Source organism: Bradyrhizobium lablabi, from assembly GCF_001440475.1.
Classification (GTDB): domain Bacteria; phylum Pseudomonadota; class Alphaproteobacteria; order Rhizobiales; family Xanthobacteraceae; genus Bradyrhizobium; species Bradyrhizobium lablabi.
On sequence record NZ_LLYB01000134.1, the window covers coordinates 1 to 57,671 of the forward strand.

50 protein-coding genes and 1 pseudogene (1 of these 51 running past the window's edge) are annotated in these 57,671 nt (G+C 62.9%); 19 read left to right on the top strand and 32 right to left on the bottom strand.

Annotated features, from left to right (window positions below):
• Positions 1-175 precede the first annotated feature (175 nt).
• Positions 176-766 carry a hypothetical protein gene (locus tag CQ14_RS39695; protein ID WP_057863185.1) on the top strand — a complete coding sequence of 197 codons (591 nt, stop codon included), beginning with the start codon at positions 176-178 and terminating at the stop codon, positions 764-766.
• A gap of 262 nt (positions 767-1,028) precedes the next feature.
• Here CQ14_RS39695 and CQ14_RS39700 read toward each other — a convergent pair whose 3' ends face one another.
• Entirely contained in the window at positions 1,029-1,805 is a 777-nt protein-coding gene (locus CQ14_RS39700) for a DUF4394 domain-containing protein (protein ID WP_057863186.1), read from the bottom strand.
• A 153-nt stretch (positions 1,806-1,958) separates the two neighbouring features.
• On the opposite strand from CQ14_RS39700, the gene CQ14_RS39705 reads away from it, so the two are divergent.
• A complete protein-coding gene (locus CQ14_RS39705) occupies positions 1,959-2,537 on the top strand; it encodes a sigma-70 family RNA polymerase sigma factor (RefSeq protein ID WP_082650250.1) in 579 nt (192 codons plus the stop codon).
• Positions 2,534-3,286 carry an anti-sigma factor gene (locus CQ14_RS39710; RefSeq protein WP_057863187.1) on the top strand — a complete coding sequence of 251 codons (753 nt, stop codon included), beginning with the start codon at positions 2,534-2,536 and terminating at the stop codon, positions 3,284-3,286. Before CQ14_RS39705 ends, CQ14_RS39710 begins: the two co-directional genes overlap by 4 nt.
• A 30-nt stretch (positions 3,287-3,316) precedes the next feature.
• Here the strand turns inward: CQ14_RS39710 and CQ14_RS39715 are convergent, their stop codons facing one another.
• Positions 3,317-3,577, bottom strand: coding sequence for a hypothetical protein (locus tag CQ14_RS39715; RefSeq protein WP_057863188.1), 261 nt, complete (start codon positions 3,575-3,577; stop codon positions 3,317-3,319).
• Between the two features lie 295 nt (positions 3,578-3,872).
• Between CQ14_RS39715 and CQ14_RS39720 the strand changes: the two genes are divergently transcribed.
• The gene (locus CQ14_RS39720; protein ID WP_057863430.1) at positions 3,873-4,094 is read left to right on the top strand and encodes a hypothetical protein; all 222 of its coding nucleotides are present in this window, start codon (positions 3,873-3,875) and stop codon (positions 4,092-4,094) included.
• A gap of 73 nt (positions 4,095-4,167) precedes the next feature.
• Here CQ14_RS39720 and CQ14_RS39725 read toward each other — a convergent pair whose 3' ends face one another.
• The 10 genes and pseudogenes from CQ14_RS39725 to CQ14_RS39765 form a co-directional block, all read right to left on the bottom strand.
• Complete coding sequence (locus CQ14_RS39725) at positions 4,168-4,365, bottom strand: hypothetical protein (protein ID WP_057863189.1); 198 nt, start codon at positions 4,363-4,365, stop codon at positions 4,168-4,170.
• 157 nt (positions 4,366-4,522) lie between these two features.
• Positions 4,523-4,875, bottom strand: a 353-nt coding sequence (locus tag CQ14_RS47405; RefSeq protein ID WP_488230452.1) for an HAD family hydrolase, incomplete at its 5' end; no start/stop codon positions are given.
• A 54-nt stretch (positions 4,876-4,929) separates the two neighbouring features.
• Positions 4,930-5,562, bottom strand: a pseudogene (locus CQ14_RS47410) (HAD family hydrolase); the annotation flags it as partial.
• A 77-nt stretch (positions 5,563-5,639) separates the two neighbouring features.
• Complete coding sequence (locus tag CQ14_RS39735; RefSeq protein WP_057863431.1) at positions 5,640-7,289, bottom strand: arylsulfatase; 1,650 nt, start codon at positions 7,287-7,289, stop codon at positions 5,640-5,642.
• Positions 7,290-7,523: 234 nt separating this feature from the next.
• Positions 7,524-9,200 (bottom strand): arylsulfatase, encoded by a 1,677-nt coding sequence (locus CQ14_RS39740; protein WP_430650259.1) that lies wholly within the window; start codon positions 9,198-9,200, stop codon positions 7,524-7,526.
• Between the two features lie 100 nt (positions 9,201-9,300).
• On the bottom strand, positions 9,301-10,227 hold the full coding sequence (locus CQ14_RS39745) for a formylglycine-generating enzyme family protein (RefSeq protein WP_057863190.1): 927 nt from the start codon (positions 10,225-10,227) through the stop codon (positions 9,301-9,303).
• A gap of 383 nt (positions 10,228-10,610) precedes the next feature.
• Positions 10,611-13,547, bottom strand: coding sequence for a bifunctional [glutamine synthetase] adenylyltransferase/[glutamine synthetase]-adenylyl-L-tyrosine phosphorylase (locus tag CQ14_RS39750; protein WP_057863191.1), 2,937 nt, complete (start codon positions 13,545-13,547; stop codon positions 10,611-10,613).
• Positions 13,544-15,010 (bottom strand): sensor histidine kinase, encoded by a 1,467-nt coding sequence (locus CQ14_RS39755; RefSeq protein WP_057863192.1) that lies wholly within the window; start codon positions 15,008-15,010, stop codon positions 13,544-13,546. Before CQ14_RS39755 ends, CQ14_RS39750 begins: the two co-directional genes overlap by 4 nt.
• A complete protein-coding gene (locus tag CQ14_RS39760) occupies positions 14,994-15,674 on the bottom strand; it encodes a response regulator transcription factor (protein WP_057840551.1) in 681 nt (226 codons plus the stop codon). The genes CQ14_RS39755 and CQ14_RS39760 overlap by 17 nt, the downstream gene beginning before the upstream one ends.
• Positions 15,675-15,947: 273 nt before the next feature.
• Complete coding sequence (locus tag CQ14_RS39765; protein WP_057863193.1) at positions 15,948-17,546, bottom strand: Do family serine endopeptidase; 1,599 nt, start codon at positions 17,544-17,546, stop codon at positions 15,948-15,950.
• Between the two features lie 382 nt (positions 17,547-17,928).
• On the opposite strand from CQ14_RS39765, the gene CQ14_RS39770 reads away from it, so the two are divergent.
• A complete protein-coding gene (locus CQ14_RS39770) occupies positions 17,929-18,651 on the top strand; it encodes a hypothetical protein (protein ID WP_057863194.1) in 723 nt (240 codons plus the stop codon).
• Positions 18,652-18,717: 66 nt separating this feature from the next.
• On the opposite strand, the gene CQ14_RS39775 is transcribed toward CQ14_RS39770, so the two are convergent.
• From CQ14_RS39775 to CQ14_RS39800, 5 genes are all read right to left on the bottom strand, one after another.
• The gene (locus CQ14_RS39775) at positions 18,718-20,274 is read right to left on the bottom strand and encodes a calcium-binding protein (RefSeq protein WP_057863195.1); all 1,557 of its coding nucleotides are present in this window, start codon (positions 20,272-20,274) and stop codon (positions 18,718-18,720) included.
• A 214-nt stretch (positions 20,275-20,488) separates the two neighbouring features.
• A complete protein-coding gene (locus CQ14_RS39780) occupies positions 20,489-21,796 on the bottom strand; it encodes an HlyD family type I secretion periplasmic adaptor subunit (protein WP_057863196.1) in 1,308 nt (435 codons plus the stop codon).
• On the bottom strand, positions 21,783-23,522 hold the full coding sequence (locus CQ14_RS39785) for a type I secretion system permease/ATPase (RefSeq protein ID WP_057863197.1): 1,740 nt from the start codon (positions 23,520-23,522) through the stop codon (positions 21,783-21,785). The genes CQ14_RS39780 and CQ14_RS39785 overlap by 14 nt, the downstream gene beginning before the upstream one ends.
• A gap of 240 nt (positions 23,523-23,762) precedes the next feature.
• Positions 23,763-24,281, bottom strand: coding sequence for a helix-turn-helix transcriptional regulator (locus tag CQ14_RS48530; RefSeq protein WP_430650260.1), 519 nt, complete (start codon positions 24,279-24,281; stop codon positions 23,763-23,765).
• Positions 24,282-24,964: 683 nt separating this feature from the next.
• The gene (locus CQ14_RS39800; protein ID WP_057863433.1) at positions 24,965-25,489 is read right to left on the bottom strand and encodes a DUF1993 domain-containing protein; all 525 of its coding nucleotides are present in this window, start codon (positions 25,487-25,489) and stop codon (positions 24,965-24,967) included.
• Positions 25,490-25,624: 135 nt separating this feature from the next.
• Here CQ14_RS39800 and CQ14_RS45090 point away from each other — a divergent pair, with 135 nt between their 5' ends.
• From CQ14_RS45090 to CQ14_RS39810, 3 genes are read left to right on the top strand one after another with little or no spacing between them, the layout of a single operon-like run.
• A complete protein-coding gene (locus CQ14_RS45090; protein WP_199805737.1) occupies positions 25,625-25,828 on the top strand; it encodes a hypothetical protein in 204 nt (67 codons plus the stop codon).
• Between the two features lie 48 nt (positions 25,829-25,876).
• Positions 25,877-26,044, top strand: a complete 168-nt coding sequence (locus CQ14_RS45095) for a hypothetical protein (protein WP_199805738.1) — start codon at positions 25,877-25,879, stop codon at positions 26,042-26,044.
• Between the two features lie 23 nt (positions 26,045-26,067).
• Positions 26,068-26,583, top strand: coding sequence for an MAPEG family protein (locus CQ14_RS39810; protein WP_057863200.1), 516 nt, complete (start codon positions 26,068-26,070; stop codon positions 26,581-26,583).
• A 3-nt stretch (positions 26,584-26,586) separates the two neighbouring features.
• On the opposite strand, the gene CQ14_RS39815 is transcribed toward CQ14_RS39810, so the two are convergent.
• The 8 genes from CQ14_RS39815 to CQ14_RS45100 all read right to left on the bottom strand — a co-directional run bounded on the left by CQ14_RS39815 (position 26,587) and on the right by CQ14_RS45100 (position 34,967).
• A complete protein-coding gene (locus CQ14_RS39815) occupies positions 26,587-27,087 on the bottom strand; it encodes a cytochrome c-type biogenesis protein (RefSeq protein WP_057863201.1) in 501 nt (166 codons plus the stop codon).
• Positions 27,088-27,091: 4 nt separating this feature from the next.
• On the bottom strand, positions 27,092-29,074 hold the full coding sequence (locus CQ14_RS39820; protein ID WP_057863202.1) for a heme lyase CcmF/NrfE family subunit: 1,983 nt from the start codon (positions 29,072-29,074) through the stop codon (positions 27,092-27,094).
• A complete protein-coding gene (gene ccmE, locus CQ14_RS39825) occupies positions 29,071-29,562 on the bottom strand; it encodes a cytochrome c maturation protein CcmE (RefSeq protein ID WP_057863203.1) in 492 nt (163 codons plus the stop codon). The genes CQ14_RS39820 and ccmE overlap by 4 nt, the downstream gene beginning before the upstream one ends.
• 40 nt (positions 29,563-29,602) lie before the next feature.
• Entirely contained in the window at positions 29,603-30,706 is a 1,104-nt protein-coding gene (gene ccmI / locus CQ14_RS39830; RefSeq protein ID WP_057863204.1) for a c-type cytochrome biogenesis protein CcmI, read from the bottom strand.
• Between the two features lie 148 nt (positions 30,707-30,854).
• Complete coding sequence (locus CQ14_RS39835; protein WP_057863205.1) at positions 30,855-32,264, bottom strand: hypothetical protein; 1,410 nt, start codon at positions 32,262-32,264, stop codon at positions 30,855-30,857.
• A gap of 160 nt (positions 32,265-32,424) precedes the next feature.
• Positions 32,425-33,798: a sensor histidine kinase gene (locus CQ14_RS39840; protein WP_057863434.1), complete on the bottom strand. Its 1,374-nt coding sequence runs from the start codon at positions 33,796-33,798 to the stop codon at positions 32,425-32,427.
• Between the two features lie 98 nt (positions 33,799-33,896).
• Positions 33,897-34,568, bottom strand: coding sequence for a response regulator transcription factor (locus CQ14_RS39845; RefSeq protein WP_057863435.1), 672 nt, complete (start codon positions 34,566-34,568; stop codon positions 33,897-33,899).
• Positions 34,569-34,814: 246 nt separating this feature from the next.
• Positions 34,815-34,967: a hypothetical protein gene (locus CQ14_RS45100; protein WP_187399341.1), complete on the bottom strand. Its 153-nt coding sequence runs from the start codon at positions 34,965-34,967 to the stop codon at positions 34,815-34,817.
• A gap of 254 nt (positions 34,968-35,221) precedes the next feature.
• Here CQ14_RS45100 and ku point away from each other — a divergent pair, with 254 nt between their 5' ends.
• The gene (gene ku, locus CQ14_RS39855) at positions 35,222-36,187 is read left to right on the top strand and encodes a non-homologous end joining protein Ku (protein WP_057863207.1); all 966 of its coding nucleotides are present in this window, start codon (positions 35,222-35,224) and stop codon (positions 36,185-36,187) included.
• A gap of 35 nt (positions 36,188-36,222) precedes the next feature.
• Positions 36,223-36,459 (top strand): hypothetical protein, encoded by a 237-nt coding sequence (locus tag CQ14_RS39860; protein ID WP_057863208.1) that lies wholly within the window; start codon positions 36,223-36,225, stop codon positions 36,457-36,459.
• A gap of 37 nt (positions 36,460-36,496) precedes the next feature.
• On the opposite strand, the gene CQ14_RS41650 is transcribed toward CQ14_RS39860, so the two are convergent.
• The gene (locus CQ14_RS41650; RefSeq protein ID WP_063800490.1) at positions 36,497-36,661 is read right to left on the bottom strand and encodes a Flp family type IVb pilin; all 165 of its coding nucleotides are present in this window, start codon (positions 36,659-36,661) and stop codon (positions 36,497-36,499) included.
• A gap of 219 nt (positions 36,662-36,880) precedes the next feature.
• On the opposite strand from CQ14_RS41650, the gene CQ14_RS44315 reads away from it, so the two are divergent.
• Positions 36,881-37,048 carry a hypothetical protein gene (locus tag CQ14_RS44315; RefSeq protein ID WP_156435861.1) on the top strand — a complete coding sequence of 56 codons (168 nt, stop codon included), beginning with the start codon at positions 36,881-36,883 and terminating at the stop codon, positions 37,046-37,048.
• 82 nt (positions 37,049-37,130) lie between these two features.
• Here CQ14_RS44315 and CQ14_RS39865 read toward each other — a convergent pair whose 3' ends face one another.
• Positions 37,131-38,726, bottom strand: coding sequence for a porin (locus tag CQ14_RS39865; protein WP_057863209.1), 1,596 nt, complete (start codon positions 38,724-38,726; stop codon positions 37,131-37,133).
• Between the two features lie 354 nt (positions 38,727-39,080).
• On the opposite strand from CQ14_RS39865, the gene CQ14_RS39870 reads away from it, so the two are divergent.
• From CQ14_RS39870 to CQ14_RS39890, 5 genes are all read left to right on the top strand, one after another.
• Positions 39,081-40,715 (top strand): thiamine pyrophosphate-requiring protein, encoded by a 1,635-nt coding sequence (locus CQ14_RS39870; protein WP_057863210.1) that lies wholly within the window; start codon positions 39,081-39,083, stop codon positions 40,713-40,715.
• A 21-nt stretch (positions 40,716-40,736) separates the two neighbouring features.
• Positions 40,737-41,450 (top strand): type 1 glutamine amidotransferase, encoded by a 714-nt coding sequence (locus tag CQ14_RS39875; protein WP_057863211.1) that lies wholly within the window; start codon positions 40,737-40,739, stop codon positions 41,448-41,450.
• Positions 41,451-41,600: 150 nt separating this feature from the next.
• A complete protein-coding gene (locus tag CQ14_RS39880) occupies positions 41,601-46,310 on the top strand; it encodes a GAF domain-containing protein (protein WP_156435862.1) in 4,710 nt (1,569 codons plus the stop codon).
• A gap of 2 nt (positions 46,311-46,312) precedes the next feature.
• The gene (locus tag CQ14_RS39885) at positions 46,313-46,702 is read left to right on the top strand and encodes a response regulator (protein ID WP_057863212.1); all 390 of its coding nucleotides are present in this window, start codon (positions 46,313-46,315) and stop codon (positions 46,700-46,702) included.
• Positions 46,699-47,946: an adenylate/guanylate cyclase domain-containing protein gene (locus CQ14_RS39890; protein ID WP_057863213.1), complete on the top strand. Its 1,248-nt coding sequence runs from the start codon at positions 46,699-46,701 to the stop codon at positions 47,944-47,946. Before CQ14_RS39885 ends, CQ14_RS39890 begins: the two co-directional genes overlap by 4 nt.
• Before the next feature lie 10 nt (positions 47,947-47,956).
• Here CQ14_RS39890 and CQ14_RS39895 read toward each other — a convergent pair whose 3' ends face one another.
• Both CQ14_RS39895 and CQ14_RS39900 read right to left on the bottom strand, forming a co-directional pair.
• The gene (locus CQ14_RS39895; protein WP_057863214.1) at positions 47,957-49,531 is read right to left on the bottom strand and encodes an MDR family MFS transporter; all 1,575 of its coding nucleotides are present in this window, start codon (positions 49,529-49,531) and stop codon (positions 47,957-47,959) included.
• Positions 49,532-49,693: 162 nt separating this feature from the next.
• Positions 49,694-50,209, bottom strand: a complete 516-nt coding sequence (locus CQ14_RS39900; RefSeq protein WP_057863215.1) for a YcgN family cysteine cluster protein — start codon at positions 50,207-50,209, stop codon at positions 49,694-49,696.
• 296 nt (positions 50,210-50,505) lie between these two features.
• On the opposite strand from CQ14_RS39900, the gene CQ14_RS39905 reads away from it, so the two are divergent.
• From CQ14_RS39905 to CQ14_RS39915, 3 genes are all read left to right on the top strand, one after another.
• Complete coding sequence (locus CQ14_RS39905) at positions 50,506-52,791, top strand: transglycosylase domain-containing protein (RefSeq protein ID WP_057863216.1); 2,286 nt, start codon at positions 50,506-50,508, stop codon at positions 52,789-52,791.
• 152 nt (positions 52,792-52,943) lie between these two features.
• Positions 52,944-53,522 (top strand): DUF1214 domain-containing protein, encoded by a 579-nt coding sequence (locus CQ14_RS39910; protein ID WP_057863217.1) that lies wholly within the window; start codon positions 52,944-52,946, stop codon positions 53,520-53,522.
• Positions 53,519-54,136: a DUF1254 domain-containing protein gene (locus CQ14_RS39915; protein WP_057863218.1), complete on the top strand. Its 618-nt coding sequence runs from the start codon at positions 53,519-53,521 to the stop codon at positions 54,134-54,136. Before CQ14_RS39910 ends, CQ14_RS39915 begins: the two co-directional genes overlap by 4 nt.
• Positions 54,137-54,202: 66 nt before the next feature.
• On the opposite strand, the gene thrS is transcribed toward CQ14_RS39915, so the two are convergent.
• The 3 genes from thrS to CQ14_RS39930 form a co-directional block, all read right to left on the bottom strand.
• On the bottom strand, positions 54,203-55,414 hold the full coding sequence (gene thrS / locus CQ14_RS39920) for a threonine--tRNA ligase (protein WP_057863219.1): 1,212 nt from the start codon (positions 55,412-55,414) through the stop codon (positions 54,203-54,205).
• A gap of 641 nt (positions 55,415-56,055) precedes the next feature.
• Positions 56,056-56,391 carry a c-type cytochrome gene (locus CQ14_RS39925; protein ID WP_199805739.1) on the bottom strand — a complete coding sequence of 112 codons (336 nt, stop codon included), beginning with the start codon at positions 56,389-56,391 and terminating at the stop codon, positions 56,056-56,058.
• Between the two features lie 44 nt (positions 56,392-56,435).
• Positions 56,436-57,671: the 3' portion of a GMC family oxidoreductase gene (locus CQ14_RS39930; RefSeq protein WP_057863221.1), read on the bottom strand. Its footprint extends 522 nt past the window's final position; the window shows 1,236 of its 1,758 coding nt (coding positions 523-1,758); its start codon lies off the right edge, out of view; it ends in the stop codon at positions 56,436-56,438.

Consider the following 57,671-nt stretch of genomic DNA (forward strand, 5'->3'; position numbering starts at 1 on the left):
CTCCTGCGCCGCAACAGCCGCCTTTTTCAACGGAATCAGGGCAAAGCGGACACTTCCCAGTTGCGCATTCAGACTTCTGAATTTGACCCATTTGCGCCATACGCCTGACGGTTGTTATGGGTATGGTTGCTGCTGCTGATCCTTGCCGCGATGACCTGCCTCCTCCGGTTGCACCATGTTCGATGCTGACCCTAAAGCCAGAGCCGATCTAAGGGCGGGAACCCTTTATGCGATAGCGGGCGAATCCGCCTGGATTTACTACGGCCAAGTGACGCTGGACAAAGCCATTGGCTTCTTCCGGCTGCGCGAGCACAATTTGGCGGGGCCAGAAGGCGTCTTATCGTCGAACTTGATGACGACAGTCGTCGTTGCCTATCCATCCATAGGTCGAGCATTGAGGTCCGGTCGATGGAAGAATCTGGGCTGTTTCCCGCTGCACAAAGAGCTGCAAAAGATACGCTATTCAGTTCAATGGCCGGTAGGAACTTTGAACGTAACGGTATGGGCAGGCGGCAAGCCGAGTCATGACACGCGTGTCGAAGATCCCGCGATCCAGAACATGGAGATTATGGCTGTCTGGGACGCGGAGCATCACATTCCACCGCGCCTCACTGCCGACTTCGGAGAAGAAGAAGCTGATTGGCACATCGGCGGACCAATCTGGCGCGAGCGGAAGGTTAAGGAGGAAACAGCGAGACGTTTTCCTGATCAGCCATGGCACAGGCTCCCCCAGGATTGGGTGCCGACTGGTGGCGAACAAGGCTAGAAAGCGCCGATCCGCTTAGTTTCGATACCGAATGGCTGAACCTGGCACATCGCGTCATTTCGCTGCGTTGCGGAATTTGGTCGCTGTTAGGGCATAGCGGACATCGACCAAGCCGCACCGATCAATCTCGAATTTTGAATACGCGTCCCGGCACCGGCTTCGCGGAAGCGCCCTTCACCCCAACCCTCTCCCCGCAAGAGCGGGGCGAGGGAGGAGTACGCGACTTCGCGCCAACCTACGTTCGTCGTGCTTCAGGAATCTCCTACATTCCCATGATGGCAATGTCCTTCACCGTGCCGTCGATGCCGGCGATCTTGGCGGCCTCGGTCGCCTTTCCGGTAGCGAGGTCTACGCTGTAGAGCGTGCCGCCCGCCAATAGCCAGGCCTCGTTCTTGCCGGCGCCGTCGGACCAGATGTCAAACGCGACGCCATCAGCCTTGATTCCGAGCTTGCCGATCGCGCCGAGCACGCCGTCATTCGGCGGCGCCTGCTTGATCAATCCGCCGATAGTGCCGTCGATGTTGAACAACGCCGTCTCCTTTGCGCCCTTCACCGAATTGGTATATGCGCCGGCGACGATGTTCGGCTTCTCGCCCTTGTGCATGTCGCCCTCGGCAAATTTATGGTCGCCGTCCTTGGTTACCTTGCCGTCATCGACATTGGCGCGGAGGTTCATCCCGTCTGCACCCATTACGCGCAGGCGATCCGCCACCGGGTTGAAATCGACCGTCGCGGTCACGCCCTTGGCAAGCATGGTGTCGAGCTTCGATTTCGTCGTGGCCTTGCCGTCCGTCGCGATGGTCACAATGGTGCCATCGTCGACCAATCCATAGAGCAGGCCGTCGGCCGGACGTATGTCGATGCCGACCAGCGCGCCGGAAATGCCGGTGACCTTGACGGACCCGGTCGCCTTCTTCTGCGCGGTATCGACCATCGCAATGGTGTCGCCGCCAACCAGGGCGGCGACCTGTGCGGCATTGGCGGCAGCGGATGACAGCAATAATGCGACTGAGGCGGCGAAAATCGAACGATAGTTCATCGGTGAGCTCCCTGTGTTGCCATGATCCTCTCTGGACCAACACAGCGGGTACCGGCGGCGCGGCGAAACGGATGCAGCACACCGAAAATAATTTTCGGCACATGCATCCAAATGCCGCATCTCAAGGTAGAACAACTATGCAAGGGCATAGACATGACCGGAAATGGCACCATCACCGCCAACCCGCAGGCTTCCGCTCTGTTCGATCGGGAACGCGAGGCGCAGCTCGCCGCGGCTCTGGCGCGTTGCGCGGCCGGCGACCGCACCGCATTGCGCGTGATCTACGACAGCGAGGCGCCGCGCATGGTCGGCATCGCGCGCCGCATCCTGTTTCGGCAGGACCTTGCGGAAGAGGCGGTGCACGACGCCTTTATCCGCATCTGGCGCGGCGCGGCCGGGTTCGATCCACGCCGCGGCAGTGCCCGCGGCTGGCTCTATGCGGTGGTGCGCAACCGGGCGCTGAGCATTCATCGCGACGAGCACCGCTATGAAGCATCGGATGAAGGCGCCGGGGATTGCGACTGCGAAGCCACCCTGTCGCGGATGCCGGAGACCAGCGCGCTGCGCCGGTGTCTCGAGCAGATCGACCGTCCCCGCCGCGACGTGGTGGTGCTGGCCTATGTTCACGGCATGAGTCACGGCGAATTGGCGGGACGGCTGAAGGTTCCGCTCGGCACGGTCAAAAGCTGGGTACGGCGCAGCCTCTTTGCGTTGCAGGAGTGCATGGGATGAACCCGCACGACGCCGATAACGCCATGGCCGCCGATTACGTGATGGGCCTGCTTGACGGTGCCGAGCAAGCCGCCGCCGAGCAGCGTATCGCAACCGACCAATCATTTGCCCAGGCTGTCAGCGCGTGGCGGGAGCGGCTGGCCGACCTCGATCTCACGGCAGAGGAAACCCCGCCGAGCCCGGCGCTTTGGCAGCGCATTGCGGATGCAACCAAAATCGCGCCGATCGACGCCCTGCCCTCCGCACGCGCCGCGCTGCGTGGCACCACGCTGTGGGACAATATCCGGTTCTGGCGCGGCCTCGGTATCGGCGGCGCCTTCGCTGCAGCGCTTTTTGCAATGATCATGATCGGTGCGCTGGCGACGTCGCGCCAGCTTCGTCACGACATGCTCGCGCTCGCCCAGCGCAAGCCGATTTACGTCGCCGTGCTGGTGAACGACACGACGAAAGAGGCCGGCGCCATCGTCAACGCGTTTTCGAACGGCCGGGTCGAGCTGATACCGTTGCGGCCGATCGAGGTTCCCGCCGGCCGCACGCTGCAGGTTTGGACCTTGTGGGATCGCACGATCGGCCCGAAATCGATCGGCCTCACTGGCCAGTCGCGCACGCTGCAGCTCGACCTGGAGGCGCTGCCGGAAACCGTGCAAGACCAACTGTTCGAGATCACGCTGGAGCCGGAAGGCGGCTCACCTATCGGACGACCGACCGGCCCAATCCTGTTCAAGGGCAACGCCGCGCGCGCGTTGTAGTCGCCTAGAGGAAAGTCGCTGGCTTTCGGATCAGCACCAGCCCTTTTTCCAGTGGCCGGGCGGGCATCCACGGCCGCGCCAGCCGACTTTCCGGCCGCGGCTCCAACCAAACGGACGATAGCCATGCCCGCGGCCCCACCCATGCCCGTGGCCGTGCCCGCCCTTTATTTCGATCAGATCGCCCTTCACCAGCGAGTCCTGGATCAACGGATAGCCGCGGGGCATTGCCGTTGCCGGGGGCACAAAGGCGATGGGCAAGGTGAGTGCGATTCCAAATAGCAGTTTGCGCATGAGCTTCCGCTCCAGAGTTGAACGTGCCGGCTTCAAGCAGGAAAAAGCGGCAATAGTTCCACGCGAGTGGGGCGGACTTCCGAAGGATCGTCCCCTTCCCATCAAGGTCAGCAAAGCTGCCGTCAATCGGTGAGTATTTCTTCGTGCCGGGACGAAAAAATTTGGAACGACACCCGCCGTTCGGCGTTGCAGGGGTGAGCAGGTAGTTCAGGAAGGAGAAAATCCGACCGGGTTATCAGCTCAAAGCCCCGTCAGTTATTTTAGATAGCTGGCGGGGTTTTGATTGGAGGGGTTCGTGCCTTACGCGCTTTTCGATGGCGACAGGCAGCTCGGCCCTGGCCTTCCGACCGAGGCGGAGGTGTGGAAGCAAGCGCTTCAGGCCGGCCTGATTTCCGATATTCCCGTTGCCGACGAAGCAGGCGGACAGGTTCTGCCGCCCGGCTATCGCGTCAAGGAAACCAGGGAACAAGGTTGCACGCCAGATCCGGCCTGGAAGCTTCCGGACGAGATTTCCTGAGGGCGTTTGCCATCGCTCCACCGGCAGAGACCGGATGATAGGTATCGCTTCGCTCCACCCATCGAGCTAGGGCCTATCGCCTCTGTTTGAGGAAGGTCAGGCCGCTCACGGTCAGCCGTTCCTCGCTGGTCTCCCCTTCGGCCACCAGCCCTTCCAGATGAGTTTCGAGTTCCGGCAGCTTGCGGTCGAAATCGGCGCCAAGGCCCATCAGTTCGCAGGTTTTCCTGATGCGCTCGATGGGCTTTTCGAAGATGTTGATCTCGGTATGCATCCCAGCCTCCTGATACCGCCAACAATTCCGGTCGCCCGCAGGAGTTCCTCCGTAAGAAACCGGGCATTACTCTCCGTCCACAGCGACAGAAACACCCGTCTCACCTCGGCCTAGAAGCGGAGACTCAAGAGGACGACCAAGCTGCGATCCGGTGCGTCTATTCGAACGCGAACACGCGCTTCCAGTCTTTCTTCATGTCGACCACGGTCCACCTGTTTACCGCTGCGGCGTCCAGCGCCACGTCGAGCTTCCCGAAATGCGACTGACGGTCGTAGGCGTATTCGCGCTCCGCGTCGGTGTGGTGCACGATCAAGCCGAACCGCGGGCCACTGGCGCCGAGCGTCGCCCATTGCAGCATTTCGAGATCGCCGTCGGAATTTCCGAACGCCGCAATCGGACGTCGCCCGATATGCTCGTTGATGCCGATCGGCTTTCCCGCCTTGTCGTCGATGAAGTTGATGTCGGGCAGCCGGAAAAGCGTCGGCGCGCCGTCCTTCATCTCAAATCGGGNTCTTGATCGACGACCCAATGACCTGCTCCGGCGGCACTCCGTAGATCCGCTCNGGTCCACGGCCGCATGAACTCGATGCCGCCGCCTGAGACGATAAAGGTCTTGAACCCATTTGCCCGAAGGTAGGCCAGCAATTCCAGCATCGGCTGATAGACCAGCTCGGTATAGGGCCGCTTGAAGCGGTGATCACGCGCGGTCGCGAGCCAGTCGGTGACGATTTTCTCGAATTCCGCCGTGGTCATGCCGGCATGCGTCACAGCGATGATTTCGACCAATCCTTTTTCGCCGGAAGCCGCCAGCGCCTTCAGGTCGCCGTCCAGCACCGCTGCGAACGGCTGCTTGGTCTTCCAGTCCGGATGCATGGGCGCAAGCGCCTTCACCCGGTCGAGCGCAAAGGCCAATTGGATATACATCGGCTGCTCGATCCAGAGCGTACCGTCATTGTCGAAGGTCGCGATGCGCTGATCGACCGGAACGAAGAAGGGCCCGCCTTGCGTTGTGATGCGCGCGACAAAATCGAGGATCGACGCCTTGGTGGCCCCCTCGTTCCAGGACGGGAGTGGATCGCTCTGCGCTTGCGCTACGGCGGAGGTGGAACGGAGTGAAACGGACAGCACCGGCAGCATCGCTAGCGACGAGAGAAGGACGCGGCGATCGACGTAAGGAAAATGGATGATCGGCTTCATATCGATTCCTTCCCGTTGCCGGGCGGGCGCACAGAAATTCGGCGCGCCCCCCATGAAACCGGTTGATGCCCTGGCGACTACTTGCTCACTGCCGCCCGAGCCGCCTCGATTTTCGCCTTCACGGCGTCGAGGTTGAAGCTCGCGCCCTTTTGCATCGGCGGAAACTCGATCGCCGTCATGGCCAGCTTTTCCACCTGCTGCTGAACAAACACAAAGCGCCAGAATTCGTATTTGAACCAGTCGAAGTATTGCTGCGCGCCCTCTTTCGTCCCGTTATCGGGCCAGCCCGTGCGCTCGAATGGATCGAGGCGAAGGTTCGTCAGGTAGGGCACGTCAGCCTTGGTTTTTTCACCGAGCCACCCTCTGGGCTGGTCGATGAAACGATACTTGAAGTCGTCGATGCGGACGGCACCGAGTTCGCTCTCTCCGAAGTAAAAGATTTCGTGCCGGTTCGACGGCCCCTTGCCGGTGATCATGTCCATCTGGTTATAGCCGTCCAGATAGCACTTATAGGTCGTGTCGCCGATCTGTTTGCCCTTCTTCAGCTCCTCTGCAATGTTCGGGTTGCCGGCCGCCGCCAGGAAGGTTGGAAACCAGTCCAGGCCGGAAATGATGCCGTTTTCGACCTTGCCGGCCGGCACCTTGCCCGGCCAACGGATCATGCAGGGTACGCGGAAGCCACCTTCCATGACGGTGCCTTTGCTCTGCGCAAAAGGCGTCTGTCCGCCATCAGGCCAGGTGAAGACCTCGGTGCCGTTGTCGGTGGTGAAGACCACGATGGTGTTGTCATCGACGCCCATATCCTTGAGCTTCTGCATCACGATGCCGACGTCGTCGTCGAGTTGTGCCATGCCGGCTTCGTGTATCGACCAACCGTTCTTGGAGTTGCGCAGGGCCTGATATTTGGGCGAGAGATGGGTGACGATGTGCATCCGGGTTGGATTAAGCCACAGGAAGAACGGCTTGTTGTCGGCCTTGGCCTTTTCGATGAACTTCAGGGCAAGGTCGCGAATTTCGTCATCTACGGTTTCCATCCTCTTGGGATAAAGCGTTCCGGCATCCTCGATCCTCTGCTTGCCGACCTTGCCCCAGCGTGGATCCACGGTGCCGTCATCCACGGCGGTCGCGTACGTGTGGAGCATGTTGCGCGGACCGACGGTGTTCAGCAGTTCCTGCGGGTAGTTCGGGTGCGCAGGGTCTTCCATTGCGTCGAGATGATAGAGGTAACCGAAGAACTCGTCGAAGCCGTGCACCGTCGGCAAGAATTCATTCTTGTCGCCAAGGTGATTCTTGCCAAACTGGCCAGTGGCGTAGCCCATTCCTTTCAACGCGGTGGCAATCGTCACCGCCTGCGCGGGTATCCCAATGGCTGCGCCGGCCTGGCCGACCGTGGTCATGCCGGTGCGGATTGGCAACTCACCTGTAATGAAGTTGGCACGGCCCGCCGTGCAACTCGCCTCGGCGTAGTAGTCGGTGAACAGCATGCCTTCAGCGGCGAGCCTATCCAGATTGGGCGTCCGGCCGGCCATCAGGCCGCGGTGATAAGCGCCGATATTCCACATGCCGATATCATCGCCCATAATGACGACGATGTTCGGCCGTTGTCCGGCCGCTGCGGGCGCCGGTGCCGGCTGCTGCGCTTGCGCTGTGGTTGTCACCGCGACAGCCGAGAGCGCCGAAGCGGCCACAAGCGAACTGCCGGCCAGCAGCAGATCGCGGCGTTTCATTCCGCCGCCCGATTGCGGCGCGATGCCGTGGGATTCTTCCGGCGAACGCTTGCTACTCATGACGTGCTCCTCCTGTTTGATGCAATAGGCTCTGTTCGCTTGATGCATCGGAAGCCGACGTCGCTTGTGGAGGTGTCTACCGGCCCGGCCTCCCTGATCACTTGCTTGCCATTCCGTTGGCGGGCGCCCCGTCGTGGGGCGCCCGCGTCGTCGGATCACAGTCGTCGGACGCCGCTAGTCACTGCGACCGGCAGTTTTGGCCTGCTTGATCTGCTGAATTACCTGCTCGAGGTTGTAGCTCGCCGGGTCCTGCAGCGGCGGGTACGCAATATAGCTCTCGAGTTCCTTCAGCCACAGCGCCTGGCCGATGGGCAGCATGTTCCAGTCATAGACGTAGGCTGTAGAAGGGGAGCCGATTACGCCGCCCAGGCCCATGAGCGTCTTGTATTGTGAACCAATGGAGGTCTCGAACGGGTCTCGCTTGATATTGACGACCTGGGCCCAGTGGTAAGGAAGCGCTCCGGCAATAAAGCCCTGCGGAGCGTCGGACACCATCGTGAAGTAGATCTTCCAGTTCTTGTACCGGACCGCCGACGGGTCCTTGCCCGAATAGTAGAAGAAGGTATCACGCGCGGACTTTTCCGAACGCCCGGAAAGATATTCGGTCTGATCGACGCCATCGAGCGTTGTCTTCACGATGCCGGGATATTGGCCGGCCTCGATGCGCTTCTTCAGCGCGTCTCCCTTTGCGCCGCCGCCGATGCTGACAAACGTGGGCAGCCAGTCGAGCGCTGCGAACATTTCGTTCTTGACGGTCCCGGGCTTGATGACGCCCGGCCAGCGAACGAGCGCCGGAGCGCGCATGCCGCCTTCCCAGGTGCTCAGCTTGCCACCCTTGAACGGAGTGGTGCCGCCGTCCGGAAAGGTGATGGTCTCGGCGCCGTTGTCGGTCGTGAACACCACGATCGTGTTGTCGAGTTGGCCCATGTCCTGGAGCTTCTTGAGCACATAGCCGATATTGTCATCCATCTGCTTCATGCCGGCCTCGTTGAGACCCCAGTCCTTGCCGCCCGGCTCGCCGACCATGGCCAAGTACTTGTCATTCAGCACGGTGGTGATGTGCATGCGCGCAGGGTTGTACCAGACGAAGAAAGGTTTGCCCGTCGTCTTCGGATCGTTGCGATCGAGGAAGTCGATGACCTTGGCCGAGATTTCCTCGTCGACCCCCTTCGATCGCTCGAGTGTCAGCGGGCCTTGATCGACGCACTGCTGAGTCCTGCCTGTACCGTCCGATTTGCACGACAGGATGTTGCGCGGAGGTGTCAGGCAAACCGTCGTTTTCGGATCGACCGCGCCCGGAACCTCCGGGATGCCGGGGATCGGGGTATTCTTGCACGGCGGGGCAACCGTCTGCTGGCTCGGCGTCTTGTTGATGTCCGGGAAGCTCACGCCCTGCATCGCGTCGAGGTGATACAGGTAACCCCAGTATTCCTGGAAGCCATGCGCGGTCGGCAGCGCGTCGGTGTGATCGCCGAGATGGTTCTTGCCGAACTCGCCAGTGTTGTAGCCGAGATCGAGCAGGAATTTGGCGAGCGCCGGGGTGCCGGGCCGCAGATAGGACGGGCTGCCGGGCAGTTGCGGAGGAATCATGCCGGTGCGCAGCGGGTGCATGCCGGTGAAAAAGGCGTTGCGACCGGCCGTGCAGCTCTGCTCGGCATAGTAATGCGTGAAGATCGCGCCTTCATTGCCGATCCGATCGATGTTGGGCGTCTCGCCGACCATCAGGCCGCGATGGTAGATGCTCGGCTGGTAGAGGCCGATGTCGTCGCCCATGATGAAGAGAATATTGGGTTTCTGTGCCGGCTGTGCGGTTGCCGGCGTGCTGGCCGGCCCGGACAGCGACATCAACATCGTCGCGCCAAGCAGCGAGGCATAGGACCGCTTGTGCCAACCAGGTGTCTTGCGTGGCTTGTCAGGCAATATGGAACTCAGCATGGTTACGCCCTCCTGTTTATGATGCATCAGAGGCTCCTCGCCTGACGCACCGAAAGCCAAGATGACTCGTGGAAGTATCGACCGGCTCCGCGTGTCGCGCTGCCGGCCGGTAGCGTCGGCAGTAGTTCGGCGCGCACAAATGCGAGCCGCCTTTGATGACCTTTCTTGGAATTTTCACGTTGGTGGTTCTGGGGTCGTAGCTGTCGGCCTCGCGGCCGCCGCGCGGGTTCTCTGGAATGCAGCAAGCCTTCGGAGCATCGGCCTGATGCTTTGGCGAATACCAGTCGGCCGTCCATTCCCAGACGTTGCCGATCATGTCGTAAAGTCCGTAGCCGTTCGGCGGGAATGCGGTGACCGGCGAGGTACGTTCGAAGCCGTCGGCATTGGTGTTTTGGTGCGGAAAACCACCCTGCCAGGTGTTGGCCATGTGACGGTCGTGCGGTGTGAACTCATCGCCCCACGCGAACTCGGCGCCGTCGAGCCCGCCGCGCGCCGCAAACTCCCATTCCGCTTCAGTTGGCAAATCCTTTCCAGCCCATTGCGCATAGGCGAGCGCATCGCTGAAGGCCACATGCACGACCGGATGATCGTCCAGACCACGAATGTTGCTTCCGGGTCCGTAGGGATGCCGCCATTGCGCGCCCTTGGCGAAGGTCCACCACTGGCTGAAGTCGCGGAGGTTGACCGGATGATTGGGAGGCGAAAACATCAGCGAGCCCGCATAGACCATGTGCGGGAGCATTCCGGGATAATCCTTCGGATCAGGCGTGATCTCGGCAACGGTGATGTGCTTGGTAGCCCTTACGAACTCCCTGAATTGCCGGTTTGTCACTGGATGACAGTCCATCCAGAAGCCGTCCACGGTGACGCCATGCGCCGGGGCTTCCTCGGGATAATGCTTGTCCGACCCCATGCGGAACGTGCCGCCGGGTATCCAGGTCATTTTATCGATATCGGAAGGACCATCACAAATGGCGATATCGACCGTTAGCTCAGGTTTCGCTTTCAATGCGTTACCTCCCGGCCGATGCGCACGGTCGCTATTGGACCGTGGTCCAATAGCGGTATCTATGTGGTCCAGTGTTTGCGAACGACGCAGTGCGGTACAGGCTTTCCTGAGGCGCAACCGGAAGTAATTGTCGTTCGGTTAGAAACCAGCTTGATCTAAATCAACGCATCGAAGCGGACATGACAATGCGTCAGCCCCAACCTCTAGATGCAGACATTGCACTCGACCACTTCAGGCAGATTCCATGCCGGGTCAAATGCAGAAGTGCGAAGATTTGTTGAATTGCCCGCCGGCGTTCCTCAAAACGATGAACCGCCCTAACCTCCAGCCACCAACGCCCCGAACACGCGCCGCACCTCGCCCTGCGTCTCGCGCACCCGCGCCTCCAGCGTCGAGAAGTCGGGCGTGTCGCCGGCGCGCGCCATCACCCGCAACAAATTCTCGCCCGAGGTTTCCGGATTGAACTTGCCGATGACGCAAAGCCGAAGGATCTGCGTCAGATCGTGATAGAGCCGCGCGGCCGAACGCAGCGTCTCGGCGTCGGAGTGGGCCAGGATGCCGAGGCGCGCGGCATTGTCGAGCACCTGCAGTGTGGAGACGCTGAGGATTTCGGGTTTTTCCGCGGCGTGAACGAGCTGCAGATACTGCGCGATGAAATCGATGTCGACGAGGCCACCGGCCGCGAGCTTGAGGTCCCAGATGTCGGCCTCGCCCTTTTCCGCCGCGATCGCCCGGCGCATGTCGGCGACGTCACCGGCGGTGGAGGTAGCATCCCGCGGCCGCGTCAGCACGCCGCGGATGATGCCTTCTATCTTTTCGCGAAACGCGGGCGTTGCCGAAATCACCCGCGCCCGCGTCAGCGCCATGTGCTCCCAGGTCCATGCCTCGCGTTCCTGGTAATCGGCGAAGGAATCGATCCGCGACGCCAGCGGGCCGGCGCGGCCCGACGGTCGCAGCCGCATGTCGACTTCATAGAGCACGCCGTAATTGGTCCGCGTCGTGAATGCCGAGATCAGACGCTGGGTCAGCCGCGCAAAATATTGTGCGCCGTGTAGCGAGCGCTCGCCGTCGGAATCGGGATTATCAGAGTCGAAATCGTACAGCAGGATCAGGTCGAGATCGGAGGATGCCGTCATCTCGCGGCTGCCGAGCCGACCCATCGCAACGATTGCGGTCTCCTGCCCCATGATGCGGCCGTACTGGCCGGCGAACTGATCGGTGACGAGGCCGTGCACGGTGTGCACGATGCCCTCGGCGACATCGGCAAAGGCGACGCTGGCATGCTGGGCGGAGACCGTGCCGGAGAGAATGCGCGAGCCGATCAAAAACAGGCTTTCCTGCCCGAACAGCCGCAGGCGGTCGAGGAAGTCTTCGTAGGAATCTGCGTCCTTCAGCGTTGTCGCCAGCCGCGCCGACAACTCCTTCTGGTCCGGCATCGCGCCGAAGAAGCGCGGGTCGATCAGGCCGTCCATGATCTGCGGCTGGCGCGCCAGCATGTCGCCGAGCCGGGGCGCCGCACCGAGGATCAAGGCCACCAGCGCGACCAGATCGCGGTTCTGGCTCAGCAGCGAAATCAACCGCCCGCCGCGCTGCAATGCGCCGAGAAAACGGTCGAACGCGGTCACGGCATCATCGGGGTCTTCGGCATTCGCGAGGCCGTCGATCAGGCCGGGTACGAACTCGATGAAGGCGGCCTTGGTCGCCGCATTGCGCAGCGCGCGGTAATTGCCTTGCATCCAGAGCTGCAGGGTGCCAGCCACCGCGATCGGCTTCTTGAAGCCGAGCGTCGTCAGGTGATCGAGCAGGCGCGCGTCCTCAGGGCCGGCAGCATAGTTGAGCTGCGGCAGCTTCACCGTGCCGGTGGGGTCGCCCTCGAACAGCTTGCCGTAATGCCCCTGCACGACGTTGAGATGGCCGAGCAGATCCTTGGCAAAGGCGGTGCGGCTCTCATAGCCGAAGAAGCGCGCGAAACGCTCGATCGCTTCGGCGTCTTCGGGCAGCGCATGGGTCTGCTCGTCCGCGATCATCTGCAGCCGGTGCTCGACGCAGCGCAGGAATTCGTAAGCCGCCGTCAATTCGTCGCAGGCCTGAAAGGTGATCCAGTTGCTGGTCGCCAGCACCTGCAACGCGTGCAGCGTGGGACGCACCCGCAATTCCGGATGGCGGCCACCGGCGATGAGCTGCTGCGTCTGCGCAAAAAATTCGATCTCGCGGATGCCGCCGCGACCGACCTTGACGTTGTGGCCCTCGACCGCGATCTCGCTCTGGCCGCGATAGGTTTGCATCTGCCGCTTCATGTCGTGGACGTCGGCGAGCGCGGCAAAATCCAGATGCTTGCGCCAGACGAACGGCGACAATTCCGCGATCAGCGCCTCGCCCGCGCTGGCGTCGCCGGCACAGACGCGCGCCTTGATCATCGCCGCGCGTTCCCAGGTTCGCCCTTCCCGCTCGTAATAATGCAACGCCGCCTCGGTGGAGATCGCGACCTGCGTCGAAGCCGGGTCGGGCCGCAGGCGCAGGTCGACGCGGAATACATAGCCCTCGCCGGAGCGTTGCTGCAGCAGGCGGGCCAGGGCCTGCGTCACGCGCACGAAGAACGGCGCCGGCTCGATGTCTGCCGCCAGCGACGTCGCAGCCGGATCGAAGAACACGATCAGGTCGATGTCGCTGGAATAGTTCAATTCGCCTGCGCCCATCTTGCCCATCGCGAGCACGATCAGCCCACTTCCCTCCTCCGGCCGGTCATGATTGAGGGCGGTCATGCGGCCACGCGCGATTTCCTGACGCAGCAGGAAACGCAACGCCGTCTGCACGGAGACGGTTGCGAGTTCGGTCAGCGCCGCCGTCACCCGCATCACCGGCCAGACCCCGCCGATGTCGCACAGCGCGATCATCAGCGCGGCCTCCGACTTCATGCGGCGAAGCAGATGCATGACCTCGGCCTCATCAGCGGCGGCGAGCACGTCGCGCGTGGTTCCCTCGATCAGCGTGGCGAGGTGCTGTTCCGGGTCGCAGGCCAGGAGACGGATCAGCCGCGCGGCATCAGCGCGGACAAGGTCGAACAGATAGGGTGAGAACTCGACAATGCCGAGCAGGATGGCTCTGGCGAATGGCCGATCCAGCCACGCCGCGATCCCGGCCGACTGCTCCGGCTCCAGTTCGGCGAGCCAGTCTTCCAGGCGTTGTTCGGCATTGCTGGTGGCCGGGATATGCGGCCCGCATACGAACCGCGCGGCCAAGGCGGAAGAATTCATGCCACCTTCTGTGGCACATCCGGCGTTTGGGCCGCAAGCCTGTCACCCGCGGCAGATCGCGCCGGGATCACCAGCGTCGCGGTCAGGCCGGGATGGGAATCCCCCAGCCTGAGTTCACCGCCGTGCAGGGTCGCCACCGCGGATGCCAAACTCAAGCCAAGCCCGGAACCCGGCAGCGTCCTGCTCGCTTCGAGCCGCACGAACCGCTCGACCGCATGCTTGCGATCGGCCTCGGGAATGCCGGGCCCGTGGTCGGCGACGCTGAGCAGCACATGATTACCTTCGCGCCGCGCCTCGATCAGGATCTCCCGCGTGCGCGCGGCAGCGACGGGATCCAGCGGCTGCACCACCGGCGACGGCTTGCCGTATTTGATCGCGTTCTCGACCAGATTGGCGAGCGCCTGCCCGATCAGCTCGCGATTGCCGTGCAGCGGCGCGCTCGCGGTTTTGACGCGGAGCGTCATGCCGTCGTCTTCGGCCAACGGCTCGTACAATTCGTGGATGCCCCTGGCGACGTCGGCCGCGTCGAAATCATCCATGTTGCCGCGCGCCTGCCCGGACTCGGCGCGCGCGATCATCAAGAGTGCGTTGAAGGTGCGGATCAGCCCGTCGGATTCCTCGATGGTGCGTTCCAACGCGGCGCGATAGTCGCCTTCGCTGCCGGAACGCGCCAGCGCCTCCTCGGCGCGGTTGCGCAGCCGCGTCAGCGGCGTCTTCAGATCGTGCGCGATGTTATCGGAGACTTCCTTCAGCCCCATCATCAGCGCCTCGATGCGCTCCAGCATGGCGTTGAGGTTTTCCGCGAGGCGATCGAGCTCGTCGCCACTGCGCCCGACCGGCAGGCGCCCGGAAAGGTCGCCCGCCATGATGCGCCTCGTGGTGCCGGTCATGGCGTCGATCCGCTGCAGCACCCGCCGCGCCACGAAGATGCCGCCGCCGATGCCGAGCACGATGACGACCAGCAGCGACCATTGCGCGGCGTTGGCGACGATGCCGAACAGCCGTCGGCGCTCCTCCAGGTCGCGGCCGACCAGGAGGCGGAAGCCATTGGTGAGTTCGGTGACACGCACCAGCGCGCGATGATCCGCCGTGTCCTGCTCGTCAAGCCGGCGATAGGCGGTCTCGGACCAGCCGGTCGAGGCCATCACGCCCGGCGACAGCGATCCGACATTGCCGCCGATCGCTTTTCCCTCAGGCGTGGTGGCGAGATAGAGATTGGCGCCCGGCCGCAGCGCCCGGTTCTCGATCGTGAAGACGAGCCCTCGCAGGCCGCGGCGCGTATAGATGTCGGTGATCTCGGCGATCTCGACATTCACCGTCGCGGTAATCTGCTCGTTGATCAGCCGCCGCGTATTCCAGGCGAAATAGCCGAGCAGCGACGCGGCAAACAGCGCAAACAAAAACAGATAGACCAGCGTCAGCCGGAACGCCGTCGTGCGGATCAGCTTACCGAAGGCCGTCACGGATCATGTATCCGGCGCCACGGATCGTGTGCAGCAAGGGCCGCTCAAAGCCCTTGTCGATCTTGGAGCGCAGCCTGGAAATATGCACATCGATGACGTTGGTCTGCGGATCGAAATGATAATCCCAGACGTTTTCCAGAAGCATGGTGCGCGTCACCACCTGGCCCGCATGCTTCATCAGATATTCGAGCAGGCGAAACTCGCGCGGCTGCAGCGTCAGCTCATCCTTGCCGCGGGCGACGCGATGCGAAAGCCGGTCGAGTTCGAGATCGCCGACGCGATAGGTTGTCTCTTCCGCCGGGCCGACATTGCGGCGCGACAGCACTTCGACGCGCGCCTGCAATTCGGCGAACGAATAAGGTTTTGGCAGGTAATCGTCGCCGCCGGCGCGCAGGCCCTTGATGCGGTCGTCGACCTGGCCGAGCGCGGAGAGGATCAGCACCGGCGTGCGGTTGCCCTTCTCGCGCAGGCTCCCGATCACGGACAGGCCGTCGCGCTTGGGCAGCATGCGGTCGACCACGAGCACATCGTAATCGCCGCCTTCGGCCATCGACAGGCCCTCCTCGCCATCGCTGGCGAGATCGGCGACATGTCCGACTTCACGGAACGCCTTGACCAGATAGTCGGCGGACTCGCGGTCGTCTTCGATGATCAACAGGCGCATTTGCGGGGCGGTTGCACTCACGGGAATGGCTTTCTCTCACCATGGCGCGGCCGCCCTGCACATGCAAGGCGGCCGCGGATGCTCTCGATCAAGTGAAAAAAGCGGGCGGTGAAGCTGGGGGACCTCACCGCCCTTAGGCCCTTCCGACGGAGGGGGGCGTATTCCGCTGGAAGGTAGCCAGAGGGAGCGAGCCTTGGACCCGCTCCCCGGAAGGAGACGTCGGCGGGGGCGACGAATGCCGGCGAAACCCTCCATCTGGTATCTAGTCCTCGTTTAGCCCTTCGCCAGCGGCACCGCGACGAAACGCGACGAACCGCCGCTCTTCACGCGCATGAGAACACTGTTCTTGTTCTCGGTGCGCGCAGCATCCAGCGCCTCACGGACTTCGCCCGCGGTGCCGACGCTCTTGCCGGCGACCTCGAGGATGACGTCACCTTCCTTGAAGCCGCGTTCAGCCGCCGCGCTCTTCGGGTCGACTTCGGTCACCACGACGCCTTCCTTGCCGGCGCCGGCCACGCTGTTGGCGGGGGCAACCGTCAGGCCGAGCTTCGGCACGTCGGTTCCCTTGCTCTGGCTGCCCTTGTCTTCCTTGTCGGTCGAAGCCTTGGCCTCGATCGTGTTCGGCAGCTGGCCGAGCGTCAGGTTGATGACCTTGTCCTGGCCCTTCTGCAGCACGTTGAGCTTGACCGCATTGCCCGGCGCGAGACCGCCGATGGTGCGGGCGAGTTCCTTGGCATCCTTGACCGGCTCGCCGTTGACGGCGGTGATGACGTCACCGGACTGGATGCCGGCCTTGGCCGCCGGACCATTGGCCTGCGGTTCCGCCACCAGCGCGCCTTCGGCCTTCTTCATGCCGAGGCTGTCGGCGATGTCGGAGGTCACCGGCTGGATCTGGACACCGATCCAGCCGCGGCTGACCGAGCCCTTGTCCCTGAGCTGGGCGATCACGTTCTTCACCGTCGAGGCGGGGATCGAGAACGCGATACCGACGCTGCCGCCGGACGGCGAGTAGATCGCGGTGTTGACGCCCATCACCTCACCGGAGGTGTCGAATGCCGGACCGCCGGAGTTGCCCTTGTTCACGGGCGCATCGATCTGGATGAAATCGTCATACGGACCGTTGCCGATGTCGCGGCCGGAGGCCGAGACGATGCCGGCGGTCACGGTGCCGCCGAGGCCAAACGGATTACCGACGGCCAGCACCCAGTCGCCGATCCGCGGCTTGCTGTCCGACAGCTTGGCGAACGGGAAATCCTTGCGGCCTTCGACCTTGATCAGCGCCAGATCCGTGCGAGGATCGGTGCCGATTACCTTCGCGGTAAAGGTCTTGCCGTCGTCCATGGTGACTTCGACCTTGTCCGCGCCGTCAACCACGTGGTTGTTGGTCACGGCATAGCCATCAGCCGAGATGAAGAAGCCGGAACCCTGACCCGTCACCGGGCCACGGCCGCCACGCGGGCCGCCGCGCAGGCCGGGCGGCAGGCCATCCGGACCGCCGAAGCGACGGAAGAAGCGCTCCATCGGCGAGCCCGGCTGGAACGGCGAATCTTCATCCTTGTTGGCGCTGTCATCACCCTTCGAGGCCTTGTCGGCAATGTTGATCTTGACCGAAATCACCGACGGCTTCACGCGCTCGACAATGTCGGCGAATCCGATCGGCCGCTCGACCTTGCGGACCTCGTTGTTGACCTGCGCATGCGCCGCGCTGGCGAAGAGATCAACCGGGCCCTGCTGCGGCGAGAAGCCATAGACGGCGGCGCCGAGGCCGGCGACGACGGAAGCCATCAGCGCGAATTTGCGCGCCGAGAACAGCGAACGGCGCGGCGCGCCGTTGGACGGTAGCGAGGAAAGATCGACGGGACGTTCGGTCATGTTTCTAAGATCTCCAAGAGCCTGAATTCTTCATTGTTCTACGGTGCGGGGGGCTGGGCACCTGACAGGGCCTGAAGATGGTGTCTGCCGCCTTACCGCGCGCTGGCTAGGGAATTAAACTTTTGTAATGCGGTGACTTATGGATGCGGCAGAATAGCGCAGGCATTCAATGGCTTAGCGCTGGCTGAAAAACGGCTTTCGGAGGGCAGAACAGCCACTCCTTGCCATGCCGATAAGAGCCCGGCTTTCGAAGCTCTCCTAAATCTTACGTTAAACCAATCCATGACACAACCTTTGAATGAATAGATTGGGCGTGGTTGCGGAGCCGCCGAATGCGGAACTTCAATCACCGCCGTCAACGACAAGGATCAGGAAGAAAACCATGGTCAGCGCCGTTTCCAGCCAAGCCGCCACATTGAATCCCCTCGCCTATACGGCTCTCGAAGAAGACAACAAGTCCAGACAACCCGCAGCGAACGTGACGCCTGATGACAGCGACCGTGGCCCGGCCACGCAGGTGTCTTGGTCTCAAGATGCGCTGGATCGTCTGTTGGCCGCCTTAAAGCAAGGTCCGGACGCTGCGCAGCAAGCCGTGGATGCCTGGTCGCAAGCAGGTGCTGATCGTTTTGCTGCGTTCCAGGCTCGCTCGGAAGCAATTCATCGTCAGTCCGCAATTAATAAGGTCGACCATCAGCTCAAAATGCTCGACTGGCGGGAAGAGACAAACAAGTCGTTGGCGTCCACGGTCAAGTATTTGCAGAAGTCTGCCATCAAATGGCAGAATACGGCGCCAGTACCGGAGGTACAGCTGTCGGATGCCGAGATTAACGCAATTCTGAAGAAGGTCGCGCCGCGCGGCATTGATCCATCAAAGATTGGCGGTGCCGACACCTATTCCTTCGGTGACGACGGAAAAATCTATACCTTCAGAAAGGATGGAACGGCTTGGGTGCATGAGGGCGGCGTGCCCACCTCCGAGGCCGAGAAGCAACGCGGAATTCAGGCTTTCAACGAGTCGATACAGCTTTGGTCCAGCAAAATTGAATATCCCAGCGTTTCGCGGGCTGACCTGATCGCCCAGCGCGACGCGCTGATGGCTCAATAGCGGCCGCAGCTCTCAAAGCAGCGGCGCAGGAGTTCCTCCTGCGCCGCTTTCATTACTCCAACAGCCTCAGCTGATCTGGATGCCGTGGCCATTGACGTCGAACACGAACTCGAGCGTGTCCGTGTTGGCCGGATCGAAGAAGCCAACCACATCGACGTAGTTCTCGAAATTGGTGTCGAGGGCATCGGCGATGATCAGATCGTTCCCCACCTGGAAGAACTGGAGCGTGCTGACATCGGCGACGTTGAAGATCAGCGAATCCGAACCGCCGGCATCGAGGATGAACGTCACGCCATCGTTGTTGTGAGCGAACGTATCGTCTCCCAGGCCACCGGCGATCTCGATGACGCCACTGGTGTTGTCGATGATGACATCATTGCCGCCGCCGGCATCGACGATAGCGTCTCCGCCATTCAATCTGATGGTGTCATTGTCTGCGCCCGCGTCGACTTCGTTGAATGCGGTCGCCACCGTGATGTCATCATTGCCGGTACCGCCGACCACGATGCTGTGCGCGCCGAGCAGATCGGTAATGGTATCGTTACCGGTTCCACCATCGATCTGGTCATAGTCGGCGCCGCCATCGATCGTGTCATTTCCATCATCGCCGAAGAGGACATCGTTTCCGGCACTACCCAGGAGAACATCGCCTTCGTTGTTGCCGTGGATGGTGTCGTTTTCGGAACCGCCGTCGATTGCATCGATTCCATCACCGCCATTGATGGTGTCCGCACCGGCATCACCGTACATGATGTCGGTGCCGGCATCGCCATACATGGTATCGCCCTCGGTTCCACCGTGCATTTCGTCGCCGTCACCGCCGCCGTGCATCTCGTCGGCGCCAGATCCACCGTACATCAAATCAGTGCCGATACCGCCCGAGATGATGTCATTGCCGCTGCCGCCATCAATGCCGTCGTTACCGTCTCCGCCGTCGATGGTATCTGCGTCACCCTCGCCCAGAATGGTGTCGTTGCCGGCATCGCCGTAAAGGGTGTCGATTCCGCTGCCGCCGTAGACTGTGTCGTCGCCTTCATCGCCATGAATTGTGTCGTTGTTCTCGTTGCCTTCGAGATAGTCGTTCTCGGTGCCACCGCTCAGCGAGTCGTTGCCGGCTCCCCCGAACAGCTGATCGACACCTTGGCCGCCGTACAGATTGTCATCTCCCGTTCCACCATCGAGATAATCCGCGCCGTTTTCGCCAGAAAGACTATCAGCACCATCTCCGCCCCACAGTCGATCGTTATCAGCGCCTCCGAACATCAGATCATTATCCGCCTCGCCAAACAGCCTGTCCGCACCGGACCCGCCGTTGAGAATGTCGTTTCCAATGCCGCCTTGCAATTCGTCGTCGTTCTCATCGCCAAAAATGTCATCGGACCCGAACCCGCCAACCAACAGGTCATTACCGGTGCCGCCGCTAATGTGGTCGTCGCCAAAATCGCCGCTGATCTGGTCGTTGCCGTCGTCGCCATTGAGGAAATCGTTGCCGTCACCACCGTAGATGGTGTCGTCGCCACCGCCGCCGCTCAGGAAGTCGGTCGCACCAAAACCACGGATCAATTCGCCGGTAGAGTCGCCAGTAAAAAAGTCTTGGCCATCCGTCCCATCAAAATTTGGCATTGTCGTCTCCCATGTTTGTCGCCGCTCTCGTCGGCTTCATCATGGGATTACGCTTGTCGCCTTCTCTCAATATATCGATCTCGATAAACGCTATATCGATTTCGATAGTCGATATTTTCGGTTTGAGATTAATCGTCTTCAAGCGCACGCGTGTGATGCATGCGCATGTCGTCACGTGAGCTACATGCAGGCGTCACAGCGTTCGTGAGGAACCTTAATCTTCTCTGAAAATGCGGTGCGTATGATCCCGCAGCGGCTTCGCGAAGTACGATAGAACCGTGCGATCGCCGGTGAGAATGTAGCATTCCGCCGGCATGCCGGGGATGAGCGTCAGCTTGCCGAGCCTGGCAAGCTCGCGCTGGCTGATGGCGATGCCGACGCGGTAGTAAGTCGCACCGCTGTCATCCTTCACCACGTCGCCCGAGACGCGCGTCACGGTCCCACTCAGTTGCGGTGTCGTGTTTCGATTGAAGGCGGTCAGGCGAAGTATCGCGCTTTGCTGAAGCGCAACCTGATCAATGTCTTTTGCGGCGACGCGCGCCTCGACCGTCAGGTCCGTGCCCTGCGGAACGATCCGCATCAAGGCTTCCGCCGGGGTGATGACGCCGCCGATGGTATGGATCGCGAGCTGATGGATCAGGCCTGCTATCGGCGCGCGCAGTTCAATGCGGCTGAGCTGATCCTGCGCCGTGACTTCGCGCTCCAGCAGCTCACCCTGCCTCACGTTCACGTCGCGAAGCTCGGCCGCGACCTCGCTGCGCAGCGTCTGATCGACCTGAAGCAGTTGCAACTCGACTTCCGTAATATGTCCGCGCGCTTCGGCGGTCGCCGCGATGAGCGCACCGCGCTCACCGTTGAGACGGGCCGCCGCGCGCGCCAGATTGTTGACCCGGTCGATTGGAACCAGGCCCTTGCTGAACAGGCTTCGAACCCCGACCAGTTCCTTCTCGATCAGATCGATCTCTTCGGTCTTGGCGTCCTGCTGCGCCGCCTGCCCCCGAATCTTTTCGTTCAACTGCGCGATCCGTTCCCGCAATTGGCCTTTCTGGCCCTCGCGAGCCTCGCGGCGATGCGAAAACAACCGGCGCTCCCGCTGCATGACGTTGTGGACGGCGGCGACATTCAGCCGCACCGTGAGCTCGGCAGGTGTCGCAACGTCAGGCAGGCCGTCCCGTTCGGCCTCGAGCCGGGCCTGGCGCGCGAACAGTTCGTTGAGATTCTTCGTGACGATCGCAAGGTTTGCCCGCGTGATGGTGGCGTCCAGCCGCACCAGCGCGTCGCCGGCCTGGACGATCTGCCCCTCGCGAACCAACAGCTCGGCGATCACGCCGCCCGTCGGATGCTGGATCTGCTTGACGTTATCCTCCACGATGACGTTGCCGGGCGCGATGACCGCACCTGATAATTCCGTCGTCGCGGCCCACCCGCCTACGCCAAACACCAGCATCAGGATGGCGGCAACACCCGCCAGCACATGAAGACTGAGCGAGCGCTTGATCAGCCTCTCGTCATCCGGCTTCATGCGCGACAGCCTCGCCTTCGATGACCTTCAGAGGCGGAACGGCCGTTCCCCTTTGGCCCTGCTTCAGGATTGCATCGCGCGGCCCAAAGGAGCGGACCATGCCGGCCTCCATCGCCAGAACAAAATCGAGCGATGCCAGAATGCCGGCGCGATGCGCCACCACGATGACGATGCCGCCTCTCGACCGCACGGCCTTGATGGCCTGCGTCAGGGCACGCTCTCCCTCGGTGTCCAGGTTGGAATTAGGTTCATCCAGAACGACCAGGAATGGATCGCCATAGAGCGCGCGCGCCAGCGCAATCCGCTGGCGCTGCCCCGCCGAGAGGCCGAGCCCCCTTTCACCGACGCGCGTCTCATATCCATCAATGAGCTGGACAATCAGGTCGTGAACGCCCGCCGCCTGCGCTGCTGCGACGATCTTGTCGTCGTCCGCGAATGGATCGAGCCGCGAAATGTTGTCTGCGATGGTGCCGGGAAACAATTCGACGGCTTGCGGCATGTAGCCGACGAAACGGCCACGCTCGTCCGCCGTCCATTGGTCGAGCGTTGCGTTATCGAGACGAACAGAGCCCCGGATGAGCGGCCAGATGCCGACGATGCCGCGAATGAGCGAGGATTTTCCCGAGCCGCTCGGACCAAGCACACCAAGCACGCTGCCTGCTTTCAGCGCAAACGTCGCATTCTGCACCGTGAGCCGGCGGGGATCGGACGGCGGAGCGATGTAGACACCCTCGACGGCAAGCGAACGAGACGGCGGCGGAATGGCCGTGCGAACGCGCTCAACCGGAAAATGCGCCATCAGTTCGTTGAGGCGATTCCATGCGTCGCGGGCGACCAGCATGCCGCGCCAGTTTCCGATGACGTGCTCGGCGGGCGCGAGCGCCCTCGCGGCGATGATCGACCCCGCGACGATCATGCCTGCACTCATGTCGTCATTGATCACGAGATAGGCCCCAAGGCCGAGGGCTGCCGATTGCAGAAGATAACGAAACGCCTTCGATACGCCCGACAGCGTTCCACCGATGTCGCCTGCCACGCGCTGAAGCTCAGTATATTCGCGGTGCGCCTGCCCCCAACGAACCGATGCTCTCGACGTCAGGCCCATCGCCGCAAACGCCTCCGCATCGCGGTTGACGGCCTCGGCAAACCTGTTTCTGGCGGCTTGCGCGGCGTTCGCCTGCTTGAGCAGCCGCCGTGTCCGGATATCCGTGACGACCGTCAGGCCGGCGAGAATGACGGTTCCCGCAACGACCAGCCACCCCACCAGGGGGTGCAACAGGAAGCAGACGGCAGCATAAAGCGGCATCCAGGGCAGATCGAACAGCGCGGAAGGCCCCTGGCTCGACAGGAAACCTCGCACCTGATCGAGATCCCGGGCCGGACGCAACGCGTCCCCCTCGACCTGCCCCTTGAGAGGCGCCCCGGCGATAATCGCGAATACGCGCGCCGACAGGCTGGCATCCACACTCGAAGCGACCCGCGCCATCACGCGAAATCGGAGCACATCGAAGAAGCCCGAAAACGCATAAAGGCCCGCGGCAAGGGCGAACAGCGCAATCAGCGTCGGGATGCTACGGCTGGGAATGACCCGGTCGTAGATTTCCAGCATGAATATCGGGCCCGTCAGCCCGAGCAGGTTCGCCATTCCTGAAAAGACAGCAGCACTCCAGACGGCGACACGAAGATTCAGTTTCAATCCGGCGTTCGATTGCCGCGGCAAATGCATGTCGATACCACGCCGTCATTCCAAGGCCATTATTCCAAGGCTGCGGCGCACACGCCGGCGCAACGACGCTGTGGATGTGCTCGCGACAGCTACTGTTCTCGACAACCGATCGCCCGGCAATATATCAAAATCGATAGCCTGACTGGATCGACGACAACTTGAATCATTCATCACGTCGAAACTTGATTCAAAGCCGTTGATAAAACCGCAAGCGACTGCCACCGCCGAAAACGAACGCCTTCAAGGGACCGTGATGAGATTCGCGCGCAATGCGATAATCACGGCCTGCATGAGATTGACGGCGCCCAATCTGGCGCGCGCGCGCTTCAGATAGAGGCGAACCGCAGCTTCCGACAGCTTGAGCGCGGTCGCGATCTTCTTGGGTGGGTCGCCTTCGGCGAGCCGCTGCAAACATTCGCGCTCACGCGCCGTCAGCGACGGCCGCACCTTCAACCCGTGCTCATCGGACCAAATCCGGATGACACGCTCATGAAAGTAGAGCCCGACGAACGCAATCTCGGACTGGTTCTCGTTCTTGAACGCATCCCACTGTTCCGGCTTCACGTTCGCCGTGAAGGAAAACGTTCCCGCGTCGCCATCGGGACCACGCATCGGAAACGACATCCCGAGCGCTCCGATTCCGTATCTCGCGGCCTCGGAAAAGAAATAGTGAGCGTCGGGCGACTTCAAGTCCAGCTTACGCCAGTCGATCGGCAGAAATGCGGTCCTGCTGGCCGCATATATCGGATCGATACGCAGAAAGTCCTCGCGCCAGTNACCGTTCCATCCATTCGTCTGGATATGTCAGGATGAAATAGGGATCCGCATCNTGCCAGATCAGGCATTCGCAAACCCGCGTAAGCAAGGTGCGAAAGACTATAGATCTCCCGCAACTCGTTCATCACCTTCAGGAGTTCAGTTGATTTGTGCGCATGCGCAATCGCATCCAGAGCAGGCTCGATTCTCTTGCAGTCCATACCACCCTCGGCAAATTCGCTTACCGATACTTCCAGCAGGATCGATCAACTCAAGTCGCGCATCGATCATTACAGGTGAAGTTGTGCGAGAATTCCATGCGACCTTATGTTGCGCAAGACCAAATCGTCTGCGCGAGCTTTCGGAAATGTCGAAGGGCTGAGATTATTTGGAATGGCGCCGGCTGCGCGCGAATTCCCGCAAGAGCAATTTCATTTAGATTTCATTTACGATGGGCGATCGCGTAGCAGGTCAACAAACAACGAGCAGGCCAAGACAATCGGCACGCGCACGATAGAAAGCGCGCGTCAGCTCTTCAACAAGAGCTGACGCTTGTCAGGACAGTATCCGTTCAGATGGCCGCGATGAGCTTGCCGCGTTTTGCATGGCAGCGTTGCGCAATCGCTTAGACGATTTGGTGCGCTGCGACTCAGCGATTGCGTTCCGCTTCGCCCGCGAGACCTCGCTCAGCTTTTCTTCATCTTCATCCGCCCCATGAAATCCCGCTTGCCGAGCGGAACGCCGTTGGTGCGCAGGATGTCGTAGGCAGTCGTTGCATGAAAATAGAAGTTCGGCAGCGAGAACGACATCAGGAAGCCCTCTGCCGTGAAGGGCAGCTTGTGTTCGCCGAGATGAAAGACGACGTCGCGGCCGCCGAGCGCATTGACCGCCTCGGGCGTCCAGCCCTCCAGCGCCTCGCGGGTCTGCGTGACCAGCCCCTGCAATCCGGCATAGTCGTACGGCGTCCTGGATGCAGGCGGACGGAATTCTCCGCTCTGCACGCCCTCGATGGCGCCGCGCGAATGCTGGGCGACGGAGATGATCTGGAAGCGCAACGGCAGCATGTCGGGTGCGAGCCGTGCCTCGACCATCGTTTCCGGATCGATATTGTTGTCACGAAAATGCTTGAGGCCGCGATCGAGGAAGCCGCCGACCGCACCCAAGGTTTGGAGATAGTTCGCCACGGTGGCGTCATATAGTGTGAGAGCCATGTCCATTTCTCCCTGCGTAATTTTCTTCTCTTTCCGTCTAATGTCATAGCCGAAACTTGCCGGCTTGCAATCATCGACCGCCGGCGGATTGACGATCCTTCCCGTGCTCAACCGTTGTTCGCAATGGAGTTGACCATGACCATCGCCATCAGACGCGCCATCCTGCGCGCCAATGCGGCGTTTCTTCTCGCAGCATCAGCGGGCGGTTTTGCAAGCGACGTACGCGGAATTTTCCTTGGCCTCGGGCCGATCGCCCGCGTCGTGGCCGAGGCGCCCCATGCCGGAATCGGCTTCATCGAGGCCCATGGGCTTGCCTTCATCCTGGGTATCCTGATGTGACGAGCCGAGCCGTTACGTGGCTGGCATCTCGCCGCTGCGGCCATTCACGTGTTGCTTGGCACCGCCAATGTGATCTTCTGGCAGTTCTTCATCGCAGCCGACATGTTGATGGTGGGTTACGTGACGACGGCACTGCATGGCCTCTTCGTCGTACTGCAGATATCGGCTGCCGTCGCGGCGGGCCGCCGGACCTCCGTGCCAGTTCGATTTCCCTGAGGCAACGATCGTGGAGACGGATCATGACCCCTGACCAGAAAACCGTTGCAATCGGCGCCGGCACCGGCGTGCTGACGATGATCGCCGCGATGGCCGGCATCTCACAACTCTGGGCTGACACGTCGTTGCCGACCGATGTCGCCGGCCGACTTGCCTATACGCTAAAGGCGAACGCGCTTGCGGCGATACCGCTCCTCGTCGGCACCATCACCGTCGGAAACAACCGCTTTCTCAGCGAAGCGATCGACCCGACGCTGCAGAAGGAGGACCAGGCGACACTCATCAACGGACGCGTGCTCGACAATACGCTGCAGCAATATGTGCTGTTCGTGGTCGGCACATTGGCCCTGAGCGTCAGCCTGGCGCCGGCCAACATGCCAGTCATCGCGGCGGCAACCATCGTCTTCATCGTCGCCCGGTTTGCGTTCTGGATCGGCTACCGGATCCATCCGCTCTATCGGGCGTTCGGGATGGCGGCCACGATGTATCTGAACATCGGGATTCTCGCCTGGGCGGGCTGGAAGATGGTCGTGGCGTGACGCCTAGCTCGGTTTTTTCGGCGTCGATTCAGCCGCGAGCAGGCGCTCCAGCCTCGCCTCTTCTTCTTCCGACAACTTCAGTTGCGCGGGATCGGCCGCGCTGCCGGCGCTTGAGCGGCGGCGGCTGTAGAACCACAGCGCCAGGCCGCCGCCGATCAAAGCCAGCGGCGGCAACAGCCAGAGCAGCAGCGTATGCGGCGTGAAGCGCGGCTTCAGCAGAACGAATTCACCGTAGCGGGCTACCAGAAAATCGATCACCTGGCTGTCGTTGTCGCCGCCCGCGATGCGCTCGCGCACCAGAAGCCGCAGGTCGCGCGCCAGCGGCGCATCGGAATCGTCAATCGACTGGTTCTGGCACACCATGCAGCGCAGCTCGCGCGACAGGTTGCGCGCACGCGCTTCCTTGGCAGGGTCGGCCATGATCTCGTCGGGCTGCACGGCGTAGGCCGCCGGCGCGGCTGACATCACCGCGGCGGCAAGTACGTATGCGAGGAGGCGCTTCACCGCCCTACTCCGCCGGGGCCAGCGCACGGGCGGCCTTGGCCGGCTTCGGCGCGCCGACGCGCAGGCGGCGGTCGGACAGCGACAGCAGGCCACCGAACGCCATCAGGACAGGCCCCCACCAGATCAAAAGCACCAGCGGCTTGTGATAGATGCGCACCGCAATGGCGCCGTCGGCATTGGTGTCGCCGAGCGAGACATAGAGCTGGCTGGCGCCGCGGGTCAGCAGCGCGGCTTCGGTGGTCGAAGAGCCGCGCGTAGTGAAGTTGCGCTTCGACGGCGTCATCACCTGGAGCGTTTCGCCGTCGCGGCTGATGGTGAACTGCGCGATCATTTCGCGGAAATTCGGTCCCTGCCGCTGCGTGATGTCGTCGAGCTTCAACTGATAGCCGGCGACGGTTGCGACATCGCGCGGCTTCATGGTGCCGATATATTCGCTGTTCCAGGTGGTCTCGCAGACGATGCCGATCAGGGCAACGCCGAGGCCCGCATGGGCGAATGCCGTGCCCCAGGTTGCCCGCGGCAAACCGCGCGCGCGGGCGATTGCGACTGCAAAGGGGGTGCGGAACAGTCCCGTGCGCTCCGCGAGGTCGGTCAATGCGCCCGCGATGACGAAGACCGCAAGCCCGATCGCGAGCGGCGCGAGCGTAGCTCCGCCAAAAGTCCATGCAAACAGCACCGCCACCGCGATCAAGGCCGCGATACCGGCCGCCATCAGCCGCTGCGCCGCGCCGATGAGGTCACCGCGCTTCCACGCCAGCAGCGGACCGAACGGCACGGCCAGCAGCAGCGGCACGAATAGCGGCCCGAAAGTCAGGTTGAAGAACGGCGCCCCGACCGAGATCTTGTCGCCGGTCAGAACCTCCAGCGCCAGCGGATACAGCGTGCCGATGAAGACCGTCGCGCAGGCCGAGGTGAGAAAGAGATTGTTGAGCACCAGCGCGCCTTCGCGCGAAATCGGTGCGAACAGCCCGCCCTGCTTCAACGCCGACGCGCGCCAAGCGTACAGCGAAAGACTGCCGCCGATGAAGAGGCAGAGGATCAAGAGGATGAACACGCCGCGCGCCGGGTCGGTCGCGAACGCGTGCACGGATGTCAGGACGCCCGAGCGGACGAGGAAGGTGCCGAGCAGCGACAGCGAGAAGGTCAGGATCGACAACAGGATGGTCCATACCTTCAGCGCGTTGCGCTTTTCCATCACGACCGCGGAATGCAATAGCGCGGTGCCGGCGAGCCACGGCATCAGCGAAGCGTTCTCGACCGGATCCCAGAACCACCAGCCGCCCCAGCCGAGTTCGTAATAGGCCCAGTACGAACCCATCGCGATGCCGAGCGTGAGAAAGATCCACGCCACCAGCGTCCACGGCCGCACCCACCGCGCCCAGGCTGCATCGATCCGGCCTTCGAGCAGGGCGGCGACGGCGAAGGAAAACGAGATCGAAAATCCGACATAGCCGAGATAGAGCATCGGCGGATGCACGGCGAGACCGATGTCCTGCAGCACCGGATTGAGATCGCGGCCCTCGATCGGCGGGCGCGCGATACGCAGGAACGGATTCGAGGTGGCCAGGATGAACAGATAGAACGCGGCGGCAATCCAGCCCTGCACCGCCAGCACGTATGCCCGCAGCGACAGCGGCAGATTGTTGCCGAAGGCAGCGACCAGCCCGCCGAACAGCGCCAGAATCAACACCCACAGCAGCATCGATCCTTCGTGATTGCCCCACACGCCGGTGATCTTGTAGAGCAGCGGCTTCATCGAGTGCGAGTTCTCGAACACGTTGACGACAGAGAAATCCGAGACGACGTGCAGCATCGTCAGCGCCGCAAACGACGCACCCACGAACAGCAATTGCGCGAGCGCGGTGGAGCGCGCGACATTCATCAAGGCGTGATCGCCCCAGCGCGCGCCCAGGATCGGCACCGTGGACTGGATCAGCGCCAGTCCCAGCGCCAGCACCAGCGCGTAATGCCCGGCTTCCGCGATCACTTCGAGGCCCCCTGAACCGGCGCAGACGCGGCCGTGGCGGCGGGCTTGGCGCCGTAATCGTCCTTCCAGTGCCCCTGCTTCTTCAGCGCGTCGGCGACATCCTTGGGCATGTAGGTCTCGTCATGTTTTGCGAGAACGGTATCGGCCTTGAACACGCCTGACGCATCGAGCGCGCCTTCGGCGACGACACCCTGCCCTTCGCGGAACAGGTCCGGCAAGATCCCCTTGTAGGCAACCGGCAGCGTGGCGCTGCCGTCGGCGACGGAAAAGTTCACGGCGAGATTGTCGCCCTTCACCAGCGAGCCCGGCTGGACCAGGCCGCCAAGACGGAACCGCTTGCCCGCCGGGATCTGTTTCTCCGCCGCCATCGTCGGCGTGGAGAAGAACACGATGGAATCGCGCATGGCGTTCAGCACCAGCGCCGCCGCGATCGCGAGCACCGCGAGCGAACCGCCGATCATGGTCAAACGCCGTTGCTTGCGCGTCATTTCTATCCTCTGTCTTCCCTTGCGCGTCCCGCCACCCTGCTCATCCATCAAGCCCTAGATTCTTCAGGCCCGTATTGAGCTGGCGCAAGCGTTCCGCATCGCCCGCGACCGCCTGCCGCGCCTCTGCGACCGCGCTCGTCGCCTTGTCGCGCTCGCCCATCACCAGATAGGCCCGCACCAGCCGTAACCATCCCTCGACATCTTCGCCGTTCTGCTTCAGCCGGGTCGCGAGCCGATCGACCATGCCACGGATCATCGCGCCGCGGTCATCTTCATTCATGTCCTTGGCGGCGGCCATCGCATCGTTGGAGAGCGCGGGAACGGTAGATCCGCCGACCCGGGCCAACGCCGCCTGGATCAGTGGACGCCATGGCGCGTCGGCGGGCGACTTGGCGAGCATGCCCTGCCAGATCGCGGCGGCATCGGCCTGACGGCCATCCTGCTCTGCGGCGAGCCCGAGGAAATAATTGGCCTTAGGGTCATCGGCGTTTTGCGCCACGGCGCGTTCGAATTCGGCCTTGGCCTCCGCCGTGACGACGCCACCGGCGGCACCCGCAAGCGCCTCGCCGAGATCGGAGCGGCGCTCGGCGCTGTCCCCGGCATGGGTGATGGAGTTGCGATAGGCACGAACCGCGTCATCGTAACGGCCGAGCCGCGCCAGCACCGGCGCCAGCACGGTCCAGCCACGGCCGTCGGTCGGATTTTTCTCCAGATGCGCCTCGACCTGCGCCACCATGTTTTCGAGCGGCTGGCTGGCATCCGCGGTGCGGGTGCGCTCGGCGAGCGGAAAATCGCCGAGCCGCGGCGATCCGACCGCGAGGTAGAACGTCACCGCCGCGATCGGCAGCCCCACCAGCGCCAGGATGGCCGAGCCACGGCGCAGGCCAAGGTTGGCGCGCGCCGGCAGGCCGGGCTCTCCGTCCGCGGCGGCGAGCAGGCGGCGGCCGATTTCGACACGCGCGGCCTCGGCCTCGGACACGCCGATCAGACCCGCTGCAACATCGCGATCGATTTCGGCGAGCTGATCCCTGTAGACCGCCGCCTCGCTGCCGCCCCCTTGCGCAGAAGAGCCGCGGCTCAACGGCCAGAGCACGGCGAAGATCGCCGCGACCGTCATCAGCGCGAACACAAACCACAGTGTCATCAAGCGGTTCCCGGGCGGAGCGGCGCATCCAGGCGAGCGCCGATGCGCCGCTTTACACCACCGGCGGCAAGCCCGGCAATTGACAATTGCTTCAGGAAAACCGCCCGGACGGGAGGCGCCGGACGGGGGATTTTGCGGAATTGCAGGCCTACTCGGCCTTGGTCGCCTTGCGCTCGCCGGTCATGGCATTTTCGGCCGCCCGGTTCATCAGCGACGCATAGTCATGGCCGAACAGGATCTCGCAGAAGCGGATCGCCGCCTTGGCCTGCATCAGCCGGTAGGCACGCGCCTTGGTATCGCCGCCGCGCAGCGTCTGCACCAGGCTCTCGGTGGAATGCTCGACGTAATGCTGCAGGTCGGAATAGGTCCGCAAGGTGACCTCGTTGATGGCGAGTTCGCTCGCATAGGTGCGGCACACCGCCACGAAGTCGATCAGCGCAGCGATATCCTCGACCTCGGCGGCGTCGATCTTCGGCGCCGAGGCGATGTCCTTGTCGGCGCGCTGGCGCAGGATGCGGCGGACCCGGCCAGGTACGCTCTCGATTTCCGACTGCAGGGAATTGGAAATATCGGCACGGATCGACGTGAGCTGGCGACCCCACGCGGAATCGTTGCGCAGATCGAGCTCGGTGCGCAGGCCCCGCACGCCGTCGTGCAGGATTTTCAGCTGGTCGCCGACATTATCGAAATGGCCGCGCCGGATATCCGTGCGCAGGCAGGCCGTGAGGAAGGAGAGATCGTGCAGCGCGATCGTGACAGCGATGCCATAGGGTGTGGCCGCCACGCGAATTTCATCGTCGGAAGCCGCCATCTTGATCGCGAGGCGAATGATCTGCCACGGCGCCGCCAGCCGCTGCATGATCAGCGACAGCGCGAACGGCAGCAATTGCGGCGTCTGCAACGAGGGCACGTTGAGCGCCGCCGTCACCATCTCGAGCTGGGAGGGCGTCAGCACCCTGATCTGGCCGGGAAGCTTGCCGCCGAGCGTATCGATCGCCTCACGTGCCCGCAGCACCGCGCCGATCGACAGCAGATCCTCGACGACGTTCGGCGGACCGATCCGGGAAAGCGTGCGCTGCCGGTCGTCGCCCTGCACCGGGGTTGCGACCTGGACAATCGCCTCGGCCGCGGCGAGCTGAAACTTGCGGGTGGCGGCTTCCAGACCGGCGGTCGAGCCGCTTTGCCTGATCGCGGCGAGCGCAGCCTCGAAAGCCGATGCCGCCTCGGGCGCGCCGTCGCGGCCGAGCCACTGCCAGACCGGCGTCAGCGAGGTGCGCCTGACCTGCCCGGCCCGCATCGGAAAGTTGCTCTCGATCAGAAACGGCTCGAGCGGACGGAACAACAGCCGTGCCGGGTCGTCGGTCCGCGGCCGCGCCTCGTCGTCGTCGTCCTCGGTTCCACGCACGACCTTGCGCAATTGCTCGAGCACAAAGTTGGCGACGGCAACGTCCTCGCCGCGTTCGATGGCGCGTTCGAACTCGCGCATCAGCAGCGCCTGCGCCTGGGGCGGGAGCTGGGCGAGATATTCCCTCAGCCGCTCGGTGGATGTCTGGCTCATGCGCCCGGTGTGAATATGCGTGTGTCATGCGGACGGCAAAACGCGTCCGCTAACGATCTTAGAAGTGCGCGCGTTAAGAAGGCGTTTAGGAATAACGAAATCGCCTCCGGCGCGTTGCCGGATACCGCCCTCAACCCAAGGTCATCGCCAGACAGCGGCCTCAGATCCCCGGCAGCACCAGTTCCGCCCGCAGGCCGCCGATCGGCGCGTCGCCCAGGACAAGGCTGCCGCCATAGAGGCCGGCGAGATCGACCACGATCGAAAGCCCGAGCCCGGAGCCCGGCTTGGATTCATCCAGCCGCTGGCCGCGCCGGGAGACCTGCGCGCGTTCGGCGGCGGACAGTCCGCGGCCATCGTCATCGACGATAATCCGCAGCCGCGGCCCGCTGCCGGCCGAGATCGGCGGCTCCGCGCGCACCTCGATGAAGACCTGCGAGGCCGCCCATTTGCAGGCATTATCGACCAGGTTGCCGGCCATCTCCTCGAGGTCCTGCCGCTCGCCACGGAACTTCGCTTGCGGATCGGCCTTCACCGCGATGGTGATGCCGCGATCGCGATGAATCTTTTCCATGGTCCGTCGCAGCGCCTCGATGGCGGGTGCGACCTCGGTGACGGTGCCGACGATGGTGACGCGCGCGGCGATGCGGGCGCGCTCGAGATGATGGGCGACCTGATCCCGCATCACATCGGCCTGCTCCAACACCTTGCTGGCAAAGGGATCTACCGCGTGGGCCGCGGCCTCGTTGACGATGACGGAGAGCGGCGTCTTGATGGCATGGGCGAGATTGCCGACATGGGTGCGCGCGCGTTCGACGATCTCCCGGTTGGCATCGATCAGCGCGTTGGTCTCGCGCGCCAGCGGCGCGATCTCGACAGGAAATTCGCCCTCCAGCCGTTCGGCGCGGCCGGAGCGGATGTCGGCAATCGATTCCGAAATCCGCTTGAGCGGCGCCAGTCCGAAACGGACCTGGAAGATCGTGGTGAGCAGCAGCACGATGCCGAGCGCTGCGAAGGTGCCGCCGAGGTAATAGTCGAAGGCGCGGATTTCGTCGAAAATCTCGGAGGCGTCGCCCGCCACGCTGACGAGATACTTGCCGTCGGCGCCGAGATCGACCGGCCGCTCGACGACCCGCAAACTCTGGCCCTCGGGCCCGTCGATATAGCCGAGACGGATCCCGGCGGGGGTGAGATCCGCGCCGATATCCTCGAGCTTCGGCAGCTTCTTGTCCCACAGCGAACGCGACGCCTTCGACTCGGCCTTCTCGTCCGTGCGGACGATCTGCCAGTACCAGCCGGACAGCGGCAGTTCGAACAGCGGCTCGCCGAGCGACTGGAACTGGTGGTCCGGCGGCTCGTCCGGGGTCGCGACTTCGGCGATCAGGGTGCGGAGATAGAGGTTGATGCGGCGGTCGAAGGCGCGCTCGGTCGCGTTGCGATAGACCGACGACAGGATCACGCCGGTTATGACCAGAATCACGACCACCCACGCGGTCGCCGACAGGAACAACCGCGTGGCGAGCGAGCTTCCGCGCATCAGATCAAGATCCCGAAGAGCATATCCCAAGGCTCCGATCCGGCGGATCGGGGCCTGCTTTCGGATAAGATCATGCTCGAATAAAAGAGCAAGGCTCATCAGGCGCCGGCTGATGGCGGCGTGAGGAGATAGCCGAGCCCGCGCACGGTCTGGATGATGTCGACGTCGAGCTTCTTGCGGATGCGGCCGACGAAGACCTCGATGGTGTTGGAGTCGCGGTCGAAGTCCTGGTCGTAGAGGTGCTCGACCAGTTCGGTGCGCGACACCACGCGCCCGGTGTGGTGCATCAGGTAGGCCAGCAGCCGGTACTCATGCGAGGTCATCTTGATCGGGTTGCCCGACACGCTGACGCGGCCGGTGCGCGTATCCAGCGACACCGGACCGCAGGTCAGTTCCGACTGCGCATGACCGGTGGAGCGGCGCAGCAGCGCGCGAATGCGCGCCAGCACCTCCTCGAGGTGGAACGGTTTGGCGACGTAATCGTCGGCGCCAGCGTCGAAGCCCTGCACCTTGTCGCTCCAGCGATCGCGCGCCGTGAGGATCAACACCGGCATCCCCCGACCGTTACGGCGCCACGCCTCCAGCACCGAAATGCCGTCCATCTTGGGCAGCCCGATATCGAGCACCACGGCGTCGTAGGGCTCGCTGTCGCCGAGATAGTGCCCCTCCTCGCCGTCGAACGCGCGATCGACCACATAGCCGGCATCCGTCAGAGCCGTCGTAAGCTGACGGTTGAGATCCGGATCGTCCTCAACAACAAGCAGGCGCAAGCTGGCCTCCAAAAATGAGCCCTAGGATATCAGATCCCAAGATGAGGCTAACCGGCGTGAACGGGCCATGAACAGGGCGCACGGTGCAATGTTACTTTTTCGTTATGCGAGCTTCGCAGCCGGGAGCATGCCCGCAAAACCGCAGGCCGAACGCCTAACATACCCAATCGAATGCCCCAAGCGCCCAGCCGGCTGCTTCCCATCCGCAAGGGATCGCGGGGCCTGTCGCACCGCCCCGGTCAGCCCTCACGTACGGAAGAATACGAACCAGACGATACCCAGGATGAGAATCGCGAGCCCGGTCGAAACGGACAGCAGCGCGAGCACCGACGGGCCGGGTTCGGCCTGGCGCGCCTCGGTCGGGGTTTCGATGATCTGGCCATGTCGTTGCGTTGCCATGGTGACCTCTTCGAGTAAGTGCCTGTAAATGCCAGCGAATGCTTCGACACCGGCCATTAAAGCAACGCTTGATGGGAGATGATGTTCCGGACCTCGGCCCTGCCCGATGGCAGCGAGTAAAAGTCGCAGGCCGGCGGCAGAACAGGTGCTCCAACGGTTAACGCCGTTCCGCGATTCCCCGCTCCGGCATATTTGAGACGAGATGATCCAATGGTATCCTCGCTGGTTGTCTGTTGCGTTTTTCGGAGTAGCCCATGGCCCCCCGCGCCAACTGGAAGGGTTTTCTGCGTTTGTCGCTCGTGACTTGTCCGGTCGCCCTTTATCCGGCGACGTCGGACACCGAGAAGGTTTCGTTCAACCAGATCAACCGCAAGACCGGCCACCGCATCAAATACGCCAAGGTCGACGCCGAGACCGGCGAGGAAGTCGCCAACGACGACATCATGAAGGGCTACAAGATCGACACCGACACCTATATCGAGGTGTCGAAAGACGAGCTTGACGACATCGCGCTGGAGTCGACCCGCACCATCGAGATCGACGAGTTCGTGCCGCGGACCGATATCGACAGCCGCTATGTTATCCGTCCCTATTATCTCGTGCCGGACGGCAAGGTCGGCCACGATGCGTTTGCGGTGATCCGCGAAACCATCCGCAGCATGGACAAGGTCGCGATCGGGCGCGTGGTGCTGACCAACCGCGAGCACATCATCGCGCTGGAGCCGCTCGACAAGGGCTTGATGGGAACGCTGCTGCGCTATCCCTATGAAGTCCGCGGCGAGAAGGAATATTTCGAGGATATCCAGGACGTGAAGATCACCAAGGATATGCTTGATCTGGCGAAGCATATCGTCGAGCAGAAATCCGCTTCATTCGAGCCCGAGCAGTTCGAGGACCGCTACGAGCAGGCGCTGATCGACCTGATCAACCAGAAGCGCAACGGCCTGAGCACCAAGGCCAAGGCGGCGCCGAAGACCACCGGCAACGTCATCAACCTGATGGACGCGCTCAAGCGCAGCCTCGCCAGCGAAAAGCAGGCGGCCCCTGCCCCCGCCAAGAGCAAGGGCAAGAAGCCGAAGAAGGCAGCCGCCGGCCAGCGCGAGATGCTGTTGCCGATCAGCGGCGGCGGCAAGCGGGCGGCCAAGGAAACGGTCAAGGAAGCGCCGAAGAAGGCGGAGAAGCCGGTACGTACCGCCGCCCGCACCAAGAAGGCCGGATGACAGGCAAGGAGCGCGATAGCATCATCTAGCGCGCGATGCCGTGGTCGATCCCATTCGATGATCCGATACCGCTTCACGGCGGAGGCAGGCTGGCGACGCTGCAGCAGGCTGCCGATTACGTCATGTCGTTGCCGGAAGAAGTGCAGCACGAGGCCCACTGGCAAGTCGCGGTGCAAAATCTGATCAATGCGGCTGAGACCGGCGGCGGCTGGCTGATGTTCGCACGGATCGCAATGATCCGCGCGCTCAATGCGGACGGGAAACAAGGCTAGCCGCAGGATCCCATCGCGGCCTTCGTGCCCGCCCCGCCTACTTGATCGAGGTGCCGACGTCGACGAATTTCGCGCTGAGCGCGCTGCCGACGCCGTTGACAGCGGTGACGATCACGATGCTGACGCCGGCCGCAATAAGACAATATTCGATGGCGGTAGCACCGCGCTCATCATCGACAAATCGTGCAAGTAATCGACGCATAAAAAAACTCCTGTCGACGCTCCCCGGAAGTCTCCCGCGCCATACTGGTTAAACTCTAGATTGGAACCGTTGAAGAGGCCTTGAGGAACAGAATGAACGATTGATTAAGGCAGATGAGGAAATCCGTGCCCCCGGAATCGTACGGTACGGAAAATTTACCATCGATTGTCCGTCGCCCGTCCATCGTCGCCCGATCGGCGTCCTGCGGAGTGAGCGAACATGGCGGCGCAAAAGCGCGAAACGGGAAAGAATTACATCGGGCTCCTGCATGAGGAGACCGAGGAGCAGCGCGTCGCCAAACTCTCGCCGGCCGCGGCGTACCCGATCCTCGACCAGATACTCGGCCTGGTGGCCGCGATGTTCAGCCGCCGCAGCGAAGCAAGGTAGCTACCCCGCGCCCTGCGGCGGCGCTAAAACAAACGGACCGGGCAATGGCCCGGTCCGCAAGGTCGTTCTTACAAGGTCGTTCTTAGAAGTTACGCTGGGCGCGGAGCTGGAGCAGGACGGTGTCCTGATCCTTGAACTCGTAGAGCGCGTTCGGCTTCGGAGCGGTCGCCGCGAACACCGACGAACCCGACATCTTCTGATCGAGATGGAACCACTGGACTTCGCCGGAGAACGTCAGGTTCTTGACCGGGGTCCAGCGGGTAACGATACCGAGCTGCGAGACGTTGAAGTCGGGGTTGCAGGTGTAGTTGCCTGCATTGTTTCCGTTCAACGCCTGTCCCGAGTGGCTGGCGGCGAAGGCGGCGCAATAAGCCCCCTTGGCCGTCGTGGTGCCGGCGCCGAGCAGATTGTCATTGGTGCCGCCGTCATAGCGGACCGCGGAATAGCTGCCGAACAGGCTGGTCGACCAGTAGGGATTCCAGTTGTGATTGAACGCACCGCGGACGCCCCAGGCCGTCGTCAGGACGATGCCGCCGGTACCGGCTGCGCCCGGCATATAGACGCCGTCAGTGGTCGCGCCGAAGCCGACGCTTTGGTAGCCGAAGCCGCTGCTGCCGAACATCGCAAAGTTCGGCGAGGTGCCGCTGGTGGCGATCACGTTCTTGGTCGTACCCTTGGCGTAGGAGGCGTCGATCTTGATGTCGTCGCCGGCGCCGGTCGGAATGTTCTTGATCTGCAACGCCGCCATCACCGAGCCGCCCCACTTGCTCTCGGGGTGGCCGCTGATCTCGGAAAGGTTGTTCGGCGCGCCGCCGGCGGCCAGCGTGTTGTAGGTCCCGCTAACCTCATGGGCCGCGGCCGACAACTGGAACAGACCCCAAGCCTGATCGACCCGGATGTTGCCGACGATGTCGGGCGAACGCACGCCGGCATAGGCATTCGATCCGGTGCCGTTGGCGCCGATCGCTGACGGGATGCCGAGGTTGTAGACGGCGGTGCGGTTCCACACGGTCGGGTCGTCGAGACCGATCGAGGCCGAAACGCCGTTGCCGAACTGGGCGGTGTACTGGATGTTGTTGACGCCGGTGTCGGTGTTGTTGCCGCCCAGCAGGCTCGAGTTGATGTTGCCCGGGAAGCCGTTCCAGGGCGTCGAATAGGCCGACGACGACTTACCGAAGGTGAAACCGGCGAACTGGATGAAGAGGTATTCGACCGCAACATAGCCGCCGCCCGCCGTGGAAAGCAGAGCGCTATTGAGGGGCGTGCCGGTGTTCAAGGTAGTTCCGGGGTTAGTCGATCCGAAGTTCTGGAACTGGAAGTCACCCTGGCCGAAGGTGCGGACCACGCCGTACTCGGTCGCGGTGCGGGTATCGAACGTCAGCGCCATGCGGGAGCGGCCGAGGAAATAATCGCGGTAACGGTTTTGCTGGCCGAGATCGCCATTCCAGGCCGGCGCGCCGTGGGCACCGCCGTTGAACGTGAGGTCCGCGCGCAGATAGCCACCGATCTTGATGCAGGTGTCGGTGCCCGGGATGAAGAAGAAGCCCGCGCCGTAAAGCGAACAGACCCTTACGTATTCGACAGCCTTGGCCTTGACCGGAAGATCGGCCGCCTGTGCGCTGCCCAGGGCCATCAGACCCGCCGCCGAGCCGAGAATAAGTGAACGCGCCGTATTCATTAAAGTCTCCTGTCCTGCGATTCATGCAGTTGCATGCGGAACAGGTAATCCAAAAATCCTTACCGGGAATGACAAGGATGTGATGCGGCTCTACTTGGATCGCGGCTGTGATGTTTTCGCAACGCGGGCCGATCGAACGACACGTCAGGCAATACTTTTCATTCAGATAATACGCGTTCGCAGCAACAATATTCTCGCCCTATGGACGGTCGATCCCGGCACCAAGTTACAAAACGCATATCAGCACTTCCGCACGCACGCGCTGCCCTCGCTTTACCGGGCTGGAAAATCCTGTTCCTACTATCGCAAAGCAACCGGACCAAACCGGCCTGCAACCAAGGGGGAGAGACCGTCATGAAGCTCGGCGCCGCCATCGCGGAAATCATGAAGCGGGAGGGAATCGAGATCCTCTGCGGCTATCCGGTCAATCATCTCATCGAATATGCGGCCAATGCCGACATCCGCCCGGTGATGGTGCGCCAGGAACGCATCGGCGTACACATGGCGGACGCGATCTCGCGCGTCACCTCGGGCCGGTCGATCGGCGCATTCTGCATGCAGCATGGGCCCGGCGCCGAGAACGCGATGGGCGGCGTGGCGCAATGCTACGGCGAATCGGTCCCCGTGTTGGTGCTGCCGATGGGCTATGCGCGCCGGCTTGCCAATATCGACCCGAACTTCAATTCCAGCCAGGCGATGAAGGCGTTCTCGAAATCGTCCGAGCCGATCAATATCGCGGCGGAAGTCTGCAACATCTTTCGCCGCGCCTTCACCAAATTGAAGAATGGCCGCGGCGGGCCGGTGATCGTCGAAATCCCCGCCGACATGTGGAACGAAGAAGTACCGGAACCCCTGAACTACACGCCGGTGCTGCGCACCCGCTACGGCGCCGATCCGGTCCATGTGAAGGAAGCGGCCGCTCTCCTCGTCGCGGCGAAGCGGCCGGTGATCTATGCCGGCCAGGGCGTGCACTACGCCAAGGCGTGGCCGCAGCTCAGACGGCTGGCCGAGCGCCTCGCCATTCCCGTCACGACCAGCCTCGGCGGCAAATCGTCATTTCCCGAAACGCACCCGCTGTCGCTGGGCTCGGGCGGCCTCGCCGTGCCGCGCGCGGTGCCGAAATTTTTGGGCGACGCCGACGTGATCTTCGGCATCGGCTGCTCGTTCACCGAAACGTCATTCGGCATCGCCATGCCGAAGGGCAAGACCATCATTCACTCCACGCTCGATCCCAACCATCTCAACAAGGATGTCGAGGCCAAGGTCGGGCTGGTCGGCGATGCCGGCCTGGTGCTCGACGCGCTATTGGAAGAGATCGGCAAGACCGTCACCTCCGATCGCGATGCGACAGCGGTAGCCGCCGAGATTGCCGCTTCCCACAGGGAGTGGCTGGCGAAATGGATGCCGAAGCTGACCCACAACGACGCGCCGCTGAACCCCTACCGCGTGCTGTGGGACCTGCAGCACACCGTCGACATCAACAACACGATCATCACCCACGATGCCGGCAGCCCGCGCGACCAGTTGTCCCCGTTCTGGAAATCGGTCGAGCCGCTCTCCTATATCGGCTGGGGCAAGACCACGCAGCTCGGCTACGGCCTTGGCCTCGCAATGGGCGCCAAGCTGGCAAAACCCGACAAGCTCTGCATCAATGTCTGGGGCGACGCCGCGATCGGCTTCACCGGCATGGATTTCGAGACCGCGGTGCGCGAACGCATTCCGATCATGTCGATCCTGCTGAACAATTTCTCGATGGCGATCGAATTGAAGGTGATGCCGATCTCGACCGAGAAATACCGCTCCACCGACATTTCCGGCGACTACGCCGCGATGGCCCGCGCCTTTGGCGGCTATGGCGAGCGGGTGACGAAGCCGGAAGACATCATCCCCGCCATCAAGCGCGGCATTGCAAAGACGCAGGAAGGCGTGCCGGTGCTGCTGGAATTCATCACCAGCAAGGAAACCGAAGTGTCGAGGCCGGGGACCTGAGCAACAGACGAACAGTCACCGATGCCGCGCGTTACCATCATCGAAACCGGGCTCGTCAGCCCCAAGAACCGCGAACTCCACGGATCGTATCCGCAGATGTTCGAGCAGATGATCGGCGCCGCCGACGCCAGCATCACGTTCGATACCGTCAGCATTGCCGCTGGCGAGCCGCTGCCGGATATCGAAGGGCTCGAGGCGATCCTCATCACCGGCTCCGCGGCGGGCGTCTACGATCCGCTGGACTGGATAGCGCCGCTCGAGGATTTCGTGTGCACAGCCCACGACAAGCAGGTGCCGATGGTCGGGGTCTGCTTCGGCCATCAATTGATCGCGCAGGCGCTGGGCGGCACGGTGCGCAAATCGGAGAAAGGCTGGGGCATCGGGCGGCATATCTATGACGTCACACCTCATAATGGCCTGATCGACGGCATGCGCGTTGCCCTCGCCGCCTCGCACCAGGACCAGGTCATCACGCCGCCGGCCCGCGCCAGCACCATCCTGTCCTCGGATTTCACGCCGCATGCCGGCCTGCTCTACGCCGGCGGCACCACGCTCTCGGTGCAGCCACATCCGGAATTTTCCGTCGGCTTCGCGCTGGCCTGCTGCGAGATGGTGCATACCAAAGGCCATGCACCTGACAGCCTCGTCGCCGCCGCCAAGGCCTCGCTCACCGAGCCGCTGGACAGCGAGCGTCTCGGAGGCGCGATCACGCGCTTTCTCACGCGATCAAGGTGACGCGATGGCGGGCGACCGCCCAAGAAAGGCCGCCTCAAGCCCTCCATGAGCGCTGGCTCTGACGCTTCCGGGATGAAATAATCCGACTGGAACCGCGGCGAGACGGCCCAATCGGCCTTGGCCCGCGCCCGGACACAATGGATCGTTGGAATGGCGACGCTTCCCGAGGACCTGTCGGTTGCGATCGAAGAGCTGGGATCAGCCATCACCGAGATGGAGTCGCATCTCGAATCCGTTCGCGCCGAGCGCGACGAGGCGAAGGCGCGCCAGGACGAGCTCGAAACCGAGAATGCGAATATGCGCCGGGAACTGAACCTCGCGCGCGAGCAGCAGAAGGCTTCCGCCGGCATCCTCAGTGTCATCAGCAGCTCGGTGGCCGATACCAAACCGGTATTCGAAAGCATCCTCTCCAGCATCAAGCATCTTTTTGACAGCGAGGAGAGCCTGATTTTTCTCACCAGCGACGAAGGCCTGTTGCAAATTGCGGCCGCGCGCGGCGCAAACGCCGAGGCGGCGCGCGAGCGGTTTCCGATTCCGATTGAAGGAACGGCAAGCGAGCTTGCGATTCGCGAGCGGCGACTGGTGCGTTCTGCCGACGTCCAGAACGATCCGGACGTGCCGATCGACCTGCGCGAGACCGCTCGCAGGATCGGGCAAAACTATTCGATGGCCATTGCGCCCATGCTCTGGGAAGACAAGGCAATCGGCACGATTTTTGTGGGCCGCACCTCGATGGTGCCGTTTACGGACAGAGAGTGCGAGCTGCTGAACGTTTTCGCCGATCAGGCGGTCATTGCAATCCAGAACGCGCGGCTGGTCAACGACACCCGCGAGGCGCTGGAGCGGCAGACGGCCACCGCCGACATCCTCAAGGTGATCGCCTCGTCGCCCTCGGATGTGCAGCCGGTGTTCGAAGCCATCGCAGAAAGCGCCAAGCGCTTGCTGGGCGGGTTCTCGACCACGGTACTGCATTTCATCGGCGAAGAGCTTCATCTGGTCGCCTACACACCGACCAGTCCCGAGGCCGATGAAGCGCTGAAGGCCTCCTTCCCGCGCAAGCTTAAGGAATTCCCGGTCTTTGCGCTGGTCCGGAACGGCGAGACCATGCAGTTCGCCGACACCGAAGCCGAAGGGGTGCCGGAAGCGAACCGGGAATTGGCCCGGCTGCGCGGCTTCCGCAGCGTGCTGTTCACCCCCCTGATGAACCGCGGGACACCGGTCGGCATGATCAGCGTCACGCGGGCGGAGCCCGGCGCCTTCGCGCCTCACCACGTTCAACTGCTCAAGACCTTCGCCGACCAGGCAGTGATCGCCATCGAAAATACACGTCTCTTCAACGAAACGCAGGAAGCGCTGGAGCGACAGACGGCAACGGCTGATATCCTGAAGGCCATCGCGAGTTCGCCGTCGGACACAACCCCGGTGTTCGATACCATCGCCGACAGCGCCAACCGCCTGATCGGCGGTTTTTCGGCCGCCGTGTTCCGTTATATCGACGACAAGATTCATCTGGCGGCCTTCACGCCGACCGACGCAGACGGCGACACCTTCCTGCGGTCCTCATTCCCGGTCCCGCTGGACAAGTTTCCGCCCTACCAGCTGACGCGCCAGGGGGCGCCGGTTGAATTGCCCGATACCGATCTCGAGCCGGCGGCGCGCGACATTGCGCGGGCCCGCGGTTATCGCAGCATGCTGTTCGCGCCGCTGATGAATGACGGTGAGGCCGTCGGCATCATCACCGTCACCCGCGTCGCGCCCGGCCCATTCGGCGAACAGCACACCCGCCTGCTGCAGATGTTCGCCGACCAGGCCGTGATCGCGATCAAGAATGTCGGACTGTTCAACGAGGTGAAGGCGCGGACCGACGACCTCAGCGAATCCCTGCGACAGCAAACCGCCATCGGCGACGTGCTCAAGACCATCAGCCGCTCGACTTTCGAATTGCAGCCGGTACTCGACACGCTGGTGCAGTCGGCGGCGCACCTTTGTGACGCCGACATGGCCTTCATCATGCGCCGCGTGGACGGCGAATACCGCGCAGGTGCCGCCGTCGGCTACACCGAAGCCTATATCGATTTCCTTACCAACCACCCGCTGGCCGTCAATCGCGGCACGGTGACTGGCCGCTCCGTGCTCGAGCGGCGCCCGGTGCAGATTCTGGATGTGATGGCTGACCCCGAATACACGCTTCGAGAGACTTACACTCTCGCCGGCCAGCGCACCGCGGTCGGCGTGCCGTTGTTGCGCGAGAACGACCCAATCGGCGTGATCGTGCTGGCACGCCGGCGCGTCGAACCATTCACGCAGAAGCAGATCGACCTTGTCGCCACCTTCGCCGACCAGGCCGTGATCGCGATCGAGAACGTCCGGTTGTTCAACGAAGTTCACCAGCGCACCGAGGACCTGAGCGAAGCCCTTCAGCAGCAGACCGCCACCGGCGAGGTGCTGAAGGTGATCGCCTCCTCGCCGACCGACGTAAACCCCGCCCTCCAGGCCATTGTCGAAAGCGCCTGCACCTTTTGCAATGCCTATGATGCCGGCGTGCTGCTGAAGATTGGCGACAATTTGCATTTCAGCGCCCATCACGGACCCATTCGGACAGGTCAAGAGCCGCGTCCAATCAACCGAGACTGGGTCGTAGGTCGCTCGGTCATCGACAAGGCACCGGTGCAGGTGTCCGATTTTCAGGCTCTCGAGGCCGCCGAGTTTCCGGAGGGACAGCGGCAGTCGCGCGAACAGGGGCACCGCTGCACGCTCAGCGTACCGCTGTTGCGGGAGGGCGAGGCGATCGGCGCAATCGCACTGCGTCGCCTGGAGCCGCTAGCCTTCAGCGACAAGCAGATCGCGCTGCTGCAGACCTTTGCCGACCAGGCCGTGATCGCCATCGGCAATGTGCGGCTGTTCGAAGAGGTGCAGGCCAAGACGCGCGACCTGTCGGAAGCCCTCACCTATCAGACCGGAAGCGCCAATATTCTCCGCGTCATCGCCTCGTCGCCGACTGACATCAATCCTGTCCTCAATGCCATCGTCGAAAGCGCCTGCGAGCTCTTGAACGCTTATGATGCGGTATTGCGCCTGAAGAAGGCCGACAATCTCTGCTTCAGCGCCCACCATGGCCCGATATCGACGTTCAGGAATGAACGGCCCATCAACAGGGACTGGACGGCAGGTCGAGCGGTCGTCGACCGGAGACCGATACAGATCAACGACCTGCTTGCTCCGGAGGGAGATGAATTTCCCGAAGCGCGGGAATTGGCTCTGCAGCAGGGCCACCGCACCATCATGAGCGTGCCCCTGCTGCGCGAAGGCGAGAGCCTGGGTGCGATTACGCTTCGTCGCCTGGAGGTGAACCCATTCAGCGACAAGCAGATCGCCCTGCTGCAGACCTTCGCCGACCAGGCCGTAATCGCCATCGGCAATGTCCGCCTGTTCGAGGAGGTGCAGGCCAAGACGCGCGATCTGGAGGAATCGCTGCAGCAGCAGACCGCGACCGCGGACGTGCTCAGGGTGATCAGCGCCTCGCCCGGAGAACTAGAGCCGGTGTTCCAGGCCATGCTGGAAAACGCTGGGCGACTCTGCGAGGCGAAATTCGCGATGCTGCGCCTGTTGAAAGGCGACCAATTTCACGGCGTCGCCGCGTGGAATTTGCCTCCCGCCTTCGGCGAATTTCTTGCGCAGACTCCGATCCGCGTCGACCCCAAGCTTCCGCTGGGCAGCGTCGTCACTACAAAGCGGCCGGTTCACGTCCATGATGTTTTGCAGCATGAGGCCTATCTTGAGCGCTATCCGGGCATGATCGCACTCGCGGAAATCGGCGGCGGCCGCACGCTGCTGCAGGTGCCCATGCTCAAGGAGAATCAACTCGTCGGAACGATCGGCCTCTACCGTCAGGAGGTCCGGCCGTTCACCGAGAAGCAGATCGCTCTGGTGCAGAACTTTGCTGCCCAGGCCGTGATCGCGATCGAAAATGCTCGCCTGCTCAACGAACTCCGCCAACGCACCAGCGACCTGTCCCAATCGCTGGACGACCTGCGCACCGCGCAGGACCGCCTAGTGCAGACCGAAAAACTCGCCTCGCTTGGCCAGCTCACCGCCGGCATCGCCCACGAGATCAAGAATCCACTCAACTTCGTCAACAATTTCGCTGCCCTTTCAGTGGAATTGACCGAGGAGTTGAACGATGCGCTCAAGCAAGTCGAAGTCGCCGGGGAAATCCGTGCGGAAGTAGACGAATTAACGGGGCTCCTGAGGGGTAACCTCGAGAAGGTCGTGCAACACGGCAAGCGCGCCGATTCCATCGTCAAGAACATGCTCCTGCATTCGCGCGAGGGTGGCGGCGAGCACCGGCTGTCCGACATCAACGCACTGGTGGATGAGAGCCTCAACCTGGCCTATCACGGCGCCCGCGCCGAGAAACCGGGCTTCAACGTCACGTTGGAGCGCGATTTCGATCCGGCCGCAGGCGAGCTCGACCTGTTCCCGCAGGAGATCACCCGCGTGATCCTTAATCTGGTCTCGAATGGCTTTTACGCGGTGACCAAGCGCAACAAGGAAGGCGGCGAGGCCGGCTTCGAGCCGACGCTGCGGGCGAGCACGAAAAACCTCGGCGAAAGCGTCGAGATCCGCATCCGCGACAACGGCATCGGCATTCCGCCCGAGGTAAAGGAAAAGATGTTCAACCCCTTCTTCACCAGCAAGCCGGCCGGCGAAGGGACCGGGTTGGGTCTGTCGATGAGCCATGACATCGTCGTGAAACAGCACGGCGGGACAATTGACGTGGAGACCCAGCCGGGCCATTTCACCGAATTCCGCATCGTGTTGCCGCGAACAAGCGATTTTGCAGAAAAGTCTAGAGGGTAGCCGTGAGTGTTCTGGTTCTGGTTGTCGATGACGAGCCCGATGTGGAAGCGTTGTTCCGCCAGCAATTCCGCCGCGACCTGCGCGCGCAGCGTTTCGTCATGGACTTCGCCAGTTCCGCGTCGGACGCGCTGGCGCGCGTCGGCTCCCCCACCGAGCACTCGCTGATCCTGATCCTGTCCGACATCAACATGCCCGGCATGACAGGGCTGGAAATGCTGCCCAAGGTCAAGGAAATGCGGCCCGAGGTGCCGGTCATCATGATCACGGCCTATGGCGATGCCGACACCAAGCGCAAGGCGCTGGAGAACGGCGCAACCGACCTTCTGACCAAACCGATCGACTTCGCGACGCTGCGTCAGGAGATCGATGCCAGGGTCGAGCAAGCCGCATGACCGCAACCATCCTCGTGGTCGATGATGAGCCGGATCTGGAGGCGCTGATCCTTCAGAAATTCCGGCGGCAGGTTCGCGAGGGTCTGGTCAGCTTCATGTTTGCGCGCGACGGGCTCGAGGCGTTGCAGTCGCTCGAAGCGCATCCGCACGTCGATCTGGTGGTCTCCGACATCAACATGCCGCGAATGGACGGCTTGTCGCTGCTCGCCAGGCTGCAGGAATCCGAGGACAAGAAATCGACCATTATCGTGTCGGCTTACAGCGACATGAGCAACATCCGCACCGCGATGAATCGCGGCGCATTCGACTTCGTGACCAAACCGATCGATTTCGTCGATCTTGAAGCGACGATCGACAAGACCCTGCGGCACATCGAAATGCTGCGCGAGACGCGGCGCCGTCAGGCGGAAGCCGAGCGCGCCCATGCCTCGCTCTCCCGCTATTTCTCGCCCGAACTCGCCAAGCGGCTTGCGTCCAGCGTGGGCGACGGCATGGAGGTGGCCTGGCGCGACGTTGCGGTCATCTTCACCGATATCACCAACTTCACCGCGCTCGTGGAGACGGCCCCGCCCGAACTGCTTGGAGAACTGCTCAACGAATATGTGGCCGGAATGACCGACGTCGTCTTCGCGCATGAGGGGACCGTGGCGAAGGTGATCGGCGATGCCATCGAGGTGCTGTTCAATGCGCCCAGCGACCAGCCCGACCATGCGACGCGCGCGGTCGCCTGCGCGGCGGAGCTCGACGCATGGGCGGAAGCGTTTCGCGAACGGTGGAAGGCGAGAGGCGTGAATTTCGGCGCCACCCGCATCGGCGTTCACGCCGGTCCTGCGCTGGTCGGCAATTTCGGGGGCGGCCGCTTCTTCGACTACACGGCTTACGGCGACGCCATCAACACGGCGGCGAGGCTTGAAGCGGCGAACAAGGTTCTCGGCACCCGGATCTGCGTCAGCGCGACAATTGCAAACGCTGCTGAGAATTTCAGGGGCCGGCCGGTCGGCGATCTCGCGCTGCGCGGGCGCAGCGAACCATTGCGTGCCTACGAGCCTTTATCGGCAGCGAGGTTTGGCGCGCCGGCGACATCGCAGTACGGCGAAGCTTTCGCCAGGCTCGAGGCCGGTGACGGCACCGCCATGCCGGCCTTTGCCGCACTTGTCGGCGCGCACCCCGAGGATCCTCTGGCCAATTTTCACCTGAAGCGGCTGCTCAACGGCGCGAAGGGTGTCCTTATGCAGCTTGAGTAGCCAGGCGGCCCTACTCCGCCATCTCCGTCGGCGTCGAGGGACCGGCCAGCGGACGTTCCTCCATCGCGAGGATGCAAACCGCAGCAGTTGCGAGCAGCGCGGTGGCGGCGCCGAAGACATAGCGGAACGCGGTGATCATGTCGGCGACGGGAATGGCATTCGCCGGTCCCCGGTGCTCGCCGAGCGAGATGCCCGCGCCCAGCGACATCAGCAGGATCGCGCTGAAGGCCGCGACCGCGAACGACGACATCAGCGCGCGGAAGAAATTCATCGCACCGGTGACGGTGCCGATTTGCGGGCGCACCACCGAGTTCTGCAGCGAGACCACGCTGACCGGGAAAGTCGTGCCGAGCCCAAGCGCGAACAGCGACAGGACGATCAGCAAGCCCCACAGCGGCAGCGTCGTCACGGTCAGCACCACGCCGAAGGTGGTCGACACCAACGTTCCGGCGATCGCAACGCGCTTGTAGTGCTTGGCGCGCGCCATGGTCCGTCCGGCGATCGCCGCGCCACAGGTGGAGATCGCGGCGAGCGGGATCAGCGCCAGCCCCGCCTCGCTGGCCGTGAGATGGTAGACCACCTCGTAATACAGCGGCAGATGCACGGTCAGCCCGGTGATGGCGCCCAGCGCGCAGGCGCCGGCCACGATGGCGTAAGGCACCACCGTTCCGCCCAGCAGCGACAGCGGCAGGAACGGCTCCTCGGCGTTGCGCGCATGCCAGACAAAGGCGAACGCCAGCGCCACCGACGCGCTGATCATCGCCATGATCGCAGGCGACAGCCAGGCGTAACGATTGCCGCCCCAGGTCAGCACCAGCATGACCACGACAGCGGCGGCCATCAGCAGCAATCCGCCGAGCCAGTCGACCTTGCGCCGGCGGTGGAATACGGGGATCTTGCCCATCTTCGGCAGCAGCAGGAACAGCGCTCCGACCGCAAGCGGCACGTTGATCCAGAAGATCATCGACCAGTGCAGATGCTCGGCGAACACGCCGCCGAGCACGGGGCCCAACAGGCCCGCCGTCATCCAGACGCCGCTGAAATAGGCCTGATATTTGCCGCGCTCGCGTGGGCTGACGACGTCGGAAATCACGGTCTGCACGACCGGCATGATACCGCCGCCGCCGACCCCCTGCAGGCCACGCGCGACGATCAATACCGGCATGTTGGGCGCCACCGCGCACAGAATCGAGCCAGCCGTGAACAGGACAAGCGAAACCGTGATCATGACGCGGCGGCCGTAGATGTCGCTCAGCGTACCGAATACGGGTGCTACCGCGGTCGAGGCCAAAAGATAGGCCGAGATCACCCAGGAGAGATTGCTGACGTCATTGAACTGGCGGCCGATGGTCGGCAGCGCCGTCGCCACGATGGTCTGGTCGAGGGCGGCCAGGAACATCGTCAGCAACAGGCTCATCAGGATGGTGCGGACCTCGTCCTGGCTCAGCGGCGCGGGCGGTGCGATCGGTGGCGCATCGCTGACATCCATGACCTCGGTCGAGATGTGCGAAAGCTCGCTGCCAATATCATCAGGCAATGTCGTCTGGTCGGCGGGCTCGCGGCCCAGCCGCTGGTGCTGGTTCATGTCGGACGTAATATTCTTCTGCGCGGCCAAGCCCGCCGGGATGGAATCGCCATATGTGAGGCACTCTAGAGGGCGAACTTCCCCCGCGGCAGCACCTTGCGCGCATGGGAGCATCCCGCGCAGGGACCATCGCGTTTCCGTGAAAGGTCCAGGGATTTGTGTTCAGGCTTTCGGACGCTTCTTCAGCCGGGCCCGCTTCGGTAGCAGCGCCGGCCATTGCACGATGTGATCCTCGAGCTCCTCATCCGGGATCTCGTTCTCGGTGCCCTGCACCCTGCCGCGGACGGAAACGCCGGCTTCGTGCACGGTATTGGGATCACCCGAAATCAGCGGGTGCCACCAGTAGAGATCGCGCCCCTCGGCGACCAGCTTGTAGCCGCAGCTCGGCGGCAGCCAGTTCAGGGTGCGGACGTTCTCGGGCGTCAGGCGGACGCAATCGGGAACCTTGTCGGAACGGTTCTGGTAGTCCTTGCAGGCGCACAGGCCGGAATCGAGCAGTTTGCAGGAAACGTGGGTGAAATAGATTTTCCCGGTGTCCTCGTCCTCGAGCTTTTCCAGGCAGCAGCGCGCGCAGCCGTCGCACAGGCTTTCCCATTCGGCGTTGGACATCTCCTCCAACGTCTTGGTTTTCCAGAAGAATCCCTCCTGGGCCGAGGGTCGTTTGGGCGGCGCGGTCATGAAGTCGGTTGGTTTCCGGGTCGGGTTCGGCTGTGGCACATCTAGTGGGTCCACCAACCAGGGCGCAAGCGGGTCGATAACGGGAGCAAAAAAGGTGGGACGGCGTTAGGGCTGACCGTCAAAATGGTGAGCGGAAGCATTGGTTTATGGCGCCCGCTCAGATAGAACAAATGTGAGTCCCCAGGGTCGCGAGAGCGAGCCGTAAAAGCGCCTTGGGTTTGCCGCAACATGAAAGCAAGACGTCTCGACAGCGCCCGGACCGGGTGCGTGAGCGTTTCGAACGACCAAGGGTCCCGGTGCGCCAGATCCTACCTCCTGATGTGAAGCAGAAGATCCGGAACTTCTTCCTGGATCTGGACGCGCGTATCGACTCGACGTTGTTCTCGTCGGGCAAGGGCCTGCGCGAGCTCTACGAGCGCTACTCCACCTTCATGGATCGCTTCTATGTCGGCCGCTGGAAGCGCTGGGTCTTCATCGAGCCGTTTTCGGAGGCCGCCACCCTCGGCCTAGGCGGCCTGATCATGATGCTGGCGCTGGCGATCCCGGCGTTTCGCGAAACCGCCGACGACGACTGGCTGAAGAAATCCGATCTGGCGGTGTCGTTCCTCGACCGTTACGGCAATCCGATCGGCAGCCGCGGCATCAAGCATAACGACTCGATCCCGCTGGAAGATTTTCCGGACAATCTGATCAAGGCGACGCTCGCCACCGAGGACCGCCGCTTCTACGACCATTTCGGCATCGACATCCCCGGCACCGCGCGCGCGCTGGTGACCAACGCGCAGGCCGGCGGCGTGCGCCAGGGCGGTTCGTCGATCACGCAGCAATTGGCGAAGAACCTGTTCCTCAGTAACGAGCGCACCATCGAGCGCAAGGTCAAGGAAGCGTTCCTGGCGATCTGGCTGGAGACGCGGCTGACCAAGAACGAGATCCTGAAACTATATCTCGATCGCGCCTATATGGGCGGCGGCACCTTCGGCGTCGACGGCGCGGCGCATTTCTACTTCAACAAGTCGGCGCGCGACGTCACTCTGGCGGAATCGGCCATGCTGGCCGGCCTGTTCAAGGCACCGACCAAATACGCCCCGCATATCAACCTGCCCGCCGCCCGCGCTCGCGCCAACGTCGTGCTCGACAACCTCGTCGATGCCGGCTTCATGACCGAGGGCCAGGTGTTCGGCGCCCGCCGCAACCCTGCCGTCGCTGTCGACCGGCGCGACGAGAATTCGCCGAACTACTATCTCGACTATGCTTTCGACGAGATGCGCAAGCTGGTCGACACCTTCCCGAAATCCTACACCGAGCGCGTCTTCGTGGTCCGTGCCGCGATCGACATGAACGTGCAGCGCGCCGCCGAGGAAGCGGTCGAAAACCAGCTCCGACAGTTCGGCCGCGACTATCACGCGACCCAGGCTTCCGTCGTGGTCGCCGATCTCGACGGCGGCGTGCGCGCCATGGTTGGCGGCCGCGACTACGGCGCGAGCCAGTTCAACCGCGCGACCGACGCCTACCGGCAGCCCGGTTCATCGTTCAAGCCCTACGTCTACGCCACGGCGCTGATGAATGGCTTCAAGCCAACCTCGATCGTGGTCGACGGCCCGGTCTGCATCGGCAACTGGTGCCCGCAGAACTATGGCCACTCCTATTCCGGCTCGGTGACGCTGACCCAGGCCATCACCCGCTCGATCAACGTCGTGCCGGTGAAGCTCTCGATTGCGCTCGGCGGCAAGACGCCGAACCCCGCCAAGGCCGGCCGCGTCAAGATCACCGAGGTGGCGCGGAAGTTCGGCCTCACCGCCCCCTTGCCGGATACGCCGTCGATGCCGATCGGCTCGGACGAGGTCACCGTGCTCGAACACGCCGTCGCCTATGCAACCTTCCCGAACAGGGGCAAGGCCGTGAAACCTCACGCGGTGCTGGAAGTGCGGACCGGCGCCGGCGACCTGGTGTGGCGCTTCGACCGCGACGGTAAGAAGCCGACGCAGGCCATCCCGGCCTCGGTCGCCTCCGACATGGCGGAGATGATGAGCCATGTCGTCAGCGAAGGCACCGCCCGCCGCGCCGCGATCGACGGCATTCCGACCGCCGGCAAGACCGGCACCACCAACGCCTATCGCGACGCCTGGTTCGTGGGCTACACCGGCAACTTCACCTGCGCCGTCTGGTACGGCAATGACGACTACTCGCCGACCAATCGCATGACCGGCGGTTCGCTGCCCGCGCAAACCTGGCACGACATCATGGTGGTCGCGCATCAGGGCGTCGAGGTGAAGGAAATCCCGGGCATCGGCATGGGCCCGAAGCTGCCGCCGCAGCCCCAGTCCGCCAACGCCGCGGGCAACAGCGCGGCACGGGTGCTGGATACCAAGCCGGGACCGCCCCCGGTATTGACCAAGCGCGGCGCGGATATTCTGGTACGCGTCGAAAAGCTGCTCGACGAGGCCGGCAAGGTCGCGGGCAAGACCTCGGCCAACGACCAGAAGCAGCCGGCGAAGCCGGTCAATTCCGGCGCGCTGGCGTTTCCGGAGAATTATATCGCAGCCGCCGGCGACCAGCCTGCACCGGCGCAGCGGAAGAATTAATAGGCATGATCCGGCAGAACCTTAATCGGCTTTCCTCAGAACAGATGCGAAGCGCCTGTGCCGGCATGTTCGAGCGAAAAGATGCGCTTCAGGCTTCGGATGAAGCCGGTTCAAGCGGAATCTGATGCCGTGAGATTTCGGAGCACTGGCCCGTGCGGCTGATCTTCATCACCTTGCTGGCGTTGGCGCTTGCCACGGCCGTCGGCCTCGGCTCGACCTATATGACGGCGACGCGCGGCACCGACCTTGGCACACTCACGATCGGCGCCTGGACCGCGCGGCCCAAGAGCGGCACCTCCGAGGTCGATCCCTATTCGCGCGCCTCGATTGCCCGCAGCGGCGAATTGCCTGTAGGCACCGGCGACGGCATCGCCTTTACGGCCACCACCGACGACAAGAAGAAACCGCTCGACGGGCGCTGCGACGTCGTCGTCAGCGGGGTGACACCGGCCGCGCGCTTCTGGACGCTGACGCTGTTCGACCGCAAGGGACATCTGGTCGCCAATTCGCTGCAACGCTACGGCTTCACCAGCCAGGAAATCGTCCGCGGCTCCGATGGCGGGTTCGAGATCCGGGTCGCCGCACGCTCGCGCGCCGGCAACTGGCTGCCGACCGGCGGCATCGAACGCTACGCGCTGATGCTGCGGCTGTATGATACGCCGGTTGGGGTCGCGACGCGGACGCAGCGGGACGCGCCGATGCCCTCGATCTCCACGGTGAACTGCCCATGATCCGGCTGCTATTCACCATCATTGCGGGCGTGCTGCTGGGCGGTGTGGTGCATCTCGTCAGCGTGCTGGCGCTGCCGCGCATTGCCACCCAGGATGCCTATTCGCGGCTGACGCCGATGACCAAGGAGAACGCCGTCACGGCGTTGCCGCTCGCCGAACCCAACAATGCGCCGATGCCGTTCATGGACCCGGCCTTCGCGGTCGCGATCTGCCGCTACGACCTCAAGGATGGCCCGCTGAAACTCACCGTGCCGGTCAGCCAGGCCTATACCTCGGTGTCGTTCTACACGCGCAACGAGGTCGCCTATTACGCCATCAACGACCGCTCCGCCGGCCGCAAGGTGATCGAGCTCGATCTGATGACGGAAGCGCAGCATTCCGAATTGCCGGAGGATGAGGAAGTCACCGCCGCTGACCGGCTGATCATCGACTCCCCGACCGTCACCGGCCTGATCGTGCTGAAGGCGCTGGCGCCGGAGCCCGGCCTGATGCCGCAGGCACAGGCCTCGCTCGCGGCATCGCGTTGCACGATCGAGACCGAGCCGCCGGCCAAGCAACCCGAGCCGCCAGCGCCCGCGCCGCCCCCCGCCCCGGCGCCGAAAGGCAAGCGCTGATTGCGTCCGCAGGCACTGCGCGCGTCCGCCAGGGATCCACTGATCGGAGCGCGCTTGAGGCAGGGTTTACAGGGCTTCAGCCACAGGGGCGCCCGGCCGGGCCCTCGCCTGCAGGCGGGACACCGCCTCGGCCAGCGGAACGTCGGCCTGTGACCCGTCGCGCTCGCGCAAGGTCACCCGGCCTTTCCTCATCTCGCGCCCGCCGACGATAGCCATCACCGGCACCGCCATTTCATGTGCCGCCACGATGCGCCGCGAAAGGGTATCGGCGCCGTCATAGGCGGCGGCCCTGATCCCGGCATTCTCGAACGCTGCCAGCACGTCCGCGCCGTATCCGGCCTGGTCTTTCGAGATCGGCGCGACCGCGACCTGGTCCGGCGACAGCCAGAACGGAAGCACGCCGCCATGGTGCTCGAGCAGGATCGCGATCATGCGGCCGAGCGATCCGAAGATGGCGTGGTGGATCATCAGGGGCCTGGCGCGGCTGCCGTCAGGGGCGACATAGGATGCCTCGAGCCGCTGCGGCAACACGCCGTCGAGCTGCACCGTGCCGCACTGCCAGAATCGTCCGAGCCGGTCGCGTAGCGCGAATTCCAGCTTCGGTCCGTAGAACGCGCCTTCGCCGGGATTGATTTGAGGCACGAGGCCGCATTGCCGCGCGGCATCGTCGAGCTTCGCTTCCGACCAGTCCCACGTCGCGTCGTCGCCGGCGCGCACCGCCGGACGCGTCGCCAGCGCCACCTCGTAGTCGGGAAAACCGAGCTCGCGGTAGACCTCGCCCAGCAGGGCGATGAAGCACGCGACCTCGGCCTCCACATCCTGCTCGCGGCAGAACACATGGGCGTCGTCCTGCTCGAAGGCGCGCGTCCGCATGATACCGTGGAGCGAGCCGGAAGGCTCATTGCGGTGGCAGGCACCGAACTCGGCATAGCGGATGGGAAGCTCCCGCCACGAGCGCAGCCCCTTGTTGAAGATCTGCACGTGGCACGGGCACGACATCGGTTTCAGCGCCATTGCCAGTTCGCCGTCGTCGACCCGGAACATATGCTCGCTGAACTTGTCCCAGTGGCCGCTGCGGCCCCAGAACTCCTTTGGCAGCAGCTGCGGCGTCCGGACCTCGGCATAGCCGGCTCGGCGCATTTTGCGCCGCAGATAGTCCTCCAGCAGCCGGTAGACGGCGTAGCCGCGCGGATGCCAGAACACCATGCCCGGCGCATCTTCCTGAAGGTGCCAGAGTTTGAGTTGTACGCCGAGATTTCTGTGGTCGAGATCGTCCATGGCTTAAGTTCCTTGTGATGGGAAAAAGCGCGGACGGGGACTGTCAAAAACCAGAAAAGGCCCCGTCCGTCGCCGGCGGGGCCTTTTCTGGGTGAAGTACGCTTGTCTCTAGCGCGCGCAACCAGCAGGCGATCCGCCGTAAGCGGTCGCGGTGGTGGTCAATGCGGCTGAGCGAAGCTTGTTCATGCGCTGTATATGGCGGCAAAACGCTCAAGCGTCAACGCCGGACGCTTGGCGTCGCGGAATATGGATGATGCGTGGGGACATCAACACTCTGTGGCGTCCGGCCTAGGGCGTGGACTCATCTGTGGACGCCCCGCGAGATGCAAGCGATTTTTGAAGCGCATTGGCGCGTAGTCGGATGCTGCCATCTGTCCGGTCTCTGATGCAGCGATGAAGCTGCGGGCCCGTATGGGAGTTCGCAGACCGGAACCAAATCACAAGCGCGTGCTCTGTAGGCACGATGAGTCCACCTGGTTCTTCCGGCCTAGTCTCGCCGACTGTTGCAGGCCCCGGTTGGACGCTTACGGGGAAGAAGCGGACATCAGCCAGCCGACAATCACCGCTCAAACCGTCGAAAATGACCTAAAGCTGACTCTCGTCGGGGCGACGGCTCGGTCGGGAATCGGACACGGCTCGGTCTATCGCAGCGTCTTCAAGTACGCGATCAGATCGGCGCGTTCAGCCTTATCGGGAATGCCTCCGAACGGCATGCGCATGCCAACAATGTAGCTCTGCGGATCAGCAAGATAAGCATCCAGCGTCGACTCATCCCACACGATATTGGCTCGCACGATTGCTCGACTGTACCGAAAGTCGTCGAGTGCTCCCGACCTGCGCCCAATGACGCCAATCAGCGTCGGACCCTGGCCGGTGCTCTTGGGGTCGAGTTCGTGGCAGACAATGCACGCCTCATAGACGGCTTTGCCTCTGGTTGCGTCTTGTGCCCCCGCGCTCGGGACCGCCAAACCGAGCATGACAGCTATAGCCATGCAATGCCTGAACGTTGTCACTTTAGGCCTCACAGGAACCGCGGGCGCTCAAGATAGGATATGAGGTCATCAGCGAGCCGCAACCCCAGTGCGCCAACAGTCCCCGTTGGATTGTAACCCGAGTTCTGCGGGAACACTGAGGCGCCGGTGATGAAGAGATTCTGTGCGTCCCAGCTTTGCAGATGCGGACTCACAACGCTCGTCGCATGGTCGGCACCCATGATGGTGCCACCCGTGTTGTGTGTGCTTTGATAGATACGCGAATCAAAGGGTCCACGCCGCGGCGCGGGTGTCCCAACGATGGTAGCCCCTGTAGCCTTGGCGATATCATGGGCCTTCTGCGTCACGAATAAAGACATCTTCAAGTCGTTCTCCGGGAAGTCGAACGCGATGCGCAGAAGCGGTCGGCCATAGGCGTCACGATAGTCTGGGTCTAGGTCCATGCAGTTGCCGCGGTGGGAGTAGCTCGTGCCGTGGCAGCTAATATTAAAGGACCGCAGATACCACTTTGCGTTTGCCGCCTTCCAGGCCGATCCCCACCGTGGGGTGCCCGGTGGAAGCGCGCGTGTCGTTATGGGCCGCCCGTTCGTGATCGTCGCATTAATGAATGCCCCGCCGAAGAAGCCAAGACCGGAGTGGTCGAAGTGGTCATTGTTGAACTCATCAATCACCATGCCGTAGGCACCGGCGCCCATGAAGGGATTTATGTAGCGGTCCTCAAAGAACACGCTCACGCCGGAAATCGTTTGATAGCAGTAGTTCTTGCCAACGACGCCCTTTCCTGTCCCGGGCTCGTAGGGCTCGCCGATACCGGAGAGCAGCAACAATCGTGTGTTCGACAAGACATAGCTGCCAAGCACAATCGTGCTCGCAGGCTGCGCAAATTCTTCGCCTGTCTCGGTGTCGATGTAGGTGACCCCAGTCACGCGTCGGTCCGCCTTGTCATAGTTGATGAGGAACGCCTCAGCGTGAGTGCGCAACTCGAAGTTTGGCTTGTCTGCAATAAATGGAAACAGCAATCGGTCTGGGCTTGCCTTCGCGTTGGCCTCGCATACGAAGCGCTCGCAGTGCCCGCAGTACTGGCACGCGCCGAGCTTCATGCCATCCGGGTTGGTATAGGCGCGGCTTGCATTTGCCGCGGGCATTGGGAATGGCTTGTAGCCAAGTTTCTCCGCAGCAGCTTTGAAGATGAGGCCGGCCTCAGACGGTTCTAGCGGCGGCAGCGAAAATTCCTCGGCGCGCCAGGGCTCGAATGGATTGCCGCC

Excerpts from the sequence above, each read along its gene's own strand:
- CQ14_RS39695 (WP_057863185.1), top strand. The coding sequence starts at position 176 with ATGTTCGATGCTGACCCTAAAGCCAGAGCCGATCTAAGGGCGGGAACC.
- CQ14_RS39700 (WP_057863186.1), bottom strand. The coding sequence starts at position 1,805 with ATGAACTATCGTTCGATTTTCGCCGCCTCAGTCGCATTATTGCTGTCA.
- CQ14_RS39705 (WP_082650250.1), top strand. The coding sequence starts at position 1,959 with ATGACCGGAAATGGCACCATCACCGCCAACCCGCAGGCTTCCGCTCTG.
- CQ14_RS39710 (WP_057863187.1), top strand. The coding sequence starts at position 2,534 with ATGAACCCGCACGACGCCGATAACGCCATGGCCGCCGATTACGTGATG.
- CQ14_RS39715 (WP_057863188.1), bottom strand. The coding sequence starts at position 3,577 with ATGCGCAAACTGCTATTTGGAATCGCACTCACCTTGCCCATCGCCTTT.
- CQ14_RS39725 (WP_057863189.1), bottom strand. The coding sequence starts at position 4,365 with ATGCATACCGAGATCAACATCTTCGAAAAGCCCATCGAGCGCATCAGG.
- CQ14_RS39735 (WP_057863431.1), bottom strand. The coding sequence starts at position 7,289 with ATGAAACGCCGCGATCTGCTGCTGGCCGGCAGTTCGCTTGTGGCCGCT.
- CQ14_RS39740 (WP_430650259.1), bottom strand. The coding sequence starts at position 9,200 with ATGTTGATGTCGCTGTCCGGGCCGGCCAGCACGCCGGCAACCGCACAG.
- CQ14_RS39745 (WP_057863190.1), bottom strand. The coding sequence starts at position 10,227 with ATGACCTGGATACCCGGCGGCACGTTCCGCATGGGGTCGGACAAGCAT.
- CQ14_RS39750 (WP_057863191.1), bottom strand. The coding sequence starts at position 13,547 with ATGAATTCTTCCGCCTTGGCCGCGCGGTTCGTATGCGGGCCGCATATC.
- CQ14_RS39760 (WP_057840551.1), bottom strand. The coding sequence starts at position 15,674 with ATGCGCCTGTTGATCATCGAAGACGACCGCGAGTCCGCCGACTATCTG.
- CQ14_RS39765 (WP_057863193.1), bottom strand. The coding sequence starts at position 17,546 with ATGACCGAACGTCCCGTCGATCTTTCCTCGCTACCGTCCAACGGCGCG.
- CQ14_RS39770 (WP_057863194.1), top strand. The coding sequence starts at position 17,929 with ATGGTCAGCGCCGTTTCCAGCCAAGCCGCCACATTGAATCCCCTCGCC.
- CQ14_RS39775 (WP_057863195.1), bottom strand. The coding sequence starts at position 20,274 with ATGCCAAATTTTGATGGGACGGATGGCCAAGACTTTTTTACTGGCGAC.
- CQ14_RS39780 (WP_057863196.1), bottom strand. The coding sequence starts at position 21,796 with ATGAAGCCGGATGACGAGAGGCTGATCAAGCGCTCGCTCAGTCTTCAT.
- CQ14_RS39785 (WP_057863197.1), bottom strand. The coding sequence starts at position 23,522 with ATGCATTTGCCGCGGCAATCGAACGCCGGATTGAAACTGAATCTTCGT.
- CQ14_RS39800 (WP_057863433.1), bottom strand. The coding sequence starts at position 25,489 with ATGGCTCTCACACTATATGACGCCACCGTGGCGAACTATCTCCAAACC.
- CQ14_RS45090 (WP_199805737.1), top strand. The coding sequence starts at position 25,625 with ATGACCATCGCCATCAGACGCGCCATCCTGCGCGCCAATGCGGCGTTT.
- CQ14_RS39810 (WP_057863200.1), top strand. The coding sequence starts at position 26,068 with ATGACCCCTGACCAGAAAACCGTTGCAATCGGCGCCGGCACCGGCGTG.
- ccmE (WP_057863203.1), bottom strand. The coding sequence starts at position 29,562 with ATGACGCGCAAGCAACGGCGTTTGACCATGATCGGCGGTTCGCTCGCG.
- ccmI (WP_057863204.1), bottom strand. The coding sequence starts at position 30,706 with ATGACACTGTGGTTTGTGTTCGCGCTGATGACGGTCGCGGCGATCTTC.
- CQ14_RS39835 (WP_057863205.1), bottom strand. The coding sequence starts at position 32,264 with ATGAGCCAGACATCCACCGAGCGGCTGAGGGAATATCTCGCCCAGCTC.
- CQ14_RS39840 (WP_057863434.1), bottom strand. The coding sequence starts at position 33,798 with ATGCGCGGAAGCTCGCTCGCCACGCGGTTGTTCCTGTCGGCGACCGCG.
- CQ14_RS45100 (WP_187399341.1), bottom strand. The coding sequence starts at position 34,967 with ATGGCAACGCAACGACATGGCCAGATCATCGAAACCCCGACCGAGGCG.
- ku (WP_057863207.1), top strand. The coding sequence starts at position 35,222 with ATGGCCCCCCGCGCCAACTGGAAGGGTTTTCTGCGTTTGTCGCTCGTG.
- CQ14_RS39860 (WP_057863208.1), top strand. The coding sequence starts at position 36,223 with ATGCCGTGGTCGATCCCATTCGATGATCCGATACCGCTTCACGGCGGA.
- CQ14_RS41650 (WP_063800490.1), bottom strand. The coding sequence starts at position 36,661 with ATGCGTCGATTACTTGCACGATTTGTCGATGATGAGCGCGGTGCTACC.
- CQ14_RS44315 (WP_156435861.1), top strand. The coding sequence starts at position 36,881 with ATGGCGGCGCAAAAGCGCGAAACGGGAAAGAATTACATCGGGCTCCTG.
- CQ14_RS39865 (WP_057863209.1), bottom strand. The coding sequence starts at position 38,726 with ATGAATACGGCGCGTTCACTTATTCTCGGCTCGGCGGCGGGTCTGATG.
- CQ14_RS39870 (WP_057863210.1), top strand. The coding sequence starts at position 39,081 with ATGAAGCTCGGCGCCGCCATCGCGGAAATCATGAAGCGGGAGGGAATC.
- CQ14_RS39875 (WP_057863211.1), top strand. The coding sequence starts at position 40,737 with ATGCCGCGCGTTACCATCATCGAAACCGGGCTCGTCAGCCCCAAGAAC.
- CQ14_RS39880 (WP_156435862.1), top strand. The coding sequence starts at position 41,601 with ATGGCGACGCTTCCCGAGGACCTGTCGGTTGCGATCGAAGAGCTGGGA.
- CQ14_RS39890 (WP_057863213.1), top strand. The coding sequence starts at position 46,699 with ATGACCGCAACCATCCTCGTGGTCGATGATGAGCCGGATCTGGAGGCG.
- CQ14_RS39895 (WP_057863214.1), bottom strand. The coding sequence starts at position 49,531 with ATGAACCAGCACCAGCGGCTGGGCCGCGAGCCCGCCGACCAGACGACA.
- CQ14_RS39900 (WP_057863215.1), bottom strand. The coding sequence starts at position 50,209 with ATGACCGCGCCGCCCAAACGACCCTCGGCCCAGGAGGGATTCTTCTGG.
- CQ14_RS39915 (WP_057863218.1), top strand. The coding sequence starts at position 53,519 with ATGATCCGGCTGCTATTCACCATCATTGCGGGCGTGCTGCTGGGCGGT.
- thrS (WP_057863219.1), bottom strand. The coding sequence starts at position 55,414 with ATGGACGATCTCGACCACAGAAATCTCGGCGTACAACTCAAACTCTGG.
- CQ14_RS39925 (WP_199805739.1), bottom strand. The coding sequence starts at position 56,391 with ATGCTCGGTTTGGCGGTCCCGAGCGCGGGGGCACAAGACGCAACCAGA.